Source organism: Nocardia vulneris (assembly GCF_001613425.1).
Taxonomy (GTDB): domain Bacteria; phylum Actinomycetota; class Actinomycetes; order Mycobacteriales; family Mycobacteriaceae; genus Nocardia; species Nocardia vulneris.
Genome location: NZ_BDCI01000007.1, coordinates 285,846 through 342,287 on the forward strand (window position 1 = coordinate 285,846; position 56,442 = coordinate 342,287).

The following is a 56,442-nucleotide window of genomic DNA, read 5'->3' on the forward strand; positions in this document are numbered from 1 at the left end:
TACCTCGCCGGGCGCCTCGACCCGGTCGCGATGATCTGAGCTGCGCCGAAACACCGCCGAGGTCCCGCTGATCGGGCGCGTCGGCCGCCAAGATGAGGGCATGGCGACCGAGACGATTTCCGTGCAGTGGAAGGCCGAGCCCGAGGAGCACGACTATCCGGCCGCGGCCGACTACCTGGAGTTGCTGGCCGGGCCGAAGATCGTGCGCGCCGTGGTGGACGACCTGCGGGCCGCACCCCTGTCGTACAAGAAGGCCAAGGATATTCTGCGGGCCGCCCGGCTGGAACTGCTGCCGCCGGAGAACGCGCACGTGCGGCGGGACCTGATCAAGATCAACAATGGTAAGTCGCTGTCACCGATCCTGTTGGTGCGCGGCGACTTTCGCACCGGCACCCCGTTGGTGATCGCCGACGGCTACCACCGGGTGTGCGCCATCCACTGGGCCGATGAGAACATCGCCATTCCCGCGAAGATCGCCGCCCTGCCGTGACCTTCTCCACCCTCGCGCTGGTGCTCGCACTGGGCCTGTGCGGTCCGCTGCTCGCGCTGCGCAGTGCGTGGCACCTGCCGGTGGTACTCGGCGAGGTAGTCGCGGGAATCGTGTTCGGCGCCACCGGATTCGGCGTGCTGCACAGCGCGGATCCGATCTTCACGTTCCTGGCGGACATGGGTTTCGCGGTGGTCATGTTCGTCGCGGGCACCCACGTGCCGGTGCGCGACCCGACGGTGCGCGCCGCGCTCGGGGTGGGCGCACTGCGGGCGGTGCTCGTCGGATTGCTCGCGGTGCCAGCGGGTTTCGGCATCGCCCACTGGTTCGGCACCGGGCACGGCGCGATGTACGCGGTGCTGCTCGCGTCGTCCTCGGCGGCGCTGGTGCTGCCGATCATCGACTCGCTCGGGCTGCGCGGTAAGCCGGTGCTCGCGTTGACCGCGCAGGTCGCGATCGCCGACACCGTCTGTGTGGTCGCGCTGCCGTTGGCGATCGATCCCGGGCACGCGGGGCGGGCCGCGCTCGGTGCGCTCGCGGTATCCGCCTGTGCCGTCCTACTTTTCGCGCTCTTGCGCTGGGTGGAGCAGTCGGGTGCGCGGCGGCGGGTGCACCGGATCTCCGAGGATCGCGGACTCGCCCTGGAGCTGCGCGTCAGCCTCGCGGTGCTGTTCGCGCTGTGCGCGGTCGCCACGCAGACCCGCGTCTCGATCATGCTGGCGGGTTTCGCCGCCGGACTGGCCGTGGCCGCGGTCGGCGAACCGCGGCGGGTGGCGCGCCAGCTCTTCGCCATCAGCGACGGCTTCCTCGCGCCGCTGTTCTTCGTCTGGCTCGGCGCCCGGCTCAATCTGCGGGACTTCGGCGAACATCCGAGACTGATCGCCCTGGGTCTGGCGCTGGGCGCCGGCGCGCTTCTGGTCCATCTGGCCCCGCGCCTGGCCGGGCAGCCGGTCGGGTACGGCGCGCTCGCGGCCGCGCAGATCGGAGTGCCGGTCGCCGCCGTCACGGTCGGTACCGAGTTGCACGTACTGGTGGCCGGGGAGGCCGCGGCACTGATGCTGGGCGCGCTCTGCACGATCGCCGCCGGCGCGGTCGCGGCGAGCCGGCTCGCGGCCCGGGCGGCGCAGACGGACAGCACAAACGAGCGCTGAGATCTCGGCGCGTTCGGTGAGGCGTGCTCTAGTCGTCGGGTCGACCGAGGTCGTCGAGCGGGCCGGCGTCGTCGGTGCGGCCGAGTAGGCGATCGGTCTCGCGGCGTTCCCGTTTGGTGGGGCGGCCGGAGCCGCGATCGCGGCGCGGCATGGCGGCGAGGAGTTCGCGGGAGGGCGGCGGCGGGGAGCGGTCGATCAGGCATTGGGCGGCGATCGGAGCGCCGACCCGTTTGGTGACGATGCGCTCGACGATCACGATGCGTTCGATGCCGCCGCTGCGGATGCGCACCTCGTCGCCGGGTTTGACCGGCTGGGCGGGCTTGGCCGCGGTGCCGTTGACGCGTACGTGTCCGCCGCGGCACGCTTCGGCGGCGGCGGATCTCGTCTTGAACAGGCGCACGGCCCAAGTCCAGGAATCGACTCGGGCCTGCGTCGCAGTATTCGTAGTTCCGTGGGTACGGATGCCGTTATCGGCGCGGGGCACGCTTTACACGATACGGCGCGCGGTGACCACCTGATCGGCGCGCAGCGAAGTGTAGGTGACCGGCTCGCCGGACTGCACCGCGTTCAGCAGCTTGCCGTCACCCGCGTAGATGCCGACGTGGGCACCGCCGTTGGTCACGACGATGTCGCCGGGCTGCAGATTGTGGAAGGCCACCGGAGCGCCGACGTGCGACTGCTCGAAGCTGGTGCGGGGGAGTTCGACGCCGGCCTGACGGTAGGCCCACTGGACCAGACCCGAGCAGTCGAAGTTCGACGGGCCCGCGGCACCCCAGGAGTACATCGCGCCGACCTTGGTCTTGGCGGCATCCAGGGCGATATCGCTGGCGCTGGGCGCGGGGTTGAACATACCGGGCAGGTTCGGCGCAAAGTTCGGCACGCCGGGCGCGACCTGCTGCTGGGCGCCGGGGGCCTGCGCGTTCGGCATCGCCGAGACAGCCTGCTGGATCTGCTGATTGAGTTGCTGGACCGGCGCCTCGTATTCCTGCGGGACAGGAACATCGAAGTTGCCGACACCGGGAATGTTGATGGTCGCGGCCATCGCCGGGATCGCGGGCATGGCCCCGGTCGTTGCGGCCAGCGCGCCCATCACGACGGCACCCTTGACGGAATTCGGCAAGCGAGAATCCCGCTGCAAGCTGTGTTTACCCACCGAGCTACGTCTCCGATCTTCGTGCTCTCCCGCCGACCGGGCAGCTGACCAGAAAATGGCCGCAAGGCATCACCGTCACCAACACACTCGGGTGATCCCGGCACGACAGCCGGGTAGATGGCCCCGACAGCCGATAAGGCGGTAACTCCGTGGCGCCGCTTCTCTTTCGAAACGACAGGACTCCACTAAGTCACGAAGAGATTACGATGCCGACGCGGTGTTGTCCAGCGCACAGACCAGCATGTTTTAAGCCGAACTGAAAGTGCCTGGACGATCGCCCGAAATTGCGACACGCCCAGCGGGTCACGACACGATATCGCGCCGCGCGCGGGGGTCACGGAACGGCGCGCGACGGGACGAATCGGACAGGGAGGCCTCAGAATTCGCGACCGGCGGAACGTGGGCCGTCGCCGCCGAGCGCCTGTTCCAGCTCGACGATCCGGCGCTGCGCGTCGGCCAGGCCGACCTCGAGCTGACCGAGCGCCATCACCAGCGGCCCCACCGCGAGGTCGGCCACCAGCTGGGGATCGTCATAGCCGCGTTCTATCGCGACGAGGATGTTGGACCGAATGCGCCGCGCCACGGTGGCGCCGGCCGGTACGTTCCAGGACTCGACCACCTCGGCGGTGGTGGTCGGGGTGGGTTCGTCGGACATGCCCCTCCGATACTCGCTGGAATCGCCCTCAGCGTAGTGACTTCCGCAGTACAAGAGCAATCGTGCAATACCCACCGCTAGTCGTATCTAGGACACGCCGTAGATATCGGCAGATTTCCCGGACCGGACGAGCTACGGTGTGCGGGTATGGACCCCGTGCGGAATCCGTATGCTCCCGGAGCCGGACAGCGCCCACCCGAATTGGCCGGGCGCGACAAGCAACTCACCGCTTTCGACATCGTGCTGGAGCGCGTCGCGCGGGGCCGCCCGGAACGCAGCGTGATGCTCACCGGGCTGCGCGGCGTCGGAAAGACGGTGCTGCTCAACCAACTTCGCTCCGCCGCCATCTCCCGCGGCTGGGGCACCGGCAAGATCGAGGCGCGGCCGGACCAGGAACTGCGCCGCCCGCTGTCCTCCGCGCTGCACATGGCGGTGCGCGCGATCGCGATGGCGCATCGCAATCCGGAGCGGGTCGACGACTTCCTCGGCATCCTCAAGGCCTTCGCGCTGCGCGCCACCGCGGACAAGGGCATGCGGGAACGCTGGCAGCCCGGCATCGACGTGCCCGCGGTCACCGGGCGCGCCGATTCCGGTGACATCGAGATCGATCTGGTCGAGTTGTTGGTCGAGGCCGCGGCGCTGGCCGGCGAAATCGGTGTCGGCATCGCGATTTTCATCGATGAGATGCAGGATCTCGGCCCGGCCGACATTTCCGCGATCTGCGGCGCCTGCCACGAATTGAGCCAGGACGCGGCGCCGCTCATCGTGGTCGGCGCCGGACTGCCGCATCTGCCCGCGGTGCTGTCCGCCTCGAAGAGCTACTCCGAGCGCCTGTTCAGCTATCACCGCATCGACCGGCTCGACCGCGCAGCCGCCGATCTGGCGTTGATCGCGCCCGCGCAGCGCGAAGAGGTGAAGTTCACCGACGACGCCCTGGACGCGCTGTACCAGCGGGCCGACGGATATCCGTACTTCGTGCAGGCCTACGGCAAAGCGGCCTGGGACCAGGCGCCGGAGAGTCCGATCACCGCCGAGGACGTGGACGTGGCCGCGCCGAGCGCGGAAGAGGAACTAGCGGTGGGCTTCTTCGGTTCCCGTTACGAACGGGCAACGCCCGCCGAGCGAGAGTACATGCGCGCCATGGCCGATCTGGCCGGCGACGACGGTCCGGTCGCCACCGCGGCGGTGGCCGGCGAACTCGGCCGCAAACCGGCCTCGCTCTCGCCGGCCCGGGACGGACTGATCAAGAAGGGGCTCATCTATTCGGCCGAGCGCGGCACCATCGGCTTCACGGTCCCGCACTTCGGCCGCTACCTCCGCAGCGTCTGAGATCGCGGCGACCGGCGAATCAGGCTGTCTATCAAGATCATTAGAGATCCATAGAAACCAATCGACCCGAAGCCCTACCGGCCGGTAACTAAAGTTCTTACACTCGAATGTGATCCTGATCACGTCCGAGGAGGACATCATGGCGACTGCCGCGAAAGTCGACGCCACCGAAGAACAGGCCCGCGCACTGGTCGAGGAATCCCGCGAAACCACCTGGGCCAAACCATCGTTCGCCAAGGAGATGTTTCTCGGACGGTTCCGGCTGGATCTGATCCACCCCTACCCACGGCCCAGCGCGGAAGACGCCGCACGCACCGAGGCCTACCTGGCCCGGCTGCGGCCGTTCTGCGAATCCATCGACGGGCGGGTGATCGAAACCGAGGGCCGGATCCCGGACGAATACGTCAAAGGCCTGGCCGAACTCGGCTGCTTCGGGCTCAAGATCCCCGAATCCCATGGGGGTCAAGGGCTTTCCCAGTTCGGCTACAACCGCGCGTTGATGCTCGTCGGCTCCGCGCACCCCAGCCTCGGCGTGCTGCTCTCGGCGCACCAGTCGATCGGCGTGCCCGAACCGCTCAAGCTCGCGGGCACCGCGGAACAGAAAGCCGAGTTTCTGCCCCGCTGCGCCGCGGGCGCGGTGAGCGCGTTCCTGCTCACCGAGCCCGACGTCGGCTCCGACCCGGCCCGGATGGCGAGTTCGGCAGTGCCCACCGACGACGGCGAGGCGTACCTGCTCAACGGGGTCAAGCTGTGGACCACCAATGGCGTTGTCGCCGAACTGCTCGTGGTGATGGCGCGGGTGCCCAAGAGCGACGGGCACCGCGGCGGCATCTCCGCGTTCGTCGTCGAAGCCGACTCGCCGGGCATCACGGTCGAGCGGCGCAACGCGTTCATGGGTCTGCGCGGCATCGAGAACGGCGTCACCCGGATGCATGACGTGCGGGTACCCAAGGCCAACCTGATCGGGCGCGAGGGCGACGGCCTGAAGATCGCGCTCACCACCCTCAACGCGGGCCGGCTCGCCATCCCCGCGCTGTGCACCGCGTCCGCCAAATGGTCGCTGAAGATCGCCAGGGAATGGAGCGCCGCCCGCGTGCAGTGGGGGCGCCCGGTCGGCGAGCACGAGGCCGTCGGGCAGAAGATATCTTTCATCGCCGCAACGACTTACGCGCTGGAAGCGGCCCTGGACCTCTCCGCCGCCATGTGCGACGAGGCGCGCAACGACATCCGGATCGAGGCGGCCCTGGCCAAGCTGTGGGCCAGCGAGATGAGCTGCACCATCGCCGATGAGCTGGTACAGATCCGCGGTGGCCGCGGCTACGAGACGGCAGCCTCGCTCGCGGCCCGTGGCGAGCGCGCCGTCGGCGCCGAACAACTCGTCCGGGATCTGCGCATCAACCGCATCTTCGAAGGTTCCAGCGAGATCATGCGGCTGCTGATCGCCCGGGAAATGGCCGACGCGCACATGACCGCGGCCGGCGCGCTGGTCGACCGCAAGGCCGAGTTCAAGGACAAGGCGAAAGCGGCCGTGGGCGCGGCGGGCTTCTACGCGAAGTGGTTCCCGCAGTTGGCGGTCGGCGCGGGCACCACACCGGCCACCTTCTCCGAATTCGGGGTGCTGGCAAAGCATTTGCGGTTCGTCGAGCGCAGCTCGCGCAAGCAGGCGCGATCGCTGATGTACGCCATGGGCCGCTGGCAGGCGGGCCTGGAGTACAAGCAGAACTTCCTCGGCCGCATCGTCGATATCGCGGCCGAACTGTTCGCGATCTCGGCGGCCTGCGTGCGCGCGCACGCGCTGCGCACCGCGAACGCCCCCGAGGCCGCGGCCGCCGAAGAGCTCGCCGACATCTTCGCCAAGCAGTCCCGGGTCCGCGTGCGCGCATTGTTCGACGCGCTCTGGGACAACACCGACGCCGAAGACCGCACCCTCACCCGCGGCGTCCTGGACGGCCGCTACACCTGGCTCGAAGCAGGCGTCTTCGACCCCAGCGAAGGCACCGGCCCCTGGATCGCCGAATGGCAGGTAGGCCCCTCCACCGAACCAAACCTCCTCCGCCCCTTCCTCCCCTCCACCCGCAAACCAACCCCCTGACCCACCCGGCCCCGTCGCGCTCCCACCCCGGAGCGCGACCCCGCCGTGCCCGAACCGGCAAATATTCGCGACTATCAGTCAAACGCTAGATATCAATAGATTCACCTGAACTTGTCGGCCGGCGCTCGATGGCAAAATCTAGGCCCCTCTAGGAAATCGCCTCGATACCCCGAGACCCACTGAGCGACGTACGCATGACTCTCTATCGCAATCTAGTTCTGGGACTATAGATGTGTAGATCTTGGAGGTGGGGGGAGGGGTAGGGGGTGGGGGTACGTGTCGGCTTCAGTTGGACAACTTGTGCGTAACGCCTGGTATGTGGGGGTAACGGGGCGGAAATATCTATCGACAACCGGGCAAGAACGATCCGCTTGGATGCACCCTCCACAGGAGGTCGTCATGTCCATGACTATTTCGCGCTGCGCTGCCGACTACGAAGGTCACCGTGTCACGGTGACGGCTACGGACGGTGTCCCGCTGTCGGTCCGCGTGTTCGGCGGCGATACCGCGACGGTGACCGTCGTGTTCGCGCACGGGCACTGCTTACGCACCGAATCCTGGTCCTTCCTGCGCGATCACCTGCTGCGCCGCTGGGCGGACGCCGACACCAGGATGGTGTTCTACGACCATCGCGGGCACGGCGAATCCGGCGAGGCCCACCCCTCGACCTACACCATCGACCAACTCGGGCACGACCTCGACACCGTGCTGCGCACCGTCGCACCGACCGGGCCGGTCGTGCTGGTCGGGCATTCGATGGGCGCGATGGTGGTGCTGGCCTACGCCCGGCTCTTCCCGGAGACCATCGGCACCCGCATCGTCGGTGTCGGCTTGATCGCCGGCGCCGCCAACGGCCTCACCGAGGTCGGCCTCGGCCGCTTCCTGAAACGACGCGCGGTGCGCTCGCTGCAGGTGGCGGTGGTGCGCGCGCCCCGCGTGATGCAGGGCTCCAAGCGGATGTCGCGCCGGATCTTCGAGCCGATCATGCGCGCGGCGAATTCCGGCACCAGGCGGGTCAATCCGCGCATGGTCGCGGTCGCGACCGCGATGCTGAACGAGACCCCGCTGCTGACCATGTCGAGTTTCCTCGCCTCGCTGATGACCTTCGACGAGACGGCGACTCTGCATCGGCTCGGCAGCATCCCCGCGCTGGTGCTCGCGGGCACCGCGGACATCGTGGTGCCGTTCGCGCACTCGGTGGTGCTCGCGTCACAGCTGGCGGGATCGCAGCTCGTGCCGCTGGAGGGCGCGGGACACAGCGTGATCTTCGAACGCGCCGAGGAGGTGGCGCTGTCGCTCGCCGGACTGGTCGACCAGGTCGTCGGCACCCTGCGCGGGCAGGGTCCGGAATACGCGGTCGCCGGCTGACGCGCCGGCCGTCGGCGTTTCGCACCAGCGCCGACGGCCGGTCACGGGCAACTTTTGGGCGAACTACCGAAGATCGCTGCTCGACGAGCCAGAAATCGATTCCTTCTGTACTGTGTTAGAGATCACGTTGTGTGGTGAGTCACACGACTTGGTGACGCGCGTTTCCTGGCAGACCATGGAACGAACCGCTACCCACCGAGTTCGCATGTGCCGCCAGGAACACAGGAGGTATCGATGACACGCAGCGAAATCGCGGAACTCCGCTATGCGGTCGGCCAGCTCCGGCAATCCATCGGCGCACTGCGGACGCACTATGGCGACGCGAACATGGTGCGCCGGTTGGAGAACGACCTCGAACGGCTCGTCATCGACGCCGACGAGATCGAGCAGGCCCCGCCGCCGGAGGTGAAGCGCCGTCCGCAGGACACCATCTACGTCCCGGACAGCAAGTCCGACGAGGCCGCCTGGATGGGCGCACAGGACGAGGGCCTGGGCTTCCACTCCCGGCCGCGCACCAAGTAGGTCCCGACAGGTACTTCGCGGGCCCGTTCCGTGCCGGTGGGCCCGCGATGTGCGGTGTGCTCAGGCCCGGTGCCGACCGAAGCGTCGATTCGGTCGCGCGCCGTGGAACCGGGCACCGCGGGGGACGTCCGGCACCGGGGTGGATCCGGCCGATTCGAACAGGGCCGCAATGCCATGGTCATGGCCGAGCGCGATGGCCTCCAGTCCGTAACTGCCGTTGGTCCGGGCGAGTTCGTGCAGCATCGTGGTCATGATGCGCAGGCCGGTCGCGCCGACCGGATGCCCGAGCGCGATGGTCGAACCGTTCACGTTGAGCCGTTCCCGCGGATCGAAATCCCAGGCCCGCGTCAACGCCAGCACCTGCACCGCGAACCCCTCGTCCACCTCGACCAGATCGAGGTCGTCGAGCCGCAGTCCGGTGCGCCCGAGCAGCTTGGCCACCGCCGGCGCGGCACCGAGAGTCGCTGGGCCCGAATCACTTCCGGCCGCGGCCCAGCCGACCAGATAGGCCGTCGGCGACAGCCCGAGATCCACGAGCCGATCCTCGGCCACCACCAGGCAGGCGGCCGCGCCGCGCCGGTGTGCGCTCATGTTGCCCGTGGTCACCACACCGTCCGAGCGCAACGGGCGCAGCGCCGCCAAGGTGTAGGTGGAGACCTCGTCGTCGACCCCCTCATCGCGCAGGATCCGGTGTCCCCCAGTGTCTTCGCCGCCTCGATCGGGCCCGCGCAGCCCGGGGCCCGGCTCCTCGAGCACCCCGACCGGGATCACCTCGGCGGCGAATTTTCCCTGCCGCCAGGCACGCGCCGCCTTGCGGTGACTGGCCACCGCGAACTCATCGGCGTCGGCCCGGCCGATGCCGTAGTAGCGCGCCAAGTCCTCGGCGTTCGCCAGCACAGCGGCGTCGACCGGCACGCCGGGGCGAGCGTCGACCGCCGGGGCGCATTCCACACCGCCCGCCACCACCACGTCGGCGGCGCCGGTCTGCACCATCATCGCCGCCGTGAGCACCGCCTGCAGGCCGCTGCCGCAGCGCCGATCGGTGAGAAAACCGGGCACGGCCCACGGTAGACCCGCACCCCGCGCGGCCGCTCTGCTCAGTTCGGAGCCCGCGGACAGGCCGCCGTCGACGCAGGCCAGCGCGACATCTTCGACCCGGGCCGGGTCGATGCCGGAACGTTCGACCACCGCGGCGAGCACGGTCGAGGCCAGCCATTCCGGCGGCATCCCGGCCAGTGCGCCTCCTTCGATCCCGCTCGGCGTGCGGACCGGCGCGACGATCGCGGCTCTTCTCACCTGGCTCTCCTTCCCCCGCCGCGTCCGCACCCACCGGCACCGCCGGTCGAGCTGGACGCGGCCGCTGCCGTGCCCATCGGTGCACGTCAGCGGGTACATCTCGGGAAAGGTGACCACAGATTTGTTGCCGCCGTGTGACGATCGGCGCGTCGTGATTTCAACCCGCGGTTTTGTTCCGGGCGACCTTGCTCGAATCATGTTCCGTTTTAGTCGAGTTCGAAGTGTTTGCGGTCCGTTCACCGCTCTGCGCTGTCTGTTGAAGCGACATGGAATGTGGCGCAAATCACGGGCATCCCGGCGGGTCCGGAATGCCGGGACCCCGCTCGAGCGATAGCAGGGGTGTCGTATGGTGCTGGGCATCACATTCGATTGCAGAGGGAATCGATCCCCCCGCACAGCAGAGCGAGGCATCCACCTGTGAGTGCCGCACCGACCGCCACCCCGGAGACGGGGACCGGCGTCTTCAGCAAGACCAGGGCCCGAATCTCCGAGCGCACGTTGCGTACCGATCGATGGTGGGTACCACCGTTGATCACGGTGCTCGGGCTCGGCGCGTTCGTCATCTACGCGACGATCAGATCCTATGTGCGAACGGCATATTGGGTACCGGACTACCACTACCTGACGCCGTTCTATTCTCCGTGCCTGAGCACCTCGTGCGTCGAGGGGTCCAGTCACTTCGGCACGCCGTTCGGCGACCTGCCCGCGATCCTGCCGCTGGGCTTCGTCGTGCTGCCGTTCCTGCTCGGCTTCCGTTTGACCTGCTATTACTACCGCAAGGCCTACTACCGGGCCGTGTGGTTCTCCCCGCCCGCCTGCGCGGTCGCCGAGCCGCACGCCAAGTACACCGGCGAGACCCGGCTGCCGCTGATCATCCAGAACGCGCACCGCTACTTCTTCTATGTGGCGCTGCTCGTTTCGGTGATCAACACCTATGACGCGGCGGTCGCGTTCCACGGCAAGGACGGCGGTTTCGGTTTCGGCCTCGGCAATATCGTGCTGTGGGTCAACGTGATCCTGCTGTGGGCTTACACCCTGTCCTGCCATTCCTGCCGGCATATCGCGGGCGGTCGGCTCAAGAACTTCTCCGCGCATCCGGTGCGCTACTGGTTCTGGACCCAGGTCTCCAAATTGAACACCCGGCACATGGCGCTGGCCTGGACCACGCTCGGCACCCTCGTGCTGACCGACTTCTACGTCATGTTGGTGGCCAGCAAGACGATTTCGGACTTGCGGTTCATCAACTGATCCGCCTCAACCCCAGGAGTATTCGCGGCCATGCCAGAAGTGGAACGGCACAAGTACGACGTCGTCGTGATCGGCGCCGGTGGCGCCGGATTGCGCGCGGTGATCGAGGCCAGAGAACACGGCCATTCCGTCGCGGTGGTGTGCAAATCCTTGTTCGGCAAGGCGCACACCGTGATGGCCGAAGGCGGCTGCGCCGCGTCGATGGGTAATGCCAACGAGAAGGACAACTGGCAGACCCATTTCAAGGACACGATGCGCGGCGGCAAGTTCCTGAACAACTGGCGCATGGCCGAACTGCATGCCCAGGAGGCGCCCGACCGGGTATGGGAGCTGGAAACCTATGGGGCGCTGTTCGATCGGACCGCCGACGGCCGGATCAGCCAGCGCAACTTCGGTGGCCACACCTACCCGCGGCTGGCGCACGTGGGCGACCGGACCGGCCTGGAGATCATCCGCACCATGCAGCAGAAGATCGTCTCGCTGCAGCAGGAGGACTTCGCGGCGACCGGCGACTACGAGGCGCGGATCAAGGTCTTCTCCGAGTGCACGATCACCGAACTCCTCAAGGACGGCGACCGCATCTCGGGCGCGTTCGGCTACTGGCGCGAATCCGGCCGCTTCATCCTGTTCGAAACGCCCGCAGTGGTTTTGGCGACCGGCGGCATCGGCAAGTCGTACAAGGTGACCTCGAACTCGTGGGAGTACACCGGCGACGGCCACGCGCTCGCGCTGCGTGCCGGGGCGACGCTGATCAACATGGAGTTCCTGCAGTTCCACCCGACCGGCATGGTCTGGCCGCCGAGCGTCAAGGGCATCCTGGTCACCGAGGGTGTGCGCGGCGACGGCGGGGTGCTCAAGAACACCGAAGGCAAGCGGTTCATGTTCGACTACATCCCGCCGGTCTTCAAGGGGCAGTACGCCGAGACCGAGGAAGAAGCCGATCAGTGGTTGCGCGACAACGATTCCGCGCGCCGCACGCCCGACCTGCTGCCCCGCGACGAGGTCGCACGGGCGATCAACGAGGAGGTCAAGGCCGGACGCGGTACCCCGCACGGCGGCGTGTTCCTCGATATCGCCTCGCGGATGCCCGCCGAGGAGATCGTGCGGCGGCTGCCCTCCATGCACCACCAGTTCAAAGAGCTTGCCGACGTGGACATCACGAAGGAGCCGATGGAGGTCGGCCCGACCTGTCACTACGTGATGGGCGGCGTCGAGGTCGATCCCGATACGGGCGCGGCGACGGTGCCGGGGTTGTTCGCGGCCGGTGAATGTTCCGGCGGCATGCACGGCTCCAACCGGTTGGGCGGCAACTCGCTGTCGGATCTGCTGGTGTTCGGCCGCCGGGCCGGTCTGGGCGCGGCCGCCTACGTCGAGCAGCTCACCGAACGTCCCGCGGTCTCGGATGCCGATATCAGCGCGGCGGCGAAAGTGGCGCTGGCACCGTTCGATCCGCCGGCCGAGGGCGCGGGCGAGAACCCCTACACCCTGCACACCGATCTGCAGCAGACGATGAACGACCTGGTCGGCATCATCCGCAAGGAACACGAGGTGCGCGAGGCGCTCACCAAGCTCGACGAGCTGCGCGCCCGGTTCCAGCAGGTCACCGTGGAGGGGCACCGCCAGTTCAACCCAGGCTGGCACCTCGCGCTCGACCTGGAGAACATGCTGCTGGTCAGCGAGTGCGTGGCGAAGGCGGCGCTGCTGCGCACCGAGAGCCGCGGCGGGCACACCCGCGACGATCATCCCTCGATGGATGCCGACTGGCGGAACAAGCTGCTGGTCTGCTCGGTGGATCAGAGCACGGCGGGCCAGGCCATCCCCGACGTCACAGTGACGCCGAAGGACCAGGTTCCGATGCGGCCGGAGCTGCTCGCCCTTTTCGATCTCGGCGAGCTCGAAAAGTACTACACCCCGGCCGAACTCGCCGGGCACCCGACGACAGTCGGGAATTCGACAGAGCGAGAGGCGTAGCGATGGGTTACGACGCCAAATTCCGCGTATGGCGCGGCGATCTCGAGGGCGGCGAACTGCACGACTTCACCGTGGCGGTGAACGAGGGCGAGGTGGTGCTCGACATCATCCACCGGCTGCAGGCGACGCAGGCCCCCGATCTGGCCGTGCGCTGGAACTGCAAGGCGGGCAAATGCGGATCGTGCTCGGCCGAGGTGAACGGGCGGCCGCGACTGCTGTGCATGACCCGGATGTCCACCTTCACCGAGGCCGAGGTCATCACGGTGACCCCGATGCGTACCTTCCCGGTGATCAAGGATCTGGTCACCGACGTCTCCTTCAATTACCAGAAGGCGCGCGAGATTCCGTCGTTCACCCCGCCCGCTGATCTGAAGCCGGGCGACTACCGGATGAAGCAGGTCGACGTCGAGCGCTCGCAGGAGTTCCGCAAGTGCATCGAATGCTTCTTGTGCCAGAACACCTGCCATGTGGTGCGTGACCACGAGGAGAACAAGAAGTCGTTCGCCGGGCCGCGGTTCCTGATGCGGATCGCCGAGCTGGAGATGCATCCGCTCGACGTCGGCGACCGGCGCAACCTGGCGCAGGACGAGCAGGGCCTCGGCCTCTGCAATATCACCAAATGCTGTACCGAGGTCTGCCCGGAACATATCAAGATCACCGACAACGCGTTGATCCCGATGAAAGAGCGCGTGGCCGACCGGAAATACGATCCGCTGGTGTGGTTGGGCAACAAGCTGTTCCGTCGCTGAATCACCCGGATGCGCTGAATCACCCGGATGCGCACCGGCCGAGAGATTCTCGGCCGGTGCGCAGTGCTATTTCCGGGCCACCTGCTACAAGATCGCGACCACGCCGAGGGCTACCACCCATACCAGCGCCCCGACCAGCAGCGCCTGCACCAGTGAACCGGTGAGGAGGAAGACGCCGATCGATGTCACCGCGAACAGCAACGTGACGATCAGCCATTCCACCCAATCGCCCGGACGCAATTTCTTGTACGGGGAGTGGGAGTTCTTCAACCCACGGTCCATAAAGCATGGGCTACCCAAATGTTATCCAAGCGAAACGCTCGACTACGGCGCGCCGACGAGCCCGGTCCGCATCCGCCGCGGCCGGGCTGTCCTCTCGTGGCTACTGGGGCCGGTCGAACTCGCCGTCCTGTACGCCCGCCGTGAACGCCGCCCACTCGGCGGGTGTGAAGACCAGCACGGGCCCGTCCGGGTTCTTGCCGTCGCGCAGGGCGACGTGTCCCTCGGCCAGCAGCGCCACCTCGACGCTGTCGTTACCCGCCGTTTCGCCCGCCGTGCGCCAGGTCGCGCCGGACAGGTCGACATTCGCACCACTGTTGACACTCACGAGTCGAACTCCTTGATCAGCGCCACGCGCTCAGGCGCGGGTGAATTCGCCACCGGCCACACCGGAGGTGAATATGTCCCATTCCGCGGGGGTGAAAACCAGGGCCGGTCCGCCGGGATTCTTGCTGTCGCGCACACCGACCTGTCCGCCGTCGAGGAAGGCCACCTCGACACAATCCTTGCTACCACTGCGGGTGCTCGTAAACCACTGCGCCCCAGCCAGATCGATACTCATGCCGCAAACTCCTTCGCTACCTGCCGGAGCAGATGTCTACTGGTTTGAATATCCAGCGCGGCGCGCTGGAGGCACGCGTGTGCCCGATGGTACCGCTGCACGTCGACCGGTCTTTCGAGGTAGAGATCCCCGGTGAAACCTTCTACATACACAACTGGGGGCTCTACTGGATGTCCCTTGCTATCTGTGCCGAACTCGAGCACGGTGAAAGGCCCCGTGGAATCTCCGAGCGGAATGCCGGCCGCGAACGGCAGGATACGCACAGCAACATTGTCGTTGGTACTCAAATCCGCAAGATGTCGTAGCTGCGCCGCCATCACTTTGGCGCCACCAACCACGCGGCGCAAGACCGACTCGTGCAACACCACGGCAACGGTCGCGGGGGAGGCCCGCCGCGAGATGAGGGCCTGGCGCTGTAACCGCAATTGCACCCGGCGTTCCAGTTCCGCCTCGGAATCCCCCGGATAGCCGAGACGATGCAGAGCCTTTGCGTAGTCCGCGGTTTGCAGCAGCCCCAGTACCAGTTCCGATTGGTAGGAACTGAGTTGCTGGGCCGATGCCTCCAAACCCACGTAGACGTCGAAGTTTTCGGGTATCAGGTCACCGTAGGCATGCCACCAGCTCTTGACCGCGGCCTGCTGAGCCAGGCCCTTGAGACCGTCGGCCAGCGCGTCCGGGATGCCGTAGATGCGGCACAGCTCTTGGATATCGATGGTGCGGATGCGGTCGGCCTGTCCCTTCTCCAACCGCTGCAAAGTGCTTGCGCCCCACTCCATCAGCCGCGAGGCCTCGGCGATGGTGAGACCCGCCTGGGTGCGCCAATCTCGCAGGTACCGGCCCAGCTGCCGGCGCGGTAGGGTAGAGGAAGCGCTCTCGGTACCGGACGGTCTGTCGTGATTTCCGGATACTCGTTCCGAACTCGTTGACGCTCTTGCCGAACTCGCTGACACAGCACGCTCCGTTCTGTGTTCGGCTGCTCACCCGCGGACAGGCGGGGGCAACCAGCAAGCTCGGTTCCCCGTCACTTCGCTTGGGCAGCGGGCTCTTTCGTCCACTATGGAGAATCCTGCCCTCCCGGCTGGTTTTCGTGCTGGGAATTCGCGCGAAATTTTTGGATATCCATCGCGGGCGTTGTTTCACCTCCCCGGCAATGGTGTGCTGGAAGTATGCCCGGCGTTGTCCGAGCACTCACCAGGAGTCGCCCGCAGGAACGAGGAGTCATGGCTGTACATGTCATTGCGTCGTCCTTGATGACCAGCGATCTCACTACGCACCGAGCACGCAGCGTCGGAGACGGCAGCTGGGTGGTGTCCTACCTGCCCGGTCGCACGCTGACGTGTGCGCAGGCCGTAGCCGCGCTGCGGGTTGCCGAAGTGGTGCCGGCCCTGCTGGACGTGGTCGGCGAGCTCGCCGACGAGGTCGGGCTCACCGCGCTGGAGGCGGTCGGCATGGCGGTGCGGCAATCATCCTGGGAAACCGAGCATCCGGTTCCTTCTCGACATCGGTGGCGAGCCACGGCCCAGCCGGCGGGAGTCGCCTGATGCAGCTCACCAACCTGAACATGCATGTGGCGGCGATGCTGGCCTGCGGCGCCGACCCCGGCATCATGACGGTCGAACAAGCCCACGCGGCAATGCAATTGCATCTCGACTGCACCGTGGACCGCTGCCGCGTGCGGCGGCGCGCCCGCACCACGCTGGTCGAGGAGGGCCGCTGCGTGCTGGACGAGCGCGCGCTGCCCTGCTGAACCCGCTGCCCTACTGAACCCGCTGCCCTGCTGAACCCGCTGCCCTGCTGAACCCGCTGCCCTGCTGAGCCCGCTGCGCGCCTGCGCGATCTGAGCCGAACCCGCGCCGATCCGTTACCGTTGCCTGCGCGATGAGGTGTGTGCGGGAGAGGCGAACTCTGGTGGTGGTGCGACTGTTCCGGCGTTCGTTGGCGGTCTTGACGGTGTCACTGCTGGCCACGGTGCCGGTCGCCGGGTACGGCAGCGCCGCGCCAGGCGCGGACCCGGCGCCCGGCGGCATGGAGCGGTTCTATCGTCAGCAGCTCGCCTGGAAACCTTGCGGCATCGACAATCTGGACAAAGCAGGCGGCGAGTGCGCGGACGTGCTGGTACCGCTGGACTACGGCAAGCTCGACGGCCGCACCATGACGGTGGCGATATCCCGGGTCGGGGCGGCCGAACCCGCCCGGCGGCAGGGGATTCTGCTGGCGAACCCGGGCGGGCCCGGTGCCGAAGGCCTGGACAGCATCGATCTGCTCGGCGACGTGCTGTCCCCGGACGTGCTGGCCACGCACGATCTGATCGGGATGGATCCACGCGGCGTCGGCGAATCCGGGCGCAGCAAGCGCTGCGGGTGGCCGGTCGGTGAGATGGTCCGGTCGGCGGGCCTGGATCTGTCCGGCTTCGTGCACGACACGGTGCAGTCCGCGGGCATGGCCGCCGGTTGCCTGGTGCACGACCCGGAGATGATGCGGCAGTTCACCACCCGCAACACCGCCCGGGACATGGACGTCGTGCGCGGCGTCCTCGGCGAGCCGACGCTCGACTACTACGGCACGTCCTACGGCACCTACCTGGGCGCGGTGTTCACGCAGCTGTTTCCGGACCGCAGCGGGCGGATCGTGCTGGACAGCGCCATCGACCCGGACCGGTATTGGGCGGGGCTGGTGCAGGATTGGGGACCGGCGGACGAGCGCGCCTTGGACGACTGGGCAGCCTGGGCCGCGACGAAAGACGAGACATACCGGTTCGGCGGTACGCCGCAGCAGGTGCGGGCGACGGTCGAGCAGCTGATCCGCACGGCCGCCCGACAGCCGATCGTCATCGACGATTTCGCCGTCGACGACCACTGGCTGCCGTTCGTGCTGCACGGGATGCTGATGAACTTCCGGTTGAACGACGCACTGGCCCAGACCATCCGGGAGATCGCCGACGCGGCGGGCGGCCCACCGGCCAAGGCCCGCACGCCCCGGCTCGCCGCGATCCTGACCGCGCTGCGCGACGGCGAGAATTCGACGCTGGCCCAGATCGCCTGCGGGGACGCGGGTGTGCCGCGGGATCCGGGCTGGTACTGGCACACGATCGAGGAAACCCGGGCCACCCAGCCGGTTTTCGGCGCGATGGCGGGCAATATTCAACCGTGCGCGTTCTGGCCGGGACCGGTGGAGGCCCCGACGGTGGTGCGTAATGCGGTGCCCGCGCTGATCGTGCAATCGACCGGCGACCCGCGCACGCCGTACCAGCACGCGCTGCGGCTGCATCGGCAGCTGAGCGCGTCGAAGTTGGTCACGCTGCGAGATGTGCGTATCCACCTGACTTTTCGGCCGGACCTGAGCAGGTGCGTGAACGACGCGATCAACACCTACCTCGCCGAAGGCGCACTGCCCGACGCCGACGTGGACTGCTCCGCCGACAGCGCGGCGGCGAAATAGCACCGACGGCATTCGGCCCCGATGACCCCTCAGGCATCGGGGCCGAACCCGTCAGGCCGCGACGGTCGCCGGTTCGTCGGCGAACTGGGTCCGGTACAGCTCGGCGTACCGTCCCTCGGCGGCCAGCAGCTCGGTGTGGTTGCCGCGCTCGATGATTCGGCCGTCCTCCAGCACCAGGATCTGATCGGCGGCGCGGATGGTGGACAACCGATGCGCGATGACCAGCGCGGTCCGGCCCGTCAGGGCCTCCGAGAGCGCCGCCTGCACGGCGGCTTCGGAGGTGGAGTCGAGCGAGGCGGTCGCCTCGTCCAGGATGACGACGCGTGGCTGCTTCAACAGCAGGCGGGCGATGGTCAGGCGCTGCCGTTCGCCGCCGGAGAGGCGGTAACCCCGCTCGCCGACCACGGTGTCGAGCCCGTCGGGCAGCGATTCGACCAGGTCGCGTAACCGGGCGCGCTGCAAGGCATCCCAGAGTTCGTCCGTGGTCGCCTCGGGGCGGGCCAGCGCCAGATTCGCGCGGATCGTGGTGTGGAACAGGTGCCCGTCCTGGGTCACCAGGCCGACCGTGTCGCGCAGCGAGGTGGTGCTCAGGTCCCGGACGTCGGTGCCGTTCAGCCGCACCGCGCCGCTGTCCACGTCGTACAGTCGCGAAACCAGCTGCGCGACCGTGGATTTGCCCGCGCCCGACGAGCCGACCAGCGCGACGAGCTGGCCGGGTTCGGCGCGCAGCGAGACATTGTGCAGCACGTCGACCCCGCCGCGGGTGTCCAACGTCGCCACGTCTTCCAGCGAGGCGAGCGAGACCTTGTCGGCGGCGGGGTAGCCGAAGGTGACATCGTCCAGCTCCACCGCGACCGGCCCGCCGGGCACCGCGACCGCATCGGGTGCGTCCTCGATGAGCGGCTTCAGGTCCAGCACCTCGAACACCCGCTCGAAGCTCACCAGCGCGGCCATGATCTCCATCCGGGCGCTGGCCAGCGCGGTCAGCGGGGTGTAGAGCCGGGTGAGCAGCAGCGACAGCGAGACGACCGCACCCGCGTCCAGTTGGCCGCGCAGCGCGTACCACCCGCCGAGGCCGTAGACCAGGGCGAGCGCGAGCGCCGACACCAGGGTCAGCGAGGTGACGAACACGGTCTGCAACATCGCGGTCCGGACGCCGATATCGCGGACCCGGCGGGCGCGCAGCTCGAACTCGTCGGACTCCTGCCGCGGCCGGCCGAACAGTTTCACCAGCGTCGCACCCGGCGCGGAGAACCGCTCGGTCATCTGGGTGCTCATGGCCGCGTTGAGACCCGCCGCCTCGCGTTGCAGGCCGGCCAGCCGATTGCCCATCCGGCGCGCGGGCACCACGAAGACCGGCAGCAGGACCAGGGCCAGCAGGGTGATCTGCCACGAGATCCGCACCATCACCGCGAGCGTGAGCGCCAAAGTCACCAGGTTCGTGACGACACCGGACAGCGTGTCACTGAACGCGCGCTGCGCGCCGATGACGTCGTTGTTCAACCGGCTGACCAGTGCGCCGGTCCTGGTCCGGGTGAAGAACGCGACCGGCATCCGCTGTACGTGATCGAACACCGCGGTCCGCAGGTCCAGGATCAGGCCCTCGCCGATGCGCGAGGACAACCATCGGATCAGCACGCCGAGCACGGCATCGACCACGGCGATCAGTCCGATCACGACGGCCAGGGTCACCACCACACGCGGCGCGGCCCCGTCCACGATGTCGTTGACCACCCGCCCGGCCAGCACCGGTGTCGCCACGCCGAGCAGCGCGGCGAGCACGCTGAACAGCAGGAACGCGCCGATGCGCCGCCGATGCGGGCCGGCGAACCGGAGAATGCGGCGCGCGGTGGCCAGGCGGAACGGCCGCTGCTCTTCCGGCGCGTTCGCCCGCCGGTACATCTGGCTCCACGCCACCGATTCGATACTCACCTGCTCAGTCCTTTCACTCCCCACCCATTCAAGCCCTCGGCACCGACACTAAGACCTCAACAAAGGTTGAGCACAAGCCCATCCCCGCGGGCATTTCTTCTGCGCACAGCGAAACCGCGCTGCTGCGGCTCGCCGCGCGGCGAGCGCGGGTCGCCGGGCCGCGCCTAGGCTGGCGTGGTGACCGAGGACCGGGTGCTGGCGGCGTTGCGGGGGCGACTCACGGGTGAGATCGATACGTCGCAGCGGCGACGGGCGGAGTATTCGTCGGACGCGTCGAACTATCGGGTGCCGCCGCGGGCGGTGATCTTTCCGCGTGGCGACGAGGACGTGCGGACCACACTGGAGTTCGCCCGCGACGAAGGGCTGCCGGTGACGGCGCGCGGCGGCGGCACCTCGGTGGCGGGCAATGCGATCGGCCCCGGATTGGTGCTGGATTTCAGCAGGCACATGCACCAGATCGTCGAGCTCGATCCGCAGACCCGCACCGCCCGGGTACAGCCCGGCGTGGTGCTGGCGCAACTACAGAGCGCGGCAAAGCAATACGGGCTGCGGTTCGGCCCCGACCCGTCCACGCAGAACCGGTGCACCCTCGGCGGGATGATCGGCAACAACGCCTGCGGCCCGCGCGCGGTGGCCTGGGGACGCACCTCGGATACGGTGCGGGAACTGCGAATTCTCGACGGCACCGGCGCCGAGCGGCGGCTCGGGCACGAGCTGTCCGTACTGCCGGGGCTGACCGAATTCACCGCGGCGAACCTCGCGGTACTGCGCACCGACCTGGGCCGCTTCGATCGGCAGGCGTCGGGATACGGACTCGAACATCTACTGCCCGAACGGGGTTCGTCGGTCGCGAAGGCGTTCGTCGGGTCGGAGGGCACCTGCGGCCTGCTGCTCGACGCGACGGTGGAGCTGGTCGCGCTGCCGCGGGCGACCGTGCTGACGGTGCTCGGCTACCCCGACATCGCCACTGCCGCAGACGATGTCGCCGCCGTGATGGCCTGCGAACCGACCGCCGTCGAGGGCATCGATGCCCGGCTGGTCGACGCGGTCCGCGCGCACCGCGGTACCGTGCCCGAACTACCGCGCGGCGGCGGGTGGCTGTTCGTCGAGACCGCGGGCGAGAGCCGGGACGAGGCCATGGCCGCGGCCGACCGACTCTGCCGCTCGGTCGCGGCCGTCGACGCGCGCATCGTCACGGATCCGGTGGTGGCCGCGGCGCTGTGGCACATCCGCGCGGACGGGGCGGGGCTGGCCGGTCGCACACCGGAGGGACATCCGGCCTGGCCCGGCTGGGAGGACGCGGCGGTGCCGCCGGAGCGGCTCGGCTCCTACCTGCGGGATTTCGCCGAGTTGACGCGCGCCCACGGGGTGGACGGGTTGCTGTACGGCCACATCGGCGACGGATGCATTCACGTGCGCCTCGACCTGCCGATCGTCGAGGCCCCGCAACGTTTCCGGCGGTTCCTCTTCGACGCGGCGGAACTGGTGGTGCGTCACGGCGGCTCGCTGTCCGGCGAGCACGGCGACGGCCGCGCGCGCTCGGAGTTGCTCGCGCTCATGTACTCCCGGCCGGTGCTCGACGTATTCGCCGGGTACAAGGCACTTTTCGATCCGGACAACGTGCTCAACCCCGGTGTGCTGGTGGCGCCGCGACCGCTCGACGCCGATCTGCGGGTGGCGGGGCTGCCGCTGCTGCCCGCCGCGGGCGGGTTCGCGTTCCCGCACGACGACGGCGATCTGGGTACCGCGGTGCACCGCTGCGTCGGCGTCGGGAAGTGTCGCGCGGACACCCGCGCGAGCGGCGGCTTCATGTGCCCGTCCTATCTGGCCACCAGGGACGAGAAGGACAGCACCCGCGGCCGGTCGCGGGTATTGCAGGAGGTGGCCCGTGGTGCGCTGACGTGGTCGTCCGACGCGGTGACCGAATCCCTTGATCTGTGCCTGTCCTGTAAGGCCTGTGCCTCGGACTGTCCGGCCGGGGTCGACGTCGCCACCTATAAATCCGAGGCGCTGCATCGCCGCTACCGGCGCCGGCCGCGCCCCATCGATCACTATTCGCTCGGGTGGTTGCCGCGGTGGTTGTCGCTGGCGACCAGGGTGCCGCGGGCCGCCAACACGCTCGCCGAGATCGGTCCCCTGCGGCGAATCGGGTTGCGCGCGGCGGGAATCGATCCACGCAGGCCGGTGCCCCGGCTGGCGGACCGCAGTTTCCGGCGCAAGTGGCGCGACCTCGGCGGCGAGCTTCCCGCGCCCGGGCAAGCACATCCCGATACCGCGGGCGCGGCAGCGCAACGGCCCGAGGTGATGCTCTGGGTGGATACCTTCACCGACGCGTTCGACCCCGAGATAGCCATGGCCGCAGCGCATTTGGTGCACTCGCTCGGCTATCGGGTGCGCATTCCCGCCCGGCGGGTGTGCTGCGGGCTCACCTGGATCAGCACCGGGCAACTGGACGGCGCGCGGGCGCGGTTACGCGCCACGCTGGACGCGCTCGACGAGCACGTCCGCGCCGGCGGCATCGTGCTCGGCCTGGAGCCCTCGTGTACCGCGGTCCTGCGGTCCGACCTGCCCGAACTGCTGCCGGACGATCCACGCGCGGCGCCGACGGCACGGGCGGTGCGCACGCTCGCCGAATTCCTGACCGACCAGCCGGACTGGCGCCCGCCGCACCGATCGGACCATTCGGTGGTGGTGCAGCCGCATTGTCACCAGCACGCGGTACTCGGTTTCGACGCCGATCGCCAACTGTTAACCAGAATGGGAATTACCGTGACCGAAATCACCGGCTGTTGCGGTCTGGCCGGAAACTTCGGAATGCAACGCGGCCATTACGACATTTCGGTCGCGGTGGCCGAGAACGGCTTGCTGCCCGCCCTGCAGACCGCGGCGACGGAGACGGTGTTCCTCGCCGACGGCTTCTCCTGCCGTACCCAGGCGGCTCAACTGGCCGGGCGCCCCGCCCGCCATCTGGCGCAGTTCCTGGTGCAGGAGTGAGGTTTTCCAGCCCGCATCGGGTGCACACACGACGCGGGCACGGCCCCGATCAGCTGCCGAAAGGCAGGGTGCCCGGCGGGATCTGGTAGCCCGAGCTGCCCGCGGAAACGCCACCCCAGGCGTTGAGCAACCAGTTGAGCAGGTTGGTGATCATGCGATACCTCCATACAGCGACCGGGAACGATACTCGGCGCGAACCGGCCAGAGCGGACAACTCTGCCAGGTGTTTGCCGACCGCTCGAATATCGCCATCCCTGTTCTTCGCGTTACAAAATACCGGCGCGCTGCGGTGATGCTTGGCATAGCCGAAGTGCCGAATAGTGTTGTGCGTGCCCGATTTGCCGAGCTGCGGTGGCGCTGCGTACGACCGGTTCGGACGGTCGGGCAGAATGGTCCGATGCACAGCGCGACGGCCGAGCCCGGAACCGGTCCCACCGGCCGGGCCAGGACCGTCACCGCCGACCGTCCGATCGACCTGGCCAGCACCATCGCCCCGCTGCGCCGCGGCGCCGGGGACCCGTGCCATCGCACGACCCCGGACGGCGCGCACTGGCACGCCTCCCGCATGGCCTCGGGACCGGTGACCTACCGGCTGACCCAGTCGGGTCCGTGCGCGGTGCGGGCGCAGGCCTGGGGCCCCGGCGCCGAAGAATTCCTGGACGGGCTCGCGCACATGCTCTGCCTGGACGAGGACCTGGACGGCTTCGCGCCGGATCATCCCAAGCTGGTCGAGGCCCATCGCCGATTCCCCGGCTTGCGCATGCTGCGCACCGGGTTGGTGTTCGAGGCGCTGGTACCGGCGGTGCTGGAGCAGAAGGTGCACACCGTCGCGGCGCGCGCCTCGTGGCGAAAGCTGGTGCGGCAGTTCGGCGATCCCGCGCCGGGCCCGGCGCCCGAGGGCATGCGGGTGGCGCCGGACGCGCAGACCTGGCGGCGCGTGCCGTCCTGGGCGTTTCACCGGGCCAACGTCGGCCCGCAGCGCGCGCAGACCATCGTGCGCGCCGCCCGGGTGGCGAGTTCGCTGGAGCGCGCGGCCGATGTCGACCCGGTCGAGGCGGCGCGCAGGGTGCGCACCATCACCGGTATCGGGGTGTGGACCGCCGCCGAGATCGCCCAGCGGGCGTTCGGCGACGCGGACGCGCTGTCGGTCGGCGATTTCCACCTCGCCGCCGTGGTGGGCTGGACGCTGCTCGGCCATCCGATCGACGACGACACCATGGTCGAATACCTGGAACCGCTACGGCCGCACCGCTATCGGGCGGTCCGGCTGCTGGAGATCAGCGGTCAGGCGCACCGGCCCAAGTTCGGGCCGCGCACCCCGATCACCGATCACACCTGGCACTGAAACCGGACTACTGGTTGCGCCGGGCGTCCAGCCCGTCGAGCACCCGGTCCAGCCCGTAGGCGAATCGCTTGTCCCGGATCCGCGCGGGATCGGTGTTCCACTCCGCGTCGGGGGTCGTCGCCCGCAATTGCGGAAACTCCTGCGCCGCTTGTTCGGCGGCGGGTCGCAGACTCGCGAGCAATTCCGGCTCGCTCTGGCCGCTGCGGGTCAGCAGCGAGAGCCACGCGGCCTCGGTGATGCCGACGCCGATGATGTAGCCGAGCAGGGTGGCGATCGCGTCGGAGACCTCCTCGGTCGCGAAGCCGCCCGCGGCGAACACCTCGGCCATCCGCGCGTTCATCCGCATCACGTTCGGCCCCAGGTAGTAGAGGCCGACCTGTCCCAGGGTCGAGGCGATCCACGGATGCCGCAGGATCATCGCGCGTAATTCGTCGGCGCACTGGGCTGCCGCCGCGCGCCAGGCCGCGGGATCGCCGGCGGTGGGCAGCCGGATCTCGCCGTAGACCTCGTCGACCACCAGCTCGATCAGCTCGTCCCGATTCGCGACATGCCGGTAGAGCGAGGTCGCGCCCGCGTTCAGCCGCGCGCCGAGCTGGCGCATGGTGAGCGCCTCCATGCCCTCGGCATCGAGCAGCGCGACCGCCTCGGTCACGATGTGCTCCCTGGTCAGAGCGGGTTGCTCGCGGCCCTTACGCGGCCGCGTCCAGACCGATCCGACCTGATGCTTCTCGGCGGGCATGCCGGCTCCTTCCGTCATCGACGAGCGTAGAGCACACCGTTCACTTATGCGAACAGAACGCACTTCTGCGCACATGGTTCGCAAGGTCATGAGCAGCAGCGCACCCGCATTTTCGATCAGCTCGAGCGCGGCAGCGCTAGCAATGACTGCAACGCAGGCGGCCGACCATGGGCGCGAAGGTGGGGGTCCTGCGCCCGGCACCCGATCCGAATGTCCTCGCCTGGATGGATTCCTGGCCCGCCGACGAGCTCGCGACCACCGCTGTGTGCGCTGCCGAACTCTGGCACGGGGTGGCTCGGCTACCCGACGGACGGCGAAAGACCGCGCTGGCCTATGTCGAGGTCATCGCCCCTTGGCTGGATCGCTGAGCGATCAGAACTCGCCGAGCACGCCGAATACCGTGCGGCCCGTGTGCGATCCGCTTTGGATGCTGTGCAAGACCTTGGCGGCCTCGGTGATCGGGGCGACCTGGGTGAGAGCCGAAAGGTGTTGCGGGCGGAACTCGTTGCCGAGCCGGGTCCACAGGGCACGGCGCTTCTCGATCGGCAGGTTGACCGAGTCGATGCCGAGCAGGGCGACACCGCGCAGGATGAACGGCAGCACCGTGGTCGGCAGTTCGGCGCCCCCGGTCAAACCGCTGGCCGCGACGGCACCGCCGTAGCTGACGGTGCTCAGGACGTGCGCGAGCGACTTGCCGCCGACGCTGTCCACCGCCGCCGCCCAGCGCGCCTTGCCCAGCGGCCGCGGCTTGGCGTCGGGGTCCTCGGGCAGCCTGCCGATCACCTCGTTGGCGCCGAGCTCGCTGAGCAGATCACCGGCGTCGGCCTTGCCGGTGGACGCGACGATCTCGTAGCCGAGGCCGGACAGGATATCGATGGCGACGCTGCCGACACCACCGGTCGCGCCGGTGACCAGCACCGGGCCGTCCTCCACGGTGAGCCCACGGTCGAGCAGCGCCTGCACGCTGAGTGCCGCGGTGAAGCCGGCGGTGCCGAGCGCGGCCGCGTCGCGCGGGCTCAGGCCGTCGAGCTTCACCACCCACTCGGCGGGCACCCGCGCGTATTCGGCGAACCCGCCGTGCTGCGTGACGCCGATCTCGTAGCCGTGCGCCACCACCAGGTCGCCGGGCGTGAAGGCGTCGTCTGCGGAGGAGACCACCTCGCCGGTGAGATCGATGCCCGGAATGATCGGGTACTTGCGCACCACCCCGCCGCCGGGCGTGATGGCCAGCCCGTCCTTGAAGTTCGCACTGGAGTAGTGCACCTTGATCGTCACATCGCCAGGCCCGAGGAATTCCTCCCCCACCTCCTGCTTGGTGAGAACGATCCCGCTATCCGATTCATGCGCCACCATCGCCCAGAACTCCATGCGGACGAGCTTAGTGGGACAGCACGTCCGGAGCCCGGCTTCGGACCGCGCCGATCTCAACCGGTGAAACGGTCCTCGCGGCTACTCCGGGACGAGTTCCAGCCGCACGCCGAGCAGCCGCACCGGGCGGGTGAGGTCGAAGCGATCGATGATGCGCAGCGCGGTCTCGCTGATCTCGGCGGGATCGATGGTGGGCACCCGCAGTTTTTCCTGTTTGCTGCGGGTGTAGAAGGTGTTGGTCCGGACGGTGACCGAGACCCGGATGCCGATCCGCCCCGCCTCGGCCATCTCCTCGGCGACCTCGGTGGCCAGCCGGACGACCTGGGCGCGGATCTCGCCCGGGTCGGTGAGGTCACGGGGAAACGTCTCGGATTTGCTGCGGCCCACCGGCACTCGCGGTTCGGTGGTGACGTCGGTATCGCCCTTGCCGTGGCCGAGCACCCACAGGTACGGGCCGGTGGTGGGGCCGAACTCGGCGGCCAGGCGCTGCCGGTCGGCGGCCATGAGGTCGGCGACGGTTTCGATGCCGAGCTCGGCGAGGCGGGTGGCGATCCGCGCGCCGATGCCCCACAGCGCGTTGGTGGGACGGTGCGCCATCACCTCGGTCCAGTTCGCGGCGGTGAGCCGGAAGACCCCGGCGGCCGCGCCCGCGCCCGCGTCCGGCGCGGCGGCCGTCTTGCCGGTGGACTTGGCGAAACCGGTGGCGAGCTTGGCGGTGAGTTTGTTGTCACCGATGCCGATCGCGCAAGTCAGCTCCAATTCCTCGATGGCGCTGCGGATTTCGGCGGCCAGCGCCTCCGGGTCGGCGACGTCGGCGGCGAGAAAGGCCTCGTCCCAGCCCCACACCTCGACCCGGCCGGGAAAGGTGCGCAGCAGTGACATCACCTCGTCCGAGGCCTCCTCGTAGGTGGCCATGTCCAACGGCAGGAACACACCCTCGGGACATTTGCGCTGCGCGCTGCGCAACGCCATGCCCGCTCGGACGCCGAACGCACGCGCCGGATAGGACGCACAGGTGACCACCTTGCGCGGCTCGGTCGGATCGCCGTTGCCGCCGACGATGACCGGCAGGCCGCGCAGTTCCGGATGGCGGCGGAACTCCACCGCCGCCTGGAACTGATCGAGATCGACGTGCAACAGCCATCTGGCCATAGCTCCGTCTTACCGCACCGGGCTGACATCCAGCGGATTTCCGCACGATCGGCCGCTGACGGCGGCCGCGAGCGACCCCGGACGTACCATTTTGCTGAGCCAGAGCAAGGGGGCATCGATGACGAAGCGGCGCGGCAGCGATTCGACGGGCGGCGGCCGAGCGCCCGATGTGCCCGCAACCCAGCCCGCCCGACTGCCCGCGATCCGCGTGGGCGACGCCGACCGGGAGACCGCCGCGCGGTTGCTGCACCTCGCGGTCGAGGAGGGCCGGCTGGATCTGCCCGAACTGGACCGCAGGCTGGTCCTCGTCTACTCCGCGCAGACCAGCACCGATCTGGTGGCCGTGACCTCGGATCTGCCGAGCGCCGCGGTCGCCGGTGCGCCGATCGAATTGCGCACGGGCAGCGGCACCCGCAAGAAGGCGGGGCAGTGGATCGTCCCCGCCGAGATCACCGCCGAATGTTCGTCCGGCAGTATCGTCATCGACTTCACGCAGGCGATCTGCCCACATCCCGAGGTCACGGTGCACGCGACGGTCGGGTCCGGCAGGATCACGCTGCTGGTGCCGCGCGGCTGGTGGGTCGACCTCGATCGGGTGCAGAGCAAGAGCGGCAGCGTGCGGAACAAGGCGATCGAGCCGGTGCGACCGGGTGCGCCACTGCTGCGGGTCGACGGACAGGTCCGTTCGGGCACCTTGCTCGCGAAGTATCCGCGCCGGCCGCGGCGCTCCTTCGCGGACTGGCTGCGCGGCCGCCCCCGGCCTACCGCCTGACGTTTCACACCTCGCAGCACGCCCACCATTGCCTTGCTCGCGAAACAGAACTAAATTCTGGTTGTGAAGATTCGAGATCGGTTGCTGTTGGCAGCCGAGCGGCAGTTCGCGGAACGGGGCGCGCTGGAGGCCACCCTGGCGCAGATCCGCGAGGCCGCGGGCGCGAGCGTCGGCGCGCTCTATCACCATTTCCCGGACAAGGCCGACCTCTACCGCCAGGTGTGGGCGCACGCGCTGGCCGACTACCAGCGACATTTCTGGGCGGTGGTGGGCGAGAGTGCCGACGCGCGCGCGGGCGTCACGGCCGGAGTCCGCGAGCACCTGCGCTGGGTGGCCGAAAACCAGTACCGGGCACAGGTTCTCCTGTCCGCCCGGCCGCCGGGCGTGCGCGAGAGCGAGAGCAATCGCGAGTTCCTGCGCAATGTCGCCCGCTGGTGGCGCACACACGCGGGCTACGGCGCGGTCCGCGATCTGCCGCTGGATCTGGTCTACGCGCTGTGGCTCGGTGCGACGCAGGAGTATTCGCGGCAATGGCTCAGCGGCGCCATACCGGCCGGCCCCCTCGACGTCGCCGATGAACTCGCCGGCGCGGCGTGGCTGAGCCTGGCCGCGCCACCCTCCGATTCCGCGCGGCCGGGCTCCGGCGCGCGCACGAAAGGCAGCTCATGACCGCGCCCATCGACCTGGACCTCGCCAAAAAGGTCCTTGCCGCACAGCCTTTCGCCGAATTGGTCGGCACCGAGATCACCGGTTTCGGTCCCGGCACCGTGACGCTCACCATCCCCATCCGGCCCGAACTCGGCCAGCAGTTCGGCTTCGTGCACGGCGGCGTGCTGTCCTACGCGGCCGACAACGCGCTCACCTTCGCGGCAGGCACCGCGCTCGGCGCCAACGTGCTCACCGGCGGTTTCACCATCACGTATCTGCGACCGGCCGCCGGAGTGCGGTTGCGCGCCGAGGCGACGGTCACCGACGCGACCCGCCGCCAAGCGGTGGTCCGCTGCGAGATCTACGCCGAGAGTGCCGACGGCACAAGGGTGTTGTGCGCGGTGGCGCAGGGCACCGCGCGGTCGGTCGACCGCGCGCTCGCGACACACGACGCGTAGCCGGGCCGGGCAGACGAGGGGTTGCCCGGCCCGGTTCAGGTATTCGTCCCGGATCGACTGCTCCCCGCCGGTGCGGTGGTCGAGGCGTCGTCGAGATCCGCTGCGCCGGTGCTGTTCTCGACGCAAGCCGGGACACCGGCGATACGCCGCAACACCGCGGCGAGCAGTTCGGGGCGCAGCCCGGAGTCGGAGCGCCCCGCGACGATCCCGTCCGGCCGGACGAGCAGCGCACCGCCCTCGGGCAAGCCGGTGCACGCGGCCCATTCCGCGGTCGGGACCGCGTGCACCGTGATGTCGATGCCGGTGTCCCACTGGGCTGCCCAGACCGCGTCCCGCCACGCCGCCGACGTTCCGGTGACGATCAGGGCGAAACCCGGCCCGTTCAAGTCCAGCGTCGAAATCTGTTGCGTCCGATCGATCCACAGGTGCGGCACCCTGGTGCCGACCTGGCCGGCGAGCCGCTCGACGTGCGCTTCGCCCGGATCGCCGCCGAACAGGGCGGCCGAGGAGTATCGGTACCTGGTCATGACGGCATCGGTGGTCAGCAGCCGGGCGAGGTCGGCCGCGTTGTCCGGCGTGGGAACGGCGTACCGGGTGTCGAAATCGGTACCGAGCCGGGCCTGTTCGGCGGCGACGAGGGCACGCGGGCGGCGCTCGGCCTGATAGCTGTCGAGCAGGTCCGGGCCCGCGGTACCGGACAGCACCGCCGCCAGCTTCCAGATCAGGTTGTGCGCGTCGGCGATTCCGGTGTTGGCGCCGTAGCCGCCCCACGGCGCGTGCCGGTGTGCGGCGTCACCGGCAAGGAAGACGCGGCCGCGGCGGTACTCGTCCGCGACGAAAACCCCGGTGTCCCAAGCGGTCCGGCCGAGCAGTTCGACATCGATGTCGGCGACGCCGATCGCGGCGCGCACCAACTCGACGCAGCGTTGCGCGGTGTAATCGGCCGGACTCGCGCGCACCGGGTCGTACTCCAGGTGAAACGACCACTCGTCGGTGTTGTTCTTGCTGAGCACGAGGCAACGCACCGCGTCGTTGACGATCTCGCACTGGCTGAACGTCCGTCCGCGCAGCACCTCGGTGAGGTCGGTCCGGACGAAGGTGTTGATGTAGTGGTGCGTGGGCGGCAGCGTCGCGCCGGTGATGCCGAGCCGGCGCCGGATCGGGCTGCCGCCGCCGTCGGCGGCGATCAGATAGTCCGCCCGGACGATCGTGGTGCCCGCGACCCGATCCCGCAGGGTCGCGGTGACGCCGTCGGCATCGGCGGCGAAGTCCACCAGCTCGACCCCGAAGCGCAGGTCGCCGCCGCGGGTGCGGGCGAGTTCGACGAGCAACGGCTCCAGCTCGGCCTGCGGCAGGAAACAGAAAGACGACGGGCTGGGATCGCGCTGCGCCAAGCCGCGGACGAAGGCGGTGAGATCCAGCTGCTCGGCCGTGCTCAGCGTGGCGCCCCGGCTCGCGCCGCCGAAGTGTCCCGCCTTCAGCACGCCCGCCGCGACCTGCTGCACCTTGGCTTCGATGCCGAGCTGCCGGAACAGCTCGACGGTTCGCACGTGCACGCCGCGCGAGCGCGGCAGCGCCGACGCCGCCGTGCGCTGCTCCACCAGAATGAAAGGGACGCCGTGGTATTCGAGAAACAGCGCGGCGCACAACCCGACCGGGCCGCCGCCGGCGACGAGTACCGGTGTGTGCTGGGTGGGTGTCATGCCCCCATGCTGGCCGCCGCCGCTTGCACCACACTTGCGTCCCGGTGACACGGCGAAGGGCCGGGCACGGTGTGTGCCCGGCCCTTCGGGTCCGGATCAGGCGCTGGCGGCGAAGGCCGGTCCGTCCAGTGCCGGTTCGGCGACCGGCTCGATGGCGTAGGCCAGGATCTCGGCCACGTCACCGACGGGGCGGACGTCCAGTGCGGCAAGCACGTCGGCCGGGACGTCGTCCAGGTCCGGCTCGTTGCGGGCCGGGATGAACACCGTCTTCAGGCCGGCGCGCTGCGCGGCGAGCAGCTTCTGCTTGACCCCGCCGATCGGCAGCACCCGCCCGTTCAGCGTGACCTCGCCGGTCATGCCGACATCGGCACGTACCTGCCGGTCCAGTGCCAGCGACACCAGGGCGGTGACCATGGTGACACCCGCCGACGGACCGTCCTTGGGCACCGCGCCCGCCGGGAAGTGCACGTGGATATTGCGATCCAGCACCGACGGCTCGATGCCGATCTCCGCCAGATGCGAGCGGACGTAGGTCAGCGCGATCTGCGCGGACTCCTTCATCACGTCACCCAGCTGCCCGGTCAGGGTCAGCGACCGCTCACCCGCCGCGGCGTTGGCCTCGATGTAGAGGACGTCGCCGCCGAGCCCGGTGACCGCGAGTCCGGTGGCCACACCCGGGACCGCGGTGCGTTCCACCGAGTCCGGGGTGAACCGGGGACGGCCCAGGTAGTCCTTCAGATTGCCGAGGTCGATCGTCAGCGACTTGTCGGCCTTGACCAGCGCGTCGTAGCCGAGGTCCGCGCCGTAACCGAGTTCGACGACCTCGGATTCGGCTGTTGCCGTACCGGTTCCGTCTTCGGAGAGCCGAGTCGCGGCCTTACGCAACGCCTTCGCGATGAGCCGCTCCATCTGCCGTACACCGGCTTCCCTGGTGTAGTTCGCCGCGATCTCGCGCAGCGCCGCGTCGGTCACGAGCACCTCGTCGGCGGTCAGCGCGTTGCGTTCCAGCTGCCGGGGCACCAGGAAGTCGCGCGCGATGGCGACCTTGTCGTCCTCGGTGTAGCCGTCGACGGTGATCAGTTCCATCCGGTCCAGCAGCGGGCCGGGGATGGTCTCCATCACGTTGGCGGTGGCGATGAACAGCACGTCGGACAGGTCGAGATCCAGGTCCAGGTAGTGGTCGCGGAACGTGTGGTTCTGCGCCGGATCCAGCACCTCGAGCAGCGCGGCCGCCGGGTCGCCCCGGAAATCCGAGCCGACCTTGTCGATCTCGTCCAGCAGGACAACGGGATTCATCGATCCCGCCTCCTTGATGGCGCGCACGATCCGGCCGGGCAGCGCGCCGACGTAGGTGCGCCGGTGCCCGCGGATCTCGGCCTCGTCGCGCACGCCGCCGAGGGCGACCCGCACGAACTCGCGGCCCATGGCCCGCGCCACGGATTCACCGAGCGAGGTCTTACCGACACCGGGCGGACCGACCAGCGCGAGCACCGCGCCGGAGCCACGCCCGCCGACGACCTCCAGACCGCGGGCGGCCCGCCGTGAACGCACGGCCAGGTACTCGACCATCCGGTCCTTCACCTCGTCCAGGCCGTGGTGATCGGCGTCCAGGACGGCACGGGCGGCCGAGACATCGGTGCTGTCGGTGGTTTTCACCGTCCACGGCAGTTCGAGCACGGTGTCCAGCCAGGTCCGGATCCAGCCGGATTCCGGGCTCTGATCACTGGCCCGCTCCAGCCTGCCGACCTCACGCAAGGCCTCTTCCCGCACGTTGTCGGGCAGGTCGGCCTGCTCGATCCGGGTGCGGTAGTCGTCGGCGCCGTCGGGTTCGTCCTCGCCGAGTTCCTTGCGGATCGCGTTGAGCTGCTGGCGCAGCAGGAACTCGCGCTGGCTCTTCTCCAGACCCTCGCGGACGTCGTCACTGATCTTCTCGGTGACCTCGGCCTCGGCGATGTGGTCCTTGGTCCACTCGATCAGCGTCTGCAACCGCTGGGTGACGTCGGGGGTTTCGAGCAGTTCGCGCTTCTGATCGTTGGTCAGGTACGGCGCGTAGCCCGCGGTGTCGGCGATCGCGGACGGGTCGGTCAGCTGGTTGACCGCGTCGATGATCTGCCAGGCCTCGCGGCGCTGCAGCACCGAGACCACGAGCTTCTTGTATTCGGCGGCCAGCTCTTTGGTCCGGCCGTCCGCGGCGGGTGTCTCGACCGGTTCGGCCTCGACCCACAGCGCGGCGCCCGGCCCGGTGACCCCGTGCCCGATCTTCGCGCGCCGTTCGGCCTTCAACACGGCCGCGGGCGCGCCGCCGCGCATCCGGCCGACCTGTTCGATGGTGGCGACCACGCCGTAGGAGGCGTAGCCCTCGGTCAGGCGCGGCGCGAGCAGCACGGCGTCCGTCTTGGCGGCCCGCGCGGCATCGATCGCGGCCTGCGCCGATTCGTCCAGTTCGATGGGCACGACCATGCCCGGCAGCACGATCGGATCGGTCAGGAACAGCACCGGCAAGTTCTGAGGTGTAGTCACGTCTTCGACCCTTCCAAAAGTTGAGCGATACCAACTCAACCCCACCCCCACCCCCTTTGTTCCGCCCGATCCCCCTGTTCGCTGACGGCGAAGACGACGGGGTCGTGACGTCCTGGACCGGGTGAGGGTCGCTCACCCGGGTCCGAGGGGCGCGGGGGTCACGAACGCTGCGGCTCGAAGTGCAGGGCGATGATGCCGCAGTCGAAGGGGGTGGCGCCGACGGCGCGCAGGCGCTGGTAGGCGCCGGGGGCGAAGACCGGCATGCCGGTGCCGATGGCGGTGGCGTTGACGAAGAGGTGGATTTCGTCGATGAGTTGCTCGGCGAGCAGGGCCGAGACCAGGGTGCCGCCGCCGTAGACGATCAGGTCGCCGCCGGGCTGGGACTTCAGGTCGGTGATGATCTTGGCCAGGTCACCGCCGGTGACCGTGGCGTTCTCCCAGGGGGATGCGGTGAGCGAGTTGGAGATGACGACCTTGGGGGTGTTGTTCATCCAGTCGATGGTTTCCTGGTCTTCGCCGTCCTCCGGGGTCCGGGAGGCCCAGGTGGGGATGAAGCCCTCGGCCAGGTTGCGGCCGAGCACGATGGTGTCGACCGGCTCCATGATCGTGGCGATGTAGGCGCCGACGTCGTTGGTCCAGGGGAACGTCATCCAGTCCATCTCGCCGTTCGGGCCCGCCATGTAGCCGTCGACGGTGGTCTGAACCTGGAGCTTGAGCTTGCGCATCGGGTTTTCCTTTCGCGGCCGGGCCCGGTGCGGGCCCGCTGTTCTGGTGTGCGTTCACAGTGCCGGAGGGGGCTTACGGATTGTTTACGGTTGTTTCCGATCTGCACGGTCCGCGGCTCGCGTCCCACCGAACCGGCCCGCCCTGTTCTATCGTTGGTCCGGCTGCGCCGCAGGTCGGACGCGGTTTCTCGGTAAACCTGCGCCGAGGGGAGCACGGTATGACGGGTTCGAGCCGCGACGGCGGACCGGCCGCGGTACTGCTCGCGGTGGTCGCCGCGCTGATCGTGATCCCGTCGGTGCTCGCCGCGCTCGTGCCGGTACGGGAGACGACGCTGGCCCCCGACGCCGAGATCGCGCTCACCGCACCGGGGGAGGCGCCGGACACGATCGAATTCGGCGGCGTCGGCGGCTGGCAGCGCCGGCCGACCGGCGACCAGACCACCGCGGTGCTGGAGGCGCCGAGCGGCGCGCGTCTGGCGGTCAGCGTGGTGGACGGCGTCACGGACTTCCCCGCGGCGGCCGCGTGGCGGCTACGGGTGCTCGGCGTGCAAGGCTTCAACGGCTCCTTCGACGGCGCAGAGATGAAGACGCCCAACGGTTTCGGCGGCCCGACCTGTCGCGGCACGGACCGCGCCGGGGTCTGCGCCATCCTCGGCAACGACAACCTGGCCGTCACGCTGGTGCTGATCGGCGCGGACGCCACCCTGGCCGAGCTGGCGCCGGTGGTCGAGACCCTGCGGGTGCGGCGATGAGCACGGCGGCCGCGACGCCGGGCCCGCCGCTGCGGTGGTGGCGCCCGGGATCGGCGCTGTTCTGGTCATACTGGCTGATCGCGGTGCTCGGCCTGGCCGGGCTGCTCGTGCAACTGGCGCCGGTGCTGGCGCTGAACTGGCGCGACGTCCTGGTCGGACTGCCGTTCACGCTGGCCACCCTGGCCGTATTCGGTTGGCTGGTACTGCATTTGGATCGGCTCCGAGCCCGGCGGCGGATCCGGACGCCGCTGCTGCTCGGCTTCCTCTGGGGCGCGCTGGCCGGCCCCGGCATCGCGATGTTCGCCAACGACCACAACATGCGGGTGATCCAGAACCTGGCGGGCGACGCGTTCGCCATCGACTGGCAGGCCCCGATCTCCGCGGCGATCGTGGAGGAGGCGGTGAAGGGCGTCGGCGTCTTCGCGGTCGCCTGCCTGGCCAGGCCGCTGCTGTACCGGCCGATGCACGGGCTGCTGCTCGGCGGCTGCACCGGCCTCGGCTTCCAGGTGGTCGAGAACCTCACCTACGAGGCCAACGCCGGATTGCTGTCCGCACAGCATGATCCGGGTTACGCGGTGCTGGTCGGCATCGTGCGGTTGCTGACCGGGGTCACCTCGCACTGGATGCTCACCGCGCTGGCCGGGATCGGCATCGTGCTGGCGGTGGCGCGCACGGACTGGCCGGCCCGGCGGCGAGCCCAGGCGTTCCTGCTGTGCTATCTACTCGGCGCCGCGCTGCATTTCGGCTGGGACGCACCGAGTCCCGCGCACGTCCCGGTCGGCTCGATCCTGCTGCGCACGGTGCCGTACGTGCTGATCTTCGCCGCGGTCTACGCCTGGGTGGTGCACACCGAGCGGACCTGGTTCCGCGCGGTGGTGGACTGGGCAGTGACCCGCGGGATCGCGCCGGCCGGTGAGCTGAGCACACTGGTCACCCGGCGCAGCAGGCGCAAGGCCTGCGCGGTGGAAAGGATGAGTGGTCAGCACAGCCGCGGGCTACAGCTGCGGCGGCAGCGCGTGCTGCTGGAGTGGGTGCAGGAAGCCGGTGCGAGCTCCGGCATCCGCGTGCCGTGACGCCGCCCTGCCGATAACCCCGGGCCGCGTTGACACTCGCTTCGGCGCAATGACAATGTTGGGGCCTTGATACCTCATACCGGCGGTTCCGCCGGTTCGGCCTAGGGAGATCCATCGATGAGTTCGCTCGCCGCTGGCGTGTTCATCGATTGGGAGGAGCTGACCGGCCAGTCCAAGTTCGTGGTCGACCTGATCACGTTCCCGATCTTCAGCGCGCTGGCGGGTTGGCTGACCAACTGGACCGGCGTGCTGATGTTGTTCTGGCCGGTGCGGTTTCGTGGTTTCCGGATCCCGGGCCTGCACGTGCTGTACCCGTATTTCCCGCGCCGGGTACAGGTGTTGCCGACGTTCTCCGGGGACGGGCGCCGACTGGGTTTCCAGGGCTTCATTCCGGCGCGCGCCGAGAAGATGGCCAGCATCTGCGTGGACAAGGCGCTGATGCGAATCGGCAGCCCGCGCGATTTCATCCACGAACTGGACCTGGACGGCATCGCGGACTACGTCGCGGTGCTGGCGCGTAAACAGGTGCAGCCGCTGGTCGACGAACTGATGTACCGGGAGAACCCGGACCTGTGGCGCACGGTTCCGCGCGCCGCCAAACAGATCATCTACCAGCGGGTGGACCGCGAGCTGCCCGCGCTGTCCCGGCGCGCGTTCGAATCGCTCGGCGACAACGTCGATCAGCTGATCGATATCAAGAGCTTCGTCATCCGGTACCTGCAGGACAACCCGGACATCCTCAAGGACCTGACCACCACCATCGCGGCGCCCGAGCTGCGGTTCATGGTGCGGATCGGCCTGCTGGGCGCGCCGTTCGGGCTCGCGCTGGCGCTGTACATGCATGTGCACCACCGGATTCCGGTGCTGGGCTGGGTGCCGGGGTGGGTGATCGTGCTGCTCGCGTCGGCGGCGATCGGGGTGATCGTGAACGTCATCGCGGTGAAGATGGTGTTCGAACCCGGCGATCCGCAGCCCTGGTACAAGTACCTCTGGCAGCAGGCCCTGCTGGCCAAGCGGCAGCCGCAGGCGGCGACCGATCTCGCGCACATCCTGGCCTACCAGGTGCTCACCCTGCCGAACCTGTCCAAGGAACTGCTGGACGGCCCCAACGGTGACAAGACCCGTCAGCTGCTGGAACGGCTCGTCTCCGACGAGATCCACCGGCAGCTCGGCCCGACCACCTCGTTCGTCCGCGCGGCGCTCGGGCGACGTCAGTTCGACAATCTCAAGGCCGGGGCGGCCGGCGCGGCGGTCGGTTTGGCGCCGACGCTGGTCGAGGACGAGGAGTTCACGCTCGAACAGGCGAAGACCATCGACGTGTTCGCGGCCCGCAAGCTGCGGCAGCTGACGCCGGGGGAGTTCATGGAAATGTTCTATGCCTCGGTCGAACAGGACGCGTGGTTGCTCTACCTGCACGGCGCGGTGCTCGGACTCGCGGTCGGCGCCTCGCACCTGATCGTCTTCGGCTGGTGACACCGCGGATCCAAATACAAGCACGCGTGCTTGCATTTTTCTGAGGGCGCTGCGATGCTGAACCGGCGCGGACACCCGAGGCGGTGTGCCCGACGGGTAAGGAGCAGGGGAACAGATGGCTGACCTCGAAGCGCTGCTCGGCGATTTCGCCGCGGAATGCGCCGATCTGGAACGAATCGTCGCCCCGCTGGCGGCCACCGAGTGGACCCGCGCCACCCCGGCGCCCGGCTGGACCATCGCCCATCAGATCGGCCATCTGGCCTGGACCGACGAGATCGCCACGGTCGCCGCCACCGATGCCGGGGAGTTCCAGCGGTTGGTGACCGAAGCCGGGCCGAAGGTGCTGACCTTCGTCGACGACGCGGCCGAGGAGGCCGCGGCCGCACCCGCCGCGGAGCTGCTGGACCGGTGGCACCGGGGCCGCAAAGCACTCACCGACGCGTTGCGCGCGGTGCCCGCGGGCACCAAACTGCCCTGGTTCGGCCCGCCGATGAGCGCCGCCTCGATGATCACCGCCCGCATCATGGAGACCTGGGCGCACGGCCAGGACGTGGCCGACACCCTGGGCGTCACCCGGGAACCGACCGCCCGGCTGCGCACGGTCGCCCATATCGGCGTCCGCACCAGGAACTTCGCCTACACCGTGCACGGAAAGACGCCGCCCGCCGCGGAATTCCGGGTGGAACTGACCGCGCCCGACGGCACGACCTGGTCCTGGGGCCCCGAGGAGGCCGCACAGCGGGTGAGCGGGCCGGCGCTCGATTTCTGCCTGCTGGTCACCCAGCGCCGCCACCCGGACGATCTCGCGATCGTCGCCACGGGCCAGGACGCCGCCGAATGGCTCACCCTCGCACAGGCTTTCGCCGGGCCGACGGGTGCGGGCCGGACCGCCGGCCAGTTCGCCTGACCTGCCCCCGACGACAACGACGGCCGGATGCACGCATCCGGCCGTCGTCGGCACCCGACCAATTCCGAGGATTCGGGAGCCGGCGAGCGCCACACTTGGGTGCGCCGTTCGTATCGGCCGGACGCCATTGGCCGGGTGTCTCGATGTGGCAGTCGAGAATGACGCTCGCCAGCTGAAAGATTGGTTACCCGCGCTCGACCTGCTGGAAACCTAAATGACTCCGGCGATTCGGACCAAACAGGTCCCGGCCGCCCGGCGGCCGGTCCCGTGCCGCGATGTGATCCTGCTCTCCCGGACCCGGCACGCTCCGCGCCCGCGCCGTAACCTGGACAACTGTACGGCTTTCAACGATGCGGGCCGCTGCCAGGGAACTGAGCGGACGGAAGGAACGCATCGTGAGAACACCTAAGCCTGCCCACATCGCGCGGCATGTCGCGGTCGTGCTCGCCGGTGCCGCCAGCCTCAGTCTCACCGTGGTCGCGGGCGCCTACATCGTGCACCAGATCGCCGAGACCGAACGGCCCGCGGGCCCGGCCGCCGCGCCACCGGCGTTGCCCGCCGAGGAATTCGACGGCGAGCCCGTCTACGCCGAGACGGTGCTCACCGCGGGCAGCCACGAACTGCCCGTGCTCGCGCGGCCGCGCGAGGTCGTCGGCGCAGCCCCGAAAGCGGCTGACCCGCAGCTGCATTCGACGTTCACCAGGCACAACGCCGGTGTCGGGGGCCGGCTGCGGTTCGGCGACACCTACGTCGGCGCACAACTCGCCGCGGTGCCCGACGATACGATCTCGCTGACCGTGGATACCAACGCGGTCACCGCGCTCACCGGATTGCTGCCCGCCGACCCGCGGCGGGACACGACGGCGGTCACCCGGCTGCGCACCGAATTCGACACGCGCAGTGGCGCGGTCGTGCTGCTGCTGACCGACCCGGAGCTCGGCGAGCATGATCTGCGGATCGATCGCGCGCCGAAGGCAGGCACCGGCGCGACCGCCGGACCGGACGGCGCCGGTACCCCCGAACCCGCTGCCGCGCTGTCGGCCGGCGGAGGCTCCCCGCACGGTGGGCAACCCAGCGTCACGGTGTAGCCCGTCGGCCTAGGGTGCTCGTATGCCGCACAGCATGTACGACTTCTGCGTGATCGGCGGTGGCATCGTCGGGGTGGCCACCGCGCACCGCATCCTGCGCAGGCACCCCGGCGCGACCCTGGTGCTGCTGGAGAAGGCCGCGACCCTGGCCACGCACCAGACCGGGCACAACAGCGGGGTCATCCACTCGGGCATCTACTATCCGCCGGACAGCCTGAAGGCGCGGCTGTGCCGCCAGGGCGCGCGCTGGACCAAGGAATTCGCGGCGGCCCAAGGGATTCCGTTCGAGGTCTGCGGCAAACTGCTGGTCGCCACGGACGCGGCCGAACAGCGGCGGATGCTGGCGCTGCACGAACGCTCGGTGACCAACGGGGTGGCGGTCGAGCTGATCGATGCCGCCGAACTCCGCAGGCGGGAACCGAGGGTGCGCGGGGTCGGCGCGTTGTTCGTGCCGGACACCGGCATCGTCGACTACACCCGGATCACCGCCGCGCTGGCCGCCGAGGTCGCGGCGGCGGGCGGGGAACTGGTGTTCGGCGCCGAGGTCAGCGCGCTCACCGAGACCGACAGCGCGGTCACCGCGAGCGGACCGGCCGGGTCGTGGCCGGCGCGGACCCTGGTGGTGTGCGCGGGCCTGCAGGCCGATCGCCTGGCCCGGATGGCGGGTCTGCGCAACGACTTTCGGATCGTGCCGTTCCGCGGCGAGTACTACCAGCTGCCGCCGGAACGGGCCGGGTTGGTGCGCACGCTCATCTATCCGATCCCCGATCCGGAGCTGCCGTTCCTCGGCGTCCACCTCAGCCCGACCATCGACGGCACCCTGACCGTCGGCCCGAACGCGGTGCTCGGGCTGGCCAGGGAGGGTTACCGCAAGGGCAGTTTCGACGCCAAGGACGCCGGCGCCGTGCTCGGGTTTCCCGGGGTGCACCGGGTGGCCAGGGCCAATATCCGGACCGGGCTGCGCGAATTGCGCAACTCGGTGTTCAAGCGGGGCTATCTGGCCGAGTGCCGTAAATACTGCCCCGAGCTGACGCTGGCGGATCTGCGACCGCGCGAGGCGGGCATTCGCGCGCAGGCGGTGCTGCGGGACGGCACCCTGGTGCACGACTTCATGATCGAGCGCACGCCACGCTCGGTCCACGTGCTCAACGCGCCGTCGCCCGCGGCCACCTCGGCGATGCCGATCGCCGAGCACATCGTCGCTCAGCTCTGATCCAGAACTTTGACCGGCTGCGAGCAACCAAGCAACCGCCCGGTCGCAATGCGAAAAAGGCCTGTGCCAAATCCCGCGCAACCCCTCCAATAAAGAGGAGAGCTGTAGTACTTTTAACGCCAGTCGTGGAAATGGGAGGGCCCATGGGCCATATCAAGTACGCGAGTGACGTCGGAGCGCCTGTCGAGGTCGCCTTCACCTATACGGACAACCACCTGTTCGTCCCGGATTGGATGTTCGGGGTCGCCGGCTTCGAACCCGCCGGGGAGCTCGACCACGGTCTCGGCGCCACATTCACCGCCGCCACCCGGCTGCTGATGTTCTGGCGGCCGGCCATGACATGCGAGGTCACCGAATATCGCCGCAACGTCGTGATCGGGTATACGCTGCGTGGGCGTTTATCCGGGACCCTGACGCTGCGCTTCGACCCACTCGGTTACGGGAGGTCGGTGCTGACGTCGGAGGCGGAGTACAGTCCACCGCGCGGCTTCGCGGGGCGCCTCTGCGTCGGTCTGGTGGACTCCGCCGTGAAATCGGCGCTCCGCCGCACCGAGTCCCAATTGCGAAGGGAGATAGAAGAATTCCACGGTACCGATCTTGTCGGTCGGATTGCGTAGGGTGCCAGCCATGATCATCGTGAGCACCGACGGATCCTGCCTGCGCAACCCCGGCGGCGCCATCGGCTGGGCGTGGGTCAATCATCAGGGCTCCTCGGCCAGCGGCGGCGGCGCATCCGGCACGAACCAGGTCGCGGAACTGCGCGCGGTACTGGAAGCGATTCTCGCCCATCCCGGTTCGGAACCCCTGCTGATCGAAAGCGATTCGCTCTACGCGATCAAGTGCGCGTCGGAGTGGATCTCCAGCTGGCGGCTCAACGGCTGGCGCACCTCGACCGGCGGCGCCGTGAAGAACGTCGAACTCATCCGCCAGATCGACAAAGCAATCGCCAGCAGGCCCGGCCCGGTTCGATTCCGTTGGGTCCGTGGCCATGTCGGCAACTACTTCAACGAGCAGGCCGACGCGCTTGCCGGAGAAGCGGCTCGGAAGGCGGCCGCCTCGGCAGCCGTCGCCGAGGCGAACACCGCGGAAATCCCCGCGGTGACTGTGGAAGAAGCGCCGGCGGTGCCGGACGTGTTGCAGCACAAGCCCGAACGGTCGCGCACACCGGCTGCCGTCTCGGGACAGGCCGCGGGGAAGGCGGCCGCGCCGTCGGCGCCACAGGCATTGACGCTGTTCTGATTTCGAGGAATGGCCGCCCGAATGACCTCCGGCGGTGGTGGCTCGGCCCACCGCCGGAGGCGCTCGGTGCATTACCGTCGCGGGGTCAGTTGCCCGGGGCGGGGGTGGGCTGCTCGGTCGGCGCGGGCTGACCCTCCGGTCCGGCCGGCGCGTTCGGCGCCGGAGCAGGCGCGCCGGGCAGGCCGGTGCCCGCGCCCTTCAGCATCGGCGAATCGAGCTTCTCGACCAGCCACTTGTCACCGGACTTGGTGAGCTGCGCGATCACCACGACGAACTGCCGTTCCGGGTTCGACTGGGTGAAGTTGGTCCGGTACTGCGTCAGCGTGACGAGCACGTTCGCCGAGGTCTTGTCGCCGGACTGGTAGCCGCACTGCACGTCGTCCACCCAGGACTTCACCTTGGCCTGCACCATGGCGTCCTTGAGCGCCTTGGTCGCGTCGTCGAACTCCTTCAGGAATTCGCCGCTCGCGCCGGACTTCACCTTGGTGAAGTAGCCGTCGAGGTCCTTCGAGTAGTCGTAGATCGAGACGTCCTTGCCGAACGAGCACGCGGCGTTGGTCGCGTCCCGGATCGCGTCGAGCTTGTCGCCGCGATCCTTGCCCTGCAGGAAGAACACCACCACCGCGGTGATCGCCGCGACCGCGAGCACGCCCGCCACGAAGGCCGCGATCAGCGGCACCGAGCCGGACCGGCCCGAGGAGGCCGCTGTGCCCGCGCCCTTACCTAGATCGGTCGTGGGCGTGCTGACCCGGTCCGACTTGTCGGCCTCGTCGGCCGGTGCCGCCTCGGTCTTGGACAGCTCGGGCGTGGCTGCCGCGGTCTCGGACTGCGCGCCCGCATCCTTCGTGGCATCGGCCACGGTCTCGGCGTCCTTGTTGGTGTCGGCGTCGTCGGTGGACATCGATACAAACCTGCACTTTCCCGGCGCGCGGGCGCACCGATCGACTGACGGGCCCGCATCTCGGGCGAACCGTACGCGTTCTACCGGCGAGTATGCCCGGACCCGCGCGATCGACGCGGGGCCGGGGGCCACTCACCGCACCGGGGGCATGGTCCGTTCGTTCGGATCGACACCCGGCGGCATGTGCGCGCCGTTGTTCGGCACATCTGGCCGCGGCGCGTTCGCAGCGCCGCGAATGTACATCCCAGGAGGCGGATTCTCGCAGTAGTTCCACTTCGGAATCGAGCCGTCCTGCACGGTCTCGTTACGGATCTGCGGGGTGTTGTAGGTGCAGAACGGGCGCGGCCACAGATCGAGGATCGCGTGGAACTCGCCGTCGTGCGCCGGCACACCCAGCGCCTCGGCACCGGCCGCGAGCGAGGGGAACAGCGCGCGCAGCGCGGGCAACCGCAGCTGCGCGGCCTTGGTCATCGCCGAGAAGTTGGCGGCCAGGCTGGTGATCGGGTCACTGGTCTTGTCGAGCACCGCGCCGAGCCCGGCCAGCTGCCCCGGCGCCCGCTCCAACACGCCCTGCAGTTCGGTGTTCGCGTTGTTGAACTGCTCGAACAGCGTCCCGGAGTTGCGGGTCAGTGTGGCGAGGTCGGGTTGCGCGTTGGACGTGGTCTCCGCGATGGTGCGCAGGTTGCTGATCAGGTTGGTGGTCTGCGGCAGCAGGCTGTCGAAGCCGGCCATGGCCAGGCTGATGCCGTTGACCATGCCGCGCAACTGATCCGGGCCGCCGCTCAGCGCGGTGTCGAGCTCGCTGAGGATCACGCCGAACTTGTCCGGGTCGACCTGCGCGATGAGGGCGCTGGAATTGTCCAGCACGGACCAGATCGGGGTCGGGGTCTTGATCTTGGCGGCATCGAACTTGATCACCGCGCCGTCCCCGAGGTACGGGCCCTGCTCGGTGCCGGGACGGAAGTCGATGTACTGCTCGCCCGCTCCGGAGAGCGCCTGCACCGAGATATCGGTGTCGACCGGGATCTTGAACTTGCTCTCGATCTGGGCCGACGCCGCGATGGCCTGGCCGCGATCGGTGAGTTCGATCGAGGTCACCTTGCCGATGCGATAGCCGCGCAACGTCACATCGTTGCCCGGCTGCAGGCCACCGGAGCGGTCCAGGTTCACCGTGACGGTGTAGTTGGACCGCAACGGGTTGACCCGCATGACGCTCACCATCAGATAGGCGGCGCCGATGACGAACACCAGCACCAGGCCGATGGTCGACAGGACCAGCTTGTGCTCCTTCAGCTTCGCAATCACCGGTGGCCCCCCTGCACTCGGGACTGCACGATCTGCAGCACCTGGATCAGGCTGCCCGCGAAGTCCTGCAGATCCTGCAGGTCCTGGAGCCTGCCGTGCTCCGGGTCGGTCAGCGCGCTGAGGTCGAGGTTGGTCGCGGTCGCGTAGACCGCGAAGCTCTTGCCCTTGAAGGTCGCGTCGAGCTTGGGGCGCAACACATGTGCGCGATCGAGCAGGATCTCGAGGTTGTCGCCGGTGGCCGAGAGCGCGTCCATCAGCTGGCGGGTGTTGTCCAGCAGACTGGCGAGCTGCTCGCCGGAGGTGTTGGCGTAGTCGCCGAGCGCGGCGCTGGTGGTCGACACCTTGGTCAGCAGATCACCGATGGCGCGGTTGTTCTCGGCGATCGCGCCGATCATCTGCGGCAGCGTGTCGGCGACCTGGCCGAGTTCGTTGCGCCGGGTCTCGATGGTGTTGGCCAGCGCGCTGAACTCGGTCAGCACCCCGTCCACCTTTGCGCTGTTGTCGTTCAAACTGCCGATCACCCCGGTCATTTCGGTGATCAGGTGGGACAACTGGCCGCCGCGCCCGCCGACGATGGAGTCCAGCTCCGAGGTCAGCTTGCTGAGGCTGGCGACGCCACCGCCGTTGAACAGCATGGAGATCGAGATCAGCAGCTGCTCGACGGTCGCGCCCGCGGAGGTCTTGTCCAGCCCGAGGGTGGCGCCGTCGCGCAGCATGGTCGCGCCCGCCTCGGTCTTCGGCTTGGACACCGCGATGAACACGTCACCGAGCGGGGTGGCCTGGCGCAGCTCGGCCGTGCTGCCCTCGGGCAACTCGATGTCCTTGCTGATCTGCAGGTCGACGACCGCCTGGAAGTTCTTGGTCGTGATCTTGGAGACCACGCCGACATCCGAGCCGCCGATCTTCACCTTCGCCTGATCGGGCAGGTTCAGCGCGTTCTCGAAAACCGCGTGGACCGTGTAGGTTTCGCCGCCGACACCCGGTTTGGGCAGCGGCAGCTTCTCGACCGTGAGACCGCACCCGGAGGTGACCGACACGGCCGCCACCGCCGCCACCGCCATCAGCGCCCGTCGTGCCTTGATCGTCATTCGATACGTCATTTCGTCAGTCCGAGCAGCGCTGCCGTGAGGCCGTAATCCGGCCCGAAGTCCTGGCCGTACCCGGTACGGCAGCCCTCCGCCTTCATCTGGATGCGTTCGCAGAACAGGCTCAGGATGTCGCCGGTGAGGGCCGTGCCGATGACCGCGTGCAGGCGCACGTAGCCGTGCTCGCGGTTCATGATCTTGTCGACGTTCTGGAAGGCCAGCGGCGCCACGTCGACGACCTCGGTGATGCCGTAGGCGTTGTCGCGCAACTGCTGGGTGACATTGGTGAGTCCGGCCATCGAACCCGCCAGCTGGTCCTGATACTGCACCAGGGTCGTGCTGGTGTTCGCGAGGAAGTCGTTGATCTGGTTCAACGTCGCCTGCAGACCGGGGGACTGCTCCGCGAGCAGCCCGGTGAGCTGGGTCATCCGGTTGCTGAAATCGCGCACTGACTGGTCGTTGTCGGCCAGCATGGTGGTCAGCTCGTTCAGCTTCACGATGATGTTGGACACCGCGTCCTTGTTGTCCACACCGATCTTCAGCGCGCCGGACAGGGCGTTGAGCGTGTCACGCATCTTCTCGCCGTTGCCGTTCACCATCGGGTACAGCACCCGGCCCGAGAGCGGGCCGATGCCTTCGCTGCCCGGCTCGGGCTTGAGCGCGGCGGCGAACTGATCGATGGTCTTGATCATCGTGTCCAGCTCGACCGGCGTCTTGGTCTTGGCCAGCGGCAGGTGCGCACCGTCGGCCAGCGTGTCGCCCTTGGTGTAGACGGGGGTGAGCTCGACGTGCCGGTCGGTCACGATGGACGGCGAAATGATCGCCGCCATTGCGTCTTTCGGAATCTTCACGTCGTTGTTGATCGACATGTGCACCTCGACGAGGGTGCCCTTCGGCACGATCTTCTCGACCTTGCCGACGTCGAGCCCGAGCACGGTGATCGGGTTGCCCTCGTAGATGCCTGCGATGTTCTCGAAGTCCGCGGTGATCCGAATCGTCTGGCCCAGCGCGTTGTTCACCGAGGCCGGCACCAGCGAGCAGCTTCCGACGGTCAGCGCGGCCGCGCTGACCAGCAGCAGCTTGGCGAGGGAACGGAGTTTGACGGTCTTGGCGAAGCTCATCCCTGGCACCCCTCGATCGCGTTGGCGAAGCACAACCAGTTGTCCGGGAACAGCCACGGGAGGCCGACGTCGCCGTACGGTCCGCTGCCGCCCCAGGAGTTCGCCAGGTAGCGCACCGTCGGCGGCATCAGCGAAAGCAACCGGTCCAGATTGTCCTTGTTCTTCTGCAGGCCCTCGGCCATGGTGTTGAGCTGCTGGATGGTCGGGCCGAGCTGGTTGTCGTTCTCCGCGCCGATCGCCTGCAGCTGCTTGGTCAGCTGGGCGACGTTGTCGAGCAGCTGACGCAGCAGCCCCTGCCGCTCCATCACCCGGTTCGCGATGGCCTCGCCCTGGGTGATCACCAGCAGCACGCTGTTGCGGTTGTCGCCCAGGATCTGGGTGACCCGGTTCAGGTCCTTGAGCAGGCTGTCCACCTCGTCGCGGCGGGTGTCCATCACCTTGGCCAGCGCGCCGACGCTGTCGAGCGCCTGCGCCATCAGCTGCGGCGATTCGCCCATCTGCTGATTGATCAGGTTCAGCGACTCGGACAGCTTCTTGGTGTCGAGCGCCTCGAACTTCGGCGTGCCGACCTGCACCACATCGGCGAGGTTGTACGGAACGGCGGTGTTGGACACCGGGATTCGGCCGCCCTTCAGGCCGGTGCCGTCGCCGGGCTCCAGATCCACGTACCGGGCGCCGAGCAGCGTGGCCATCTTGATCGACGCGCGCGCGTCCGGCCCGAGCTTCACCCCGTTGTCGACGCTCAGCGTCAGCAGCACGTGATCGCCCTCGAGTTTCGCGCCGTCCACCCGGCCGCTCGTCACGCCCGCGATGGCCACCCGGTCGCCGACCTTGATGCCCGCGGCCTGCACGAACTCGGCTTTGATGGACTGCTCGCCGACGCCGAGCAGCTTGATCGCGCTGGAGGCGAGCAGCAGCGCGACGATGAGCGCGCCGCCGATGATGCCGAGCCAGAAGTAGCGGTTGTTGTCGAACTTGGTCTTGAGCTTGGTCATCATGGGCGGCACACCGCCGAGTGCGAAGTGCCACCGATCTGCGAGAACAGACCGCGCGGGAACAGCACGCCGTACAGCGAGACGTCCAAGCCGCACAGGTAGGCGTTGGCGTAACCGCCCTCGGAGGTGTGCTTGCCACCGATCGAGACGATGTTCGGCAGGTCGATCGCCATCTGGTCGAGCTTGGCACCATTGTTCAGCAGCAGCGTGAGGGCCGCGCTGGTGGAGTTCTGCGCGGTCTGCAGCTTCGGCTGGATGTTGCCGACCATGTCCACCAGCGAGCTGGTGGCGTTGGCGATCTGCACGGTCGAGGACTGCAACGACTGACCCTGCTCGTACAACCCGCCGATCAAGGCCCGGGTCTGGGTCACCAGGGTCTCCAATTCATCACCTCGTTTGGCCAACCCCGACATCACGCCGGACAGGTTGACGATCACATCGGACAGGATCGCGTCCCGCCGCTGGAAATCGGTGGCCAGCTGCGCGGCCTGCACGATGAACGCACTCAACGAGACTCCGTCGCCCTGCAGGGCCTGGATGAAGGTCTCGGACAACCGGTTCACCTGCTCGGGCTGCAGCGCCTGGAACAGCGGCTGAAAACCGTTGAGCAGTCCCGACACATCGAACGACGGCTCGGTGCGCTCCAGCGGAATCGACCCGTTGTTCTTCAGCTGCGCCGGGCTCGGCGCCTTGCCCGGCGCCAGCGCGACGTAGCGCTGCCCGATCAGGTTCTGGTAGCGCACCAGGGCTTTGGTGTCGTCGAACAGGGTTTGATCCCGCTGCACGACGAAGGTCACCTTCGCCACCTGCTTCTTGGACTTCGGGTCGCGGTTCAGCTCGATCTTCTCGACCTTGCCGACCCGCACACCGGCCATCCGGACATCGTCACCGGTGTGCAAGCCGAGCACATCGGAGAACGTCGCGGAGTAGGTGTTGGTGTCGCCCTGGACGATGCGCGCCAGGGTATTCCAGACGACGACCGTCACCAGGATGGAGACGAGCGCGAAGATGCCGAACCCGATCAGCGGCTTTTTTATGCTCATCGGCTCGCCTCGCTCTGGGCCACGTGCATGGTCCCGCCCTTCAAGATCGAGCTCAACAGCAGGTATTCGGCGGTGGTCGGCTGCCGCCCGAGCAGCTGGGTGATCGCGGCATCGCCCTGGTAGGAGATCTCACCGACCTTCGGTGTGCCCGCCGGTGCGGCGGCCGGCGCCACCGGGCCCGGCGCGGGCGCCGGAGCGGGGGCGGGCTGCTGTCCGAACAGTCCGGGCAGCATCGGGAACAGACCCTCCAGCGGCGTGCCCGCGAACGGACGCGGCTCGCCGGCCACCGGGCCCGCGGCGGTCGCCGGGTTGGGCATGGTGACACCCGGGATCAGCGGCAGGCCCGGCATCGGGACCACCGGCGGCAGCCCGGCGGCCGATTCGAGCGCGCGCGGCTTCAGCTTGTCCGGCAGCGGCGGCAGTTCGTTCACCGCGGGCGCGGTGGCACAGCTCGGTCCGGCCAGCTCGCCGTAGCGCGGGCAGTCGGCCACGGTGTACGGCTTGTACGGCGTGAGCGTGATACCCGCGTTCCAGCGCTGCTGCTGTTGCGGACCCCAGGTGAAGGTGGTGTCCATCCGGCGCACCATCTCACTGAGATTGAGGATCGTGTTGGTGATCGCGGACGGATCCGCGGCCACCGCGCCGAACATATCGCTCGTGCCCGCGGTGACCTGCTTGCCCACATCACCGTTGCGCGCGAACAGATCGTTCACGGTGTCGACCGTGCTGCTCGTGCCGGTGATCAACGCGACGAGATCGGTGCGCCGGTCGGCGATGGTACGTGCGGTGTCGACGGAAGTGCCGAGCACGTCGAGCAATTCGGGCGCGGACTGGTTCAGCGCGTGCATCGACGCGGACAGGTCACCGAGCATCACCCCGAGGTTCGGGATGGAGTCGTCCACCGACTGCAACCAGCGATCGAACCGTTCGACGGTCGAGCCGGGCATCCGGCCGCTGCCGTCGAGCGCCTGCGAGAGCGTGCCGAGCACGCGCCCGAACTGCATCGGATCGATCCGGTCCAGGATGTTGCGCACTGTGGTCAGGGTGTCCTGCAGCGCGAGCGTGCCCGCGCTGCGATCCTCCTCGATGACCGAGCCCTCGCGCAGAAACTGATCGGCCGGGCCGTTGAAGACCAGCTCGACCGAGGTGACCGCGAACAGGTTGCTCGGCACCACCCGCGCGGTGACGTTCGACGGCACGCCCTTCGCGAACTCGGGCTTCATCTCGATCTGCACCTTCTGCAGCTCGCCCTTGGCCGCGACCTCGACGTCGGAGACCTCGCCGACGAGCACGCCGCGGAACTTGACGTCCGCCTTCTCCGGCAGCCCGTCACCGGTGGTGGTCAGGTTCGCGACGACGTTGACCTTGTCGACGAAGTAACCGGTGTAGCGACCCATCAAAAAGGCCAGCACGACAGCGAAGACGACCAGCCCGCCGACACCCGCGAGGAGCAGCTGGCGCATGGTGGGACCACGCCCACTCGGATCAATGATCATCTCGTCCTACCCTGAGATCCGGATTCCGGCGGTGACGCCCCAGATCGCCAATGTCATGAACAGATTCGCGAAGACGACCGCGATGATGCACACCTTGATCGCCCGGCCGGCCGCGACACCGACACCCTCCGGTCCGCCGGAGGCGAAGAAACCGTAGTAGCACTGGATGAACGTGGTGACCGCGACGAACAGGATCGCCTTCACCAGCGAATAGACCACGTCGCCCGGTACCAGGAATTGGTAGAAGTAGTGCTGGTAGGTGCCGCTGGCGGTGCCGCCGATCAGTTGCACGGTCAGTGAGCAGGAGATGTAGGCCATCGCCAGACCCAGGCAGTACAGCGGGATGATGGCGATCATCGCGGCGAACATGCGGGTGCTGATCAGGTAGGGCAGCGGCCGGATCGCGATGGACTCCAGCGCGTCGATCTCCTCGGAGATCCGCATGGCGCCCAGCTGCGCGGTGAACCGGCAGCCCGCCTGCGCGGCGAACGCGATCGTGGCGAGCAGCGGGCCGATCTCCCGGGTGGTGGCGAACGCGGAGATCGCGCCGGTGATCGGGCTCAGGCCGAGCAGGTTCAGCGAGTTGTAGCCCTGGATGCCGACGGTCATCCCGCCGAACGCGCTGAGGATGACCACGACGCCGATGGTGCCGCCACCGACGACCAGGTTCCCGTTGCCCCAGGTGACATCCGAGAGCAGCCGCCACACTTCCTTCGGATAGTGCTTGAGCGCCAACGGAATCGAGCCGATCGAGCGCAACAGGAAGAACACCTGGTGGCCCAGTTTGGCGAGCAGGTTCGCCGGCGCCGACGCGCCCTTGCGAAGCTGTTGGAACGGCCGCAGCAGCGGGGGGACGTATGTCGACGACACTCAGACCACCTGTGACGGGAACAGTGCGTTGTACACCTGAGTGATTATCAGGTTCACGCCGAACAACATGATCGCCGAACTCACCACTGCCGAATTGACCGCGTTGGCCACACCGCCCGGGCCGCCGCGAGCATTCAGGCCGTTGTCGCACGCGATGATCGCCGCGAGCAAACCGAATATCAGCGATTTCACCAGTGCGACAAGAAGATCACGCGTGACGGCGAACGAGGAGAACGTACCGATATATGAACCCGGCGTTCCGTTCTGCGCGAAAATATTGAAGATGTAACCGGTCAAGAAACCGACGAAGACGACGAAGCCGCACAGCAGCACACTGACCAGCATGGCCGCGCCGAGGCGCGGAGCAACCAGCCGGCGCATCGGGTCGACGCCCATCACCTTCATCGCGTCGATCTCTTCGCGGATGGTGCGCGAGCCGAGGTCGGCGCAGACCGCGGAACCGACCGCGCCCGCGATCATCAGCGAGGTGACGAGGGGGGCGCCCTGCTGGATGATGCCGAGGCCGTTGGCCGCGCCGATGAAGGAGGTCGCACCGACCTGTCCGGCGATCGAGCCGACCTGGATCGATACGATGACACCGATCGGAATGGCGACGAGCAGCGTGGGCGCCGCCGAGACGCTCGACATGAACGCGCACTGGCGGATGAACTCACGAAAAGGGAAGCGGCGACGGAAGATCGAGACGAAAAGTTCGGCAACCGCCGCGATCCCCATGGTGATCTGGCGACCGAAGGTTTCCAGCGAAGCCTTCGGATGGTCTGCCCAGTAACCCTTGGTCCAATCGACCGCATCACTCATCCGTGACCCTGTTGGTGGACTCTCGGTCGACTGCACTGGCTAACCCCTCTCGACGCCGGTTGGCTGCCCCGACGACTTGTTTGCTTGACGCACCTTACTACGTAGTAAGCCAGAACACACCACCCTCTTGTGATTGCAGTCATAGACCTCGGCCACAGTGCGCGTAACGCTATGACGTGGGACATCGACATTGGGGCATAGCCCAAACGGGCGGGCCTCGACGTTGGCACAAGTGACAGGTCAGGCAGGGAAACGACGGGCCGGAACGGACCATCCGGGCAATTTATTCGGACAATATTCAGGCAAAATACCTTTTGATTCCGGAACCGTACGAAACGGACCGCACTACTACCGGAGTACAAACAGGAACCGAACAAAAGGATTTTCCATAGCGTGTCGCTATCGGCGCCGATAAGAGACAAAAGGGAGGATTTGCCTGAAATAGGGTGGACGCCGGACCGACGCGGACACCCTGCTGTAGATGACGCGCCCGGACAGAAATACTGACACGATGGGTGCGACAGATTGATATCGTGCGGGCTTCCGACGTCTGGAGGGACATGTTCAGCAAACTCGCCAAGGTGGCCAACGCCGCCTTCGCCGTAGCCCTGGGTGCGGCGCTGCTGGGGACGGGCGCGGGGGCCGCGCAGGCCGATCCCGGCCCACCGGTCGTGGGCGGCGGCTCCGGCATCATCATCTCCGACACGCCGGGAGCCCTCAGCGACCAGTTGTTCGAGTGCACGGTCACCACGGTCGGCCGCGACGGCGCGGGGCGCCTCGTCGGCTTCACCGCCGGGCACTGCGGCGAACCCGGGTACGAGGTCTACGCCGAGGCCGACCGCGGCGCCGGCGTGATCGGCCGGTTCGTCTACTCCAACCACGATCTGGACTACGCCGTCCTCGAATTCAACGAGAACAAGATGATCCCGGTGAACCGGATCGGCAACGTCACCATCACCGGGCTCGGCGGACCCGCCCAGTTCCCGACGATCGTCTGCAAGGAAGGCCGGACCACCGGCAACACCTGCGGCATCAGCTGGGGCGACGTGTTCGGGTCGAACACCGAGACCTGGAGTCAGATGTGCGTCGTGGAGGGCGATTCCGGCGCGCCGGTCGTCGTCGGCTCCACGCTGGTCGGCATGGTCAACGCCTACCTCGCCGTCGCGTGCTTCGGCCCCGAGGTGGGCACCAACATGTCCACGATCACCGACGACGTCAACGCTCGCGGCGGCATCGGAGCGGGATTCCGGCCGATCTGACGTTTTCTGCACAGCGCGGCGGCGCACCACTGCGACAGTGGTGCGCCGCCGTTTTTGTCGAACTGCCATCGTCGGTTGTACTGCCATGTCGCACTGCCACTTCGGATCGACAACCTTTACCGCGCGCCGGGCTGTCCGCTAACTTCAGTTGTGCCGGCACCGCACATCCATCGGGGGACACAGAAATTCATTCGGTTACGAATGCTGTTTCGCAATAGCTACTTTGCAGTGCTGACCCCTGAGCCAGATACGTCGAACGAAGATCAGGGAAAAAAATGAATATCCGACGCAGCGTTACCGCCGGCATTCTGGTGCTGGCCACCACGATCACGATCACCGGCGGCTCTGCCGCCGTCGCGACCGCAGCCCCGACCGGCCAGGTCGTGCACAGCCGACTGCAGGCGGACCGCTTCGAGATACCCACGCGGCGGCTCGAACCCTCCGCGGCGGCACGGCAATACGCCGAAGAGCGACTCGGCCCGGACGGCATCGCCGACATCCGGCAGGCCCACACCAGTGCCAATGCCGAACTCCGGCGGAATGCCGCCCTGCCTGCGGCGGGGCTGCTGCTGGCCGCGGCCGCCTGGTGCGCCCGAGGCGCGCTGGGCAGCGTGGCGACCTCCGTCCTCGACGACATCTCGAACGGCGGACAGGGGACCAACTACGCCAGGAACGCCATCATCGGTTGCCTGGTCGGCGAACTCGGCGGCGTGGTCTGGAAGTTCATCAAGAACAAGGACCGGCTGATCGCGGTGGTGGCGGCGGTACTCATCCGCTTCCCGAAGGGCTGACCAGCAACCGTCCGGGTCGGCGAGCGGTAACGAGCCGCCGGCCCGGCACGGTGTGGATACGATCGATCGAGATCGGCATCGAGAGCACGAACGCCGTAGCGTGATCGGCAAGAAACAGGGGCGGCATGCTTCCATACGTGATTATTATCGGCTACAGCGCAGTGCTTTTCATGGTCGCACGTTCCGCGATACAGGGCCATCGTGGACAAGGTCTGCGCGACACCCCTTTTCGTGAGGAGGTGTCCGATCGAGTATTGACCGATCCGGCACTCAGAGGCCGGGCGAACCGCGCGATCCGAAACTACGGTCTCGCCGCTTCGGCAATGTGTATCCCGCCGATCATCGCGATGATCAATATCCTGCGACACGATATCGACCGGCATGTCTCCACGCCGTTTCTGATTTTCCTCACGATATATACCGCGGCGATTATCTGCGTAGCGCTCTACCCGGCCGTGCACATCCGAAAGATGTGACGCGGGCACACCCTCACTGCGCCGCTCGCTCGTCCGGCTGCGGCGCTCGCTCGCTCGGCGCGAGCGCGGGTCCGGTGGCCGCGGCGCACTGCGGCAGGCAGTCCACGCTGTCCAGGCTCGGCGGGCGCCGCGGCGAGCGCAGCAGCACACCGGCGAGCACCGCACCCGCGACCAGCAGCCCGACGCAGATCCACATGGCCTTGGCGAAGCCGTGGTCGAACGCGACGGGATCGCCCAGCGCACCGGAGATTCCGGCCAGGCCGGGCAGCGCGGCGACGGCGAGCAGTTGCGCGGTGCGCGCGACCGCATTGTTCACCCCGGAGGCGATACCCGCCTCGCTCGGCGGCACCGCACCGAGCACGGCTCCGGTCAGCGGGGCGACCAGCGCGGTGAGCCCGAGCCCGAAGACGAGCACGCCGGGCAGCACATCGGTGAAATACGTGGTGTCCGGGCCGATCCGGAGCAGCAACACCAGTCCACCCGCGGCGAGCAACGGACCGACCGTCATCGGCAGGCGCGGGCCGTGCACCTGGGCCCACCGGCCGGCCCGCGCGGACAGCAGCAGCATGACCAGCGTGACGGGCACGGTCGCGACACCCGACATCAGCGGTGAATACCCCGCCACCAGTTGCAGTTCCAGCACCAGCAGGAAGAACACGCCGCCGAGCGCGGCGTACACCGCGAGGGTGACCAGGTTGGCCGCGGTGAAGACCCGCGAGGCGAACAGCGCGGGTGGCACCAGCGGATGGTCGCTGCGCAACTCGATCACCACGAACGCGGCGAGCAGCAGCAGCCCGGCGACGACGAGCAGCGGCATGGTGTCGATCAGGCCGAAGGTCAGCGCGCCGAGGGCGAGCGCGACCACGAAGGCGCCCGGCACGTCCAACCGGGTCCCGGCGTTCGGATCCCGGCTCTCCGGCACATGTTTCAGTGCGACGAGCACGACCACCACCGCGAGCGGCACATTGATGAAGAAGATGGAGCGCCAGCCCGCGACCTCGATCAGCCAACCGCCGAGGAACGGGCCGAGCGCGCCGGAGACGCCGCCGAAGCCCGACCACAAACCGATTGCCGCGCCCTGATCACGCCGATCGATCGACGAGGAGATCAGGGCGAGGCTGCCCGGGGTCAGCATCGCCCCGGCCACACCCTGCAGAATCCGGGCGAACACCAGCATCTCGATGTTCATCGCGGCGCCGCACAGCACCGAGGCGAGCGCGAACCCGATGGTGCCCCAGACGAAGACCTTGCGCCGGCCGAGCCGGTCGCCCAGCGAGCCGCCGAGCAGGATGAACGACGCCAAGGTCAGCGTGTAACCGTTCAGAGTCCACTGCAGGCCCGCGACGTCGGTGTCGAGCGATTCGCCGATCCGGGGCAGCGCGATGTTCACGACGGTGGCGTCCAGCGAGGCCACCGACGAACCGAGGATCGTGCCGAGCAGAATCCAGCGCCCGGTGGACGATTTCAGCCGCGGGAGATCAGTCGTGCTCACCGACCCAACATAATGCGCAGGATCGAACAGCGGCGGTATTCCGGTGGTGTCAGAGTTCCTGGACGCAGACCACGAAATGCCGTTCCTCGTAGACATAGCCGGAACCGCTGTCGCAGGCGCTGACATCGCTGGCGCCTTCGACCCGGTTGACCACCTTGACGCCCTTCTGCGGCGTCGCGCCGGTGCAGTCGATCCGCTTGGGGTCGTCGCCGCCGACATCCATGCAGCCGCCGACCACCCAGTCGATATCCAGGCAGTACGCGCCCTGTTCGATGCCGTTGAGGGTTTCGGCGTAGTAGTTGTCGGCGTCGCCGACGCAGGCCGTGCTCTTGGGCGCCTTGCCGATCACCTTGTAGTTGGCCGCCCGGCTGCCGCACGAGGCCTTCGC

56 protein-coding genes (2 of these 56 running past the window's edge) are annotated in these 56,442 nt (G+C 68.3%); 30 read left to right on the top strand and 26 right to left on the bottom strand.

Annotation, left to right across the window (positions count from 1 at the left end; genetic code table 11):
- The 3 genes from NVU01S_RS10575 to NVU01S_RS10585 form a co-directional block, all read left to right on the top strand.
- Positions 1-39: the final stretch of a fatty acyl-AMP ligase gene (locus tag NVU01S_RS10575; RefSeq protein WP_244467101.1), read on the top strand. Its footprint begins 1,695 nt before the window's first position; the window shows 39 of its 1,734 coding nt (coding positions 1,696-1,734); its start codon lies beyond the left edge, outside the window; the stop codon is at positions 37-39.
- 61 nt (positions 40-100) lie between these two features.
- Positions 101-490, top strand: a complete 390-nt coding sequence (locus tag NVU01S_RS10580) for a hypothetical protein (RefSeq protein ID WP_042259132.1) — start codon at positions 101-103, stop codon at positions 488-490.
- Positions 487-1,638, top strand: coding sequence for a cation:proton antiporter (locus NVU01S_RS10585; protein WP_043664248.1), 1,152 nt, complete (start codon positions 487-489; stop codon positions 1,636-1,638). Before NVU01S_RS10580 ends, NVU01S_RS10585 begins: the two co-directional genes overlap by 4 nt.
- A gap of 28 nt (positions 1,639-1,666) precedes the next feature.
- Here NVU01S_RS10585 and NVU01S_RS10590 read toward each other — a convergent pair whose 3' ends face one another.
- The 3 genes from NVU01S_RS10590 to NVU01S_RS10600 form a co-directional block, all read right to left on the bottom strand.
- Complete coding sequence (locus NVU01S_RS10590; RefSeq protein WP_052280160.1) at positions 1,667-2,122, bottom strand: RNA-binding S4 domain-containing protein; 456 nt, start codon at positions 2,120-2,122, stop codon at positions 1,667-1,669.
- A gap of 3 nt (positions 2,123-2,125) precedes the next feature.
- Positions 2,126-2,758 (bottom strand): C40 family peptidase, encoded by a 633-nt coding sequence (locus NVU01S_RS10595; protein WP_043664257.1) that lies wholly within the window; start codon positions 2,756-2,758, stop codon positions 2,126-2,128.
- A 409-nt stretch (positions 2,759-3,167) separates the two neighbouring features.
- A complete protein-coding gene (locus NVU01S_RS10600; protein ID WP_043664259.1) occupies positions 3,168-3,446 on the bottom strand; it encodes a hypothetical protein in 279 nt (92 codons plus the stop codon).
- 147 nt (positions 3,447-3,593) lie between these two features.
- On the opposite strand from NVU01S_RS10600, the gene NVU01S_RS10605 reads away from it, so the two are divergent.
- The 4 genes from NVU01S_RS10605 to NVU01S_RS10620 all read left to right on the top strand — a co-directional run bounded on the left by NVU01S_RS10605 (position 3,594) and on the right by NVU01S_RS10620 (position 8,757).
- Positions 3,594-4,775 (top strand): ATP-binding protein, encoded by a 1,182-nt coding sequence (locus NVU01S_RS10605; protein ID WP_043664262.1) that lies wholly within the window; start codon positions 3,594-3,596, stop codon positions 4,773-4,775.
- A 139-nt stretch (positions 4,776-4,914) separates the two neighbouring features.
- Positions 4,915-6,867 carry an acyl-CoA dehydrogenase family protein gene (locus NVU01S_RS10610; RefSeq protein ID WP_043664369.1) on the top strand — a complete coding sequence of 651 codons (1,953 nt, stop codon included), beginning with the start codon at positions 4,915-4,917 and terminating at the stop codon, positions 6,865-6,867.
- Positions 6,868-7,272: 405 nt separating this feature from the next.
- Positions 7,273-8,235 carry an alpha/beta fold hydrolase gene (locus NVU01S_RS10615; protein ID WP_043664371.1) on the top strand — a complete coding sequence of 321 codons (963 nt, stop codon included), beginning with the start codon at positions 7,273-7,275 and terminating at the stop codon, positions 8,233-8,235.
- Positions 8,236-8,469: 234 nt separating this feature from the next.
- Positions 8,470-8,757, top strand: coding sequence for an Rv0250c family protein (locus tag NVU01S_RS10620; RefSeq protein ID WP_029903518.1), 288 nt, complete (start codon positions 8,470-8,472; stop codon positions 8,755-8,757).
- 60 nt (positions 8,758-8,817) lie between these two features.
- On the opposite strand, the gene NVU01S_RS10625 is transcribed toward NVU01S_RS10620, so the two are convergent.
- Positions 8,818-10,053, bottom strand: coding sequence for an acetyl-CoA C-acyltransferase (locus tag NVU01S_RS10625; protein WP_082031820.1), 1,236 nt, complete (start codon positions 10,051-10,053; stop codon positions 8,818-8,820).
- A 417-nt stretch (positions 10,054-10,470) separates the two neighbouring features.
- Here NVU01S_RS10625 and sdhC point away from each other — a divergent pair, with 417 nt between their 5' ends.
- From sdhC to NVU01S_RS10640, 3 genes are read left to right on the top strand one after another with little or no spacing between them, the layout of a single operon-like run.
- Positions 10,471-11,301: a succinate dehydrogenase subunit SdhC gene (sdhC, locus tag NVU01S_RS10630; RefSeq protein WP_014989138.1), complete on the top strand. Its 831-nt coding sequence runs from the start codon at positions 10,471-10,473 to the stop codon at positions 11,299-11,301.
- Positions 11,302-11,331: 30 nt separating this feature from the next.
- Positions 11,332-13,272, top strand: a complete 1,941-nt coding sequence (locus tag NVU01S_RS10635) for a fumarate reductase/succinate dehydrogenase flavoprotein subunit (RefSeq protein WP_043664269.1) — start codon at positions 11,332-11,334, stop codon at positions 13,270-13,272.
- 2 nt (positions 13,273-13,274) lie between these two features.
- On the top strand, positions 13,275-14,021 hold the full coding sequence (locus NVU01S_RS10640) for a succinate dehydrogenase/fumarate reductase iron-sulfur subunit (RefSeq protein WP_029903515.1): 747 nt from the start codon (positions 13,275-13,277) through the stop codon (positions 14,019-14,021).
- 84 nt (positions 14,022-14,105) lie between these two features.
- On the opposite strand, the gene NVU01S_RS10645 is transcribed toward NVU01S_RS10640, so the two are convergent.
- The 4 genes from NVU01S_RS10645 to NVU01S_RS10660 all read right to left on the bottom strand — a co-directional run bounded on the left by NVU01S_RS10645 (position 14,106) and on the right by NVU01S_RS10660 (position 15,704).
- Positions 14,106-14,291 (bottom strand): hypothetical protein, encoded by a 186-nt coding sequence (locus tag NVU01S_RS10645; RefSeq protein WP_226887113.1) that lies wholly within the window; start codon positions 14,289-14,291, stop codon positions 14,106-14,108.
- A gap of 112 nt (positions 14,292-14,403) precedes the next feature.
- Complete coding sequence (locus NVU01S_RS10650) at positions 14,404-14,628, bottom strand: DUF397 domain-containing protein (protein ID WP_014989142.1); 225 nt, start codon at positions 14,626-14,628, stop codon at positions 14,404-14,406.
- A 30-nt stretch (positions 14,629-14,658) separates the two neighbouring features.
- Entirely contained in the window at positions 14,659-14,862 is a 204-nt protein-coding gene (locus tag NVU01S_RS10655) for a DUF397 domain-containing protein (RefSeq protein WP_041563211.1), read from the bottom strand.
- Complete coding sequence (locus NVU01S_RS10660) at positions 14,859-15,704, bottom strand: helix-turn-helix domain-containing protein (RefSeq protein WP_043664377.1); 846 nt, start codon at positions 15,702-15,704, stop codon at positions 14,859-14,861. The genes NVU01S_RS10655 and NVU01S_RS10660 overlap by 4 nt, the downstream gene beginning before the upstream one ends.
- Before the next feature lie 378 nt (positions 15,705-16,082).
- Here NVU01S_RS10660 and NVU01S_RS10665 point away from each other — a divergent pair, with 378 nt between their 5' ends.
- The 3 genes from NVU01S_RS10665 to NVU01S_RS10675 all read left to right on the top strand — a co-directional run bounded on the left by NVU01S_RS10665 (position 16,083) and on the right by NVU01S_RS10675 (position 18,300).
- Entirely contained in the window at positions 16,083-16,403 is a 321-nt protein-coding gene (locus tag NVU01S_RS10665; protein ID WP_043664273.1) for a hypothetical protein, read from the top strand.
- On the top strand, positions 16,403-16,609 hold the full coding sequence (locus NVU01S_RS10670) for a hypothetical protein (RefSeq protein WP_014989146.1): 207 nt from the start codon (positions 16,403-16,405) through the stop codon (positions 16,607-16,609). Before NVU01S_RS10665 ends, NVU01S_RS10670 begins: the two co-directional genes overlap by 1 nt.
- A gap of 161 nt (positions 16,610-16,770) precedes the next feature.
- On the top strand, positions 16,771-18,300 hold the full coding sequence (locus NVU01S_RS10675) for an alpha/beta hydrolase (RefSeq protein WP_167829425.1): 1,530 nt from the start codon (positions 16,771-16,773) through the stop codon (positions 18,298-18,300).
- 51 nt (positions 18,301-18,351) lie between these two features.
- Here the strand turns inward: NVU01S_RS10675 and NVU01S_RS10680 are convergent, their stop codons facing one another.
- Positions 18,352-20,232 (bottom strand): ABC transporter ATP-binding protein, encoded by a 1,881-nt coding sequence (locus NVU01S_RS10680; protein ID WP_043677057.1) that lies wholly within the window; start codon positions 20,230-20,232, stop codon positions 18,352-18,354.
- A gap of 174 nt (positions 20,233-20,406) precedes the next feature.
- Between NVU01S_RS10680 and NVU01S_RS10685 the strand changes: the two genes are divergently transcribed.
- On the top strand, positions 20,407-23,226 hold the full coding sequence (locus NVU01S_RS10685; RefSeq protein ID WP_043677054.1) for an FAD-binding and (Fe-S)-binding domain-containing protein: 2,820 nt from the start codon (positions 20,407-20,409) through the stop codon (positions 23,224-23,226).
- 397 nt (positions 23,227-23,623) lie between these two features.
- Positions 23,624-24,571, top strand: a complete 948-nt coding sequence (locus tag NVU01S_RS10690) for a DNA-3-methyladenine glycosylase family protein (protein WP_043677051.1) — start codon at positions 23,624-23,626, stop codon at positions 24,569-24,571.
- Positions 24,572-24,578: 7 nt separating this feature from the next.
- Here NVU01S_RS10690 and NVU01S_RS10695 read toward each other — a convergent pair whose 3' ends face one another.
- A complete protein-coding gene (locus NVU01S_RS10695; RefSeq protein WP_043677049.1) occupies positions 24,579-25,310 on the bottom strand; it encodes a TetR/AcrR family transcriptional regulator in 732 nt (243 codons plus the stop codon).
- Positions 25,311-25,477: 167 nt separating this feature from the next.
- Here NVU01S_RS10695 and NVU01S_RS10700 point away from each other — a divergent pair, with 167 nt between their 5' ends.
- On the top strand, positions 25,478-25,678 hold the full coding sequence (locus NVU01S_RS10700) for a PIN domain-containing protein (protein WP_043677047.1): 201 nt from the start codon (positions 25,478-25,480) through the stop codon (positions 25,676-25,678).
- A 4-nt stretch (positions 25,679-25,682) separates the two neighbouring features.
- On the opposite strand, the gene NVU01S_RS10705 is transcribed toward NVU01S_RS10700, so the two are convergent.
- Together NVU01S_RS10705 and NVU01S_RS10710 are read right to left on the bottom strand one after the other, a co-directional pair.
- Positions 25,683-26,678 carry an oxidoreductase gene (locus NVU01S_RS10705; RefSeq protein WP_043677045.1) on the bottom strand — a complete coding sequence of 332 codons (996 nt, stop codon included), beginning with the start codon at positions 26,676-26,678 and terminating at the stop codon, positions 25,683-25,685.
- An 81-nt stretch (positions 26,679-26,759) separates the two neighbouring features.
- Positions 26,760-27,830 carry a DNA polymerase IV gene (locus NVU01S_RS10710; RefSeq protein ID WP_043677043.1) on the bottom strand — a complete coding sequence of 357 codons (1,071 nt, stop codon included), beginning with the start codon at positions 27,828-27,830 and terminating at the stop codon, positions 26,760-26,762.
- A 118-nt stretch (positions 27,831-27,948) separates the two neighbouring features.
- Here NVU01S_RS10710 and NVU01S_RS10715 point away from each other — a divergent pair, with 118 nt between their 5' ends.
- From NVU01S_RS10715 to NVU01S_RS10725, 3 genes are all read left to right on the top strand, one after another.
- Positions 27,949-28,602, top strand: a complete 654-nt coding sequence (locus NVU01S_RS10715) for a DUF1707 SHOCT-like domain-containing protein (protein ID WP_052281032.1) — start codon at positions 27,949-27,951, stop codon at positions 28,600-28,602.
- 63 nt (positions 28,603-28,665) lie between these two features.
- Positions 28,666-29,271 carry a TetR/AcrR family transcriptional regulator gene (locus tag NVU01S_RS10720; protein WP_043677039.1) on the top strand — a complete coding sequence of 202 codons (606 nt, stop codon included), beginning with the start codon at positions 28,666-28,668 and terminating at the stop codon, positions 29,269-29,271.
- On the top strand, positions 29,268-29,708 hold the full coding sequence (locus NVU01S_RS10725; RefSeq protein ID WP_043677037.1) for a PaaI family thioesterase: 441 nt from the start codon (positions 29,268-29,270) through the stop codon (positions 29,706-29,708). Before NVU01S_RS10720 ends, NVU01S_RS10725 begins: the two co-directional genes overlap by 4 nt.
- 35 nt (positions 29,709-29,743) lie before the next feature.
- On the opposite strand, the gene NVU01S_RS10730 is transcribed toward NVU01S_RS10725, so the two are convergent.
- The 3 genes from NVU01S_RS10730 to NVU01S_RS10740 form a co-directional block, all read right to left on the bottom strand.
- Complete coding sequence (locus NVU01S_RS10730) at positions 29,744-31,411, bottom strand: FAD-dependent monooxygenase (protein ID WP_063776021.1); 1,668 nt, start codon at positions 31,409-31,411, stop codon at positions 29,744-29,746.
- Between the two features lie 96 nt (positions 31,412-31,507).
- Positions 31,508-33,871, bottom strand: a complete 2,364-nt coding sequence (gene lon, locus NVU01S_RS10735) for an endopeptidase La (RefSeq protein WP_052281033.1) — start codon at positions 33,869-33,871, stop codon at positions 31,508-31,510.
- Between the two features lie 218 nt (positions 33,872-34,089).
- On the bottom strand, positions 34,090-34,656 hold the full coding sequence (locus NVU01S_RS10740; RefSeq protein WP_043677033.1) for a dihydrofolate reductase family protein: 567 nt from the start codon (positions 34,654-34,656) through the stop codon (positions 34,090-34,092).
- A 218-nt stretch (positions 34,657-34,874) separates the two neighbouring features.
- Here NVU01S_RS10740 and NVU01S_RS10745 point away from each other — a divergent pair, with 218 nt between their 5' ends.
- The 8 genes from NVU01S_RS10745 to NVU01S_RS10780 all read left to right on the top strand — a co-directional run bounded on the left by NVU01S_RS10745 (position 34,875) and on the right by NVU01S_RS10780 (position 42,401).
- Positions 34,875-35,408: a hypothetical protein gene (locus NVU01S_RS10745; RefSeq protein ID WP_043677031.1), complete on the top strand. Its 534-nt coding sequence runs from the start codon at positions 34,875-34,877 to the stop codon at positions 35,406-35,408.
- Positions 35,405-36,481, top strand: coding sequence for a PrsW family intramembrane metalloprotease (locus NVU01S_RS10750; protein WP_052281031.1), 1,077 nt, complete (start codon positions 35,405-35,407; stop codon positions 36,479-36,481). The genes NVU01S_RS10745 and NVU01S_RS10750 overlap by 4 nt, the downstream gene beginning before the upstream one ends.
- Positions 36,482-36,598: 117 nt before the next feature.
- Entirely contained in the window at positions 36,599-37,954 is a 1,356-nt protein-coding gene (locus NVU01S_RS10755; protein ID WP_043677029.1) for a DUF445 domain-containing protein, read from the top strand.
- 115 nt (positions 37,955-38,069) lie between these two features.
- A complete protein-coding gene (locus tag NVU01S_RS10760) occupies positions 38,070-38,861 on the top strand; it encodes a TIGR03084 family metal-binding protein (RefSeq protein ID WP_043677026.1) in 792 nt (263 codons plus the stop codon).
- Positions 38,862-39,256: 395 nt separating this feature from the next.
- A complete protein-coding gene (locus tag NVU01S_RS10765) occupies positions 39,257-39,949 on the top strand; it encodes a hypothetical protein (protein WP_156161786.1) in 693 nt (230 codons plus the stop codon).
- 22 nt (positions 39,950-39,971) lie between these two features.
- Positions 39,972-41,162 carry an L-2-hydroxyglutarate dehydrogenase gene (lhgD, locus tag NVU01S_RS10770; RefSeq protein WP_043677022.1) on the top strand — a complete coding sequence of 397 codons (1,191 nt, stop codon included), beginning with the start codon at positions 39,972-39,974 and terminating at the stop codon, positions 41,160-41,162.
- A gap of 143 nt (positions 41,163-41,305) precedes the next feature.
- Complete coding sequence (locus NVU01S_RS10775; RefSeq protein ID WP_043677019.1) at positions 41,306-41,779, top strand: SRPBCC family protein; 474 nt, start codon at positions 41,306-41,308, stop codon at positions 41,777-41,779.
- A 10-nt stretch (positions 41,780-41,789) separates the two neighbouring features.
- Positions 41,790-42,401: a ribonuclease H family protein gene (locus tag NVU01S_RS10780; protein WP_043677017.1), complete on the top strand. Its 612-nt coding sequence runs from the start codon at positions 41,790-41,792 to the stop codon at positions 42,399-42,401.
- Positions 42,402-42,486: 85 nt separating this feature from the next.
- Here NVU01S_RS10780 and NVU01S_RS10785 read toward each other — a convergent pair whose 3' ends face one another.
- The 9 genes from NVU01S_RS10785 to NVU01S_RS10825 all read right to left on the bottom strand — a co-directional run bounded on the left by NVU01S_RS10785 (position 42,487) and on the right by NVU01S_RS10825 (position 52,036).
- On the bottom strand, positions 42,487-43,302 hold the full coding sequence (locus NVU01S_RS10785) for a hypothetical protein (protein WP_043677015.1): 816 nt from the start codon (positions 43,300-43,302) through the stop codon (positions 42,487-42,489).
- 132 nt (positions 43,303-43,434) lie between these two features.
- Positions 43,435-44,607, bottom strand: a complete 1,173-nt coding sequence (locus NVU01S_RS10790) for an MlaD family protein (protein WP_043677012.1) — start codon at positions 44,605-44,607, stop codon at positions 43,435-43,437.
- The gene (locus NVU01S_RS10795) at positions 44,604-45,695 is read right to left on the bottom strand and encodes an MCE family protein (protein ID WP_043677011.1); all 1,092 of its coding nucleotides are present in this window, start codon (positions 45,693-45,695) and stop codon (positions 44,604-44,606) included. Before NVU01S_RS10795 ends, NVU01S_RS10790 begins: the two co-directional genes overlap by 4 nt.
- An 8-nt stretch (positions 45,696-45,703) precedes the next feature.
- Complete coding sequence (locus tag NVU01S_RS10800) at positions 45,704-46,813, bottom strand: MCE family protein (protein WP_043677009.1); 1,110 nt, start codon at positions 46,811-46,813, stop codon at positions 45,704-45,706.
- Positions 46,810-47,808 (bottom strand): MCE family protein, encoded by a 999-nt coding sequence (locus tag NVU01S_RS10805; RefSeq protein WP_043677007.1) that lies wholly within the window; start codon positions 47,806-47,808, stop codon positions 46,810-46,812. The genes NVU01S_RS10800 and NVU01S_RS10805 overlap by 4 nt, the downstream gene beginning before the upstream one ends.
- On the bottom strand, positions 47,808-48,851 hold the full coding sequence (locus tag NVU01S_RS10810) for an MCE family protein (protein WP_042259164.1): 1,044 nt from the start codon (positions 48,849-48,851) through the stop codon (positions 47,808-47,810). The genes NVU01S_RS10805 and NVU01S_RS10810 overlap by 1 nt, the downstream gene beginning before the upstream one ends.
- A complete protein-coding gene (locus tag NVU01S_RS10815; protein WP_043677005.1) occupies positions 48,848-50,347 on the bottom strand; it encodes an MlaD family protein in 1,500 nt (499 codons plus the stop codon). The genes NVU01S_RS10810 and NVU01S_RS10815 overlap by 4 nt, the downstream gene beginning before the upstream one ends.
- Positions 50,348-50,353: 6 nt before the next feature.
- Positions 50,354-51,217 carry an ABC transporter permease gene (locus tag NVU01S_RS10820; RefSeq protein WP_014989177.1) on the bottom strand — a complete coding sequence of 288 codons (864 nt, stop codon included), beginning with the start codon at positions 51,215-51,217 and terminating at the stop codon, positions 50,354-50,356.
- Positions 51,218-52,036, bottom strand: coding sequence for an ABC transporter permease (locus tag NVU01S_RS10825; protein ID WP_014989178.1), 819 nt, complete (start codon positions 52,034-52,036; stop codon positions 51,218-51,220).
- A gap of 560 nt (positions 52,037-52,596) precedes the next feature.
- Between NVU01S_RS10825 and NVU01S_RS10830 the strand changes: the two genes are divergently transcribed.
- The 3 genes from NVU01S_RS10830 to NVU01S_RS10840 all read left to right on the top strand — a co-directional run bounded on the left by NVU01S_RS10830 (position 52,597) and on the right by NVU01S_RS10840 (position 54,562).
- On the top strand, positions 52,597-53,295 hold the full coding sequence (locus NVU01S_RS10830) for a chymotrypsin family serine protease (protein WP_029897474.1): 699 nt from the start codon (positions 52,597-52,599) through the stop codon (positions 53,293-53,295).
- 275 nt (positions 53,296-53,570) lie between these two features.
- Complete coding sequence (locus tag NVU01S_RS10835; protein WP_052281030.1) at positions 53,571-54,086, top strand: hypothetical protein; 516 nt, start codon at positions 53,571-53,573, stop codon at positions 54,084-54,086.
- Between the two features lie 137 nt (positions 54,087-54,223).
- Positions 54,224-54,562 (top strand): hypothetical protein, encoded by a 339-nt coding sequence (locus NVU01S_RS10840; protein ID WP_156161785.1) that lies wholly within the window; start codon positions 54,224-54,226, stop codon positions 54,560-54,562.
- A gap of 13 nt (positions 54,563-54,575) precedes the next feature.
- Here the strand turns inward: NVU01S_RS10840 and NVU01S_RS10845 are convergent, their stop codons facing one another.
- Both NVU01S_RS10845 and lppU read right to left on the bottom strand, forming a co-directional pair.
- Positions 54,576-56,054, bottom strand: coding sequence for an MFS transporter (locus NVU01S_RS10845; protein WP_043677001.1), 1,479 nt, complete (start codon positions 56,052-56,054; stop codon positions 54,576-54,578).
- 49 nt (positions 56,055-56,103) lie between these two features.
- Positions 56,104-56,442, bottom strand: the 3' portion of a protein-coding gene (gene lppU, locus NVU01S_RS10850; protein ID WP_052281029.1) for an LppU family putative lipoprotein. Its footprint extends 267 nt past the window's final position; 339 of the gene's 606 nt are visible here — the last part of the coding sequence; its start codon lies off the right edge, out of view; its stop codon occupies positions 56,104-56,106.

Coding starts and splice junctions, on each gene's coding strand:
- NVU01S_RS10580 (WP_042259132.1), top strand. CDS start 101: ATGGCGACCGAGACGATTTCCGTGCAGTGGAAGGCCGAGCCCGAGGAG.
- NVU01S_RS10600 (WP_043664259.1), bottom strand. CDS start 3,446: ATGTCCGACGAACCCACCCCGACCACCACCGCCGAGGTGGTCGAGTCC.
- NVU01S_RS10605 (WP_043664262.1), top strand. CDS start 3,594: ATGGACCCCGTGCGGAATCCGTATGCTCCCGGAGCCGGACAGCGCCCA.
- NVU01S_RS10610 (WP_043664369.1), top strand. CDS start 4,915: ATGGCGACTGCCGCGAAAGTCGACGCCACCGAAGAACAGGCCCGCGCA.
- NVU01S_RS10615 (WP_043664371.1), top strand. CDS start 7,273: ATGACTATTTCGCGCTGCGCTGCCGACTACGAAGGTCACCGTGTCACG.
- NVU01S_RS10620 (WP_029903518.1), top strand. CDS start 8,470: ATGACACGCAGCGAAATCGCGGAACTCCGCTATGCGGTCGGCCAGCTC.
- NVU01S_RS10635 (WP_043664269.1), top strand. CDS start 11,332: ATGCCAGAAGTGGAACGGCACAAGTACGACGTCGTCGTGATCGGCGCC.
- NVU01S_RS10640 (WP_029903515.1), top strand. CDS start 13,275: ATGGGTTACGACGCCAAATTCCGCGTATGGCGCGGCGATCTCGAGGGC.
- NVU01S_RS10655 (WP_041563211.1), bottom strand. CDS start 14,862: ATGAGTATCGATCTGGCTGGGGCGCAGTGGTTTACGAGCACCCGCAGT.
- NVU01S_RS10665 (WP_043664273.1), top strand. CDS start 16,083: ATGGCTGTACATGTCATTGCGTCGTCCTTGATGACCAGCGATCTCACT.
- NVU01S_RS10670 (WP_014989146.1), top strand. CDS start 16,403: ATGCAGCTCACCAACCTGAACATGCATGTGGCGGCGATGCTGGCCTGC.
- NVU01S_RS10690 (WP_043677051.1), top strand. CDS start 23,624: ATGCACAGCGCGACGGCCGAGCCCGGAACCGGTCCCACCGGCCGGGCC.
- NVU01S_RS10695 (WP_043677049.1), bottom strand. CDS start 25,310: ATGCCCGCCGAGAAGCATCAGGTCGGATCGGTCTGGACGCGGCCGCGT.
- NVU01S_RS10700 (WP_043677047.1), top strand. CDS start 25,478: ATGGGCGCGAAGGTGGGGGTCCTGCGCCCGGCACCCGATCCGAATGTC.
- NVU01S_RS10705 (WP_043677045.1), bottom strand. CDS start 26,678: ATGGAGTTCTGGGCGATGGTGGCGCATGAATCGGATAGCGGGATCGTT.
- NVU01S_RS10710 (WP_043677043.1), bottom strand. CDS start 27,830: ATGGCCAGATGGCTGTTGCACGTCGATCTCGATCAGTTCCAGGCGGCG.
- NVU01S_RS10715 (WP_052281032.1), top strand. CDS start 27,949: ATGACGAAGCGGCGCGGCAGCGATTCGACGGGCGGCGGCCGAGCGCCC.
- NVU01S_RS10725 (WP_043677037.1), top strand. CDS start 29,268: ATGACCGCGCCCATCGACCTGGACCTCGCCAAAAAGGTCCTTGCCGCA.
- NVU01S_RS10730 (WP_063776021.1), bottom strand. CDS start 31,411: ATGACACCCACCCAGCACACACCGGTACTCGTCGCCGGCGGCGGCCCG.
- lon (WP_052281033.1), bottom strand. CDS start 33,871: ATGGTCGTGCCCATCGAACTGGACGAATCGGCGCAGGCCGCGATCGAT.
- NVU01S_RS10740 (WP_043677033.1), bottom strand. CDS start 34,656: ATGCGCAAGCTCAAGCTCCAGGTTCAGACCACCGTCGACGGCTACATG.
- NVU01S_RS10745 (WP_043677031.1), top strand. CDS start 34,875: ATGACGGGTTCGAGCCGCGACGGCGGACCGGCCGCGGTACTGCTCGCG.
- NVU01S_RS10750 (WP_052281031.1), top strand. CDS start 35,405: ATGAGCACGGCGGCCGCGACGCCGGGCCCGCCGCTGCGGTGGTGGCGC.
- NVU01S_RS10755 (WP_043677029.1), top strand. CDS start 36,599: ATGAGTTCGCTCGCCGCTGGCGTGTTCATCGATTGGGAGGAGCTGACC.
- NVU01S_RS10760 (WP_043677026.1), top strand. CDS start 38,070: ATGGCTGACCTCGAAGCGCTGCTCGGCGATTTCGCCGCGGAATGCGCC.
- lhgD (WP_043677022.1), top strand. CDS start 39,972: ATGCCGCACAGCATGTACGACTTCTGCGTGATCGGCGGTGGCATCGTC.
- NVU01S_RS10775 (WP_043677019.1), top strand. CDS start 41,306: ATGGGCCATATCAAGTACGCGAGTGACGTCGGAGCGCCTGTCGAGGTC.
- NVU01S_RS10780 (WP_043677017.1), top strand. CDS start 41,790: ATGATCATCGTGAGCACCGACGGATCCTGCCTGCGCAACCCCGGCGGC.
- NVU01S_RS10785 (WP_043677015.1), bottom strand. CDS start 43,302: ATGTCCACCGACGACGCCGACACCAACAAGGACGCCGAGACCGTGGCC.
- NVU01S_RS10795 (WP_043677011.1), bottom strand. CDS start 45,695: ATGACGATCAAGGCACGACGGGCGCTGATGGCGGTGGCGGCGGTGGCG.
- NVU01S_RS10800 (WP_043677009.1), bottom strand. CDS start 46,813: ATGAGCTTCGCCAAGACCGTCAAACTCCGTTCCCTCGCCAAGCTGCTG.
- NVU01S_RS10805 (WP_043677007.1), bottom strand. CDS start 47,808: ATGACCAAGCTCAAGACCAAGTTCGACAACAACCGCTACTTCTGGCTC.
- NVU01S_RS10810 (WP_042259164.1), bottom strand. CDS start 48,851: ATGAGCATAAAAAAGCCGCTGATCGGGTTCGGCATCTTCGCGCTCGTC.
- NVU01S_RS10815 (WP_043677005.1), bottom strand. CDS start 50,347: ATGATCATTGATCCGAGTGGGCGTGGTCCCACCATGCGCCAGCTGCTC.
- NVU01S_RS10825 (WP_014989178.1), bottom strand. CDS start 52,036: ATGAGTGATGCGGTCGATTGGACCAAGGGTTACTGGGCAGACCATCCG.
- NVU01S_RS10830 (WP_029897474.1), top strand. CDS start 52,597: ATGTTCAGCAAACTCGCCAAGGTGGCCAACGCCGCCTTCGCCGTAGCC.
- NVU01S_RS10835 (WP_052281030.1), top strand. CDS start 53,571: ATGAATATCCGACGCAGCGTTACCGCCGGCATTCTGGTGCTGGCCACC.